The sequence below is a fragment of the Methylobacterium sp. 391_Methyba4 genome, from assembly GCF_029691625.1.
Classification (GTDB): domain Bacteria; phylum Pseudomonadota; class Alphaproteobacteria; order Rhizobiales; family Beijerinckiaceae; genus Methylobacterium; species Methylobacterium fujisawaense.
This window is the reverse complement of record NZ_CP121475.1, coordinates 731,376-787,631: the sequence shown is the minus strand read 5'-3', so window position 1 is coordinate 787,631 and position 56,256 is coordinate 731,376. Positions and strand designations below refer to the sequence as shown.

Sequence of the window (56,256 nt, the reverse complement as noted above, 5' to 3'; positions counted from 1 at the left end):
CGAGACGTTCACGTCGGCGCGGAGCGATCCCTTCTCCATGTCGCCGTCGCAGGTGCCGAGGTAGCGCAGGATCGTGCGCAGCTTGGTCACGTAGGCCTTCGCCTCCTCGGAGGAGCGCAGGTCGGGCCGGGAGACGATCTCCATCAGCGCCACGCCCGAGCGGTTGAGGTCCACGAAGCTCCGGGTCGGGTCCTGATCGTGCAGCGACTTGCCGGCATCCTGCTCGAGGTGCAGGCGCTCGATGCCCACGGTGATCGACGCACCGTCAGGCAGATCCACGAGAACCTCCCCCTCGCCGACGATCGGGTCCTTGTACTGCGAGATCTGATAGCCCTGGGGCAGATCCGGGTAGAAGTAGTTCTTCCTGTCGAACACCGACCGCAGGTTGATCTTGGCCTTCAGGCCGAGGCCGGTGCGCACCGCCTGGGCCACGCATTCCGCGTTGATCACCGGCAGCATCCCGGGCATCGCGGCATCGACCAGGGAGACGTGGTCGTTGGGTTCCCCGCCGAACTCCGTCGAGGCGCCGGAGAACAGCTTCGCCCGGCTGGACACCTGGGCGTGGATCTCCATGCCGACGATCACCTCCCAATCGTGGAGGCCGCCCTTGATCAGCTTCTTGGGGTCGACGGGTGCGTTCATGGTCGTCCGGGCCGAGAAAAGGAGCTTGGCGTGATCCCCCCACCCACGCCCTCATCCTGAGGTGCTGCGCAGCAGCCGCGAAGGAGGGCTCCAGGGATCGCGCGGCCGGCTGGAGGCCTCCGTCGAGGCCCGCTCACGCGGGCACCTCGGGACGAGGGCGCGGGTGGGCGTGGATGTCGTCCGGTCACTTACGGGCGGCGTCGCGAAAAGATCAAGCGCGGCGTCTGACCGCCTGCCGGGCGCCGTAGCCGAGGATGGCCCAGAGGAGAGCCGCGACGGCGCGCACCGGGAAAAAGGTCGGGCCGTCGCGGGTGATCGGCGCCGGCCAGGGGATGCCGGCGGCGCTGACCGCGTAGGAGAACAGCACCGAGAATCCGAGCGCCGCGATCGCCGCGATGAAGACCTTGCCGAACTGGCTGGCGGTCCAGCCGAGATAGACCGCCACCACGATCAGCGCCGGATCGAACCCGGCCCAGATCCAGATCGTCCAGGGGTAATAGGGGACGGTCATGACCACCACGGCTCGGGCAGGACGGTGCGGCCCGCCGCTTCCTCGATCACCTGCGCGACCGCGAACAGCGTCTCCTCGTCGAAGGGCCGGCCGATGAGCTGGAGGCCGAGGGGCAGGCCCTGGCCATCGAGCCCCGCCGGCACGGCGATGCCCGGGAGGCCCGCCATGTTCACCGTCACGGTGAACACGTCGTTGAGGTACATCTCCACCGGGTCGGCCGAGGCCTTCTCGCCGATGCCGAAGGCGGCCGACGGCGTCGCCGGCGTGAGGATCGCGTCGACTCCGGCGGCATAGGCCGCCTCGAAGTCACGCTTGATCAGCGTGCGGATCTTCTGCGCGCGGACGTAATAGGCGTCGTAGTAGCCGGCCGAGAGCACGTAGGTGCCGATCATGATCCGGCGCTTTACCTCGCGGCCGAAGCCGGCGGCCCGGGTGTTCTCGTACATCCCGGCGATGTCCTTGCCGGGCACGCGCAGGCCGTAGCGGACGCCGTCGTAGCGCGCCAGATTCGAGGAGGCTTCCGCCGGGGCCACGATGTAGTAGGCCGGCAGCGCGTAGGCGGTGTGCGGCAGCGAGATCTCCCGGATCGTCGCACCGGCGGCCTTGAGCCACGCCGCGCCCTCGTCCCAGAGCTTCTGGATCTCGGCGGGCATGCCGTCGACCCGGTACTCCTTCGGAATGCCGATGGTGAGGCCCTTCACGCCGCGCGACACGGCGGCTTCGAAATCGGGCACCGCCAAGTCGGTGCAGGTCGTATCCCGGGGATCGGGGCCCGCCATAGAGCCGAGGAGGATGGCGCAGTCGCGCACCGTCCGGGCGATCGGGCCCGCCTGGTCGAGGGAGGAGGCGAAGGCCACCGTACCCCAGCGCGAGCACCGCCCGTAGGTCGGCTTGATCCCCACCGTGCCGGTGAAGGCGGCGGGCTGCCGGATGGAGCCGCCGGTATCGGTCGCCGTGGCGCCGAGGCAGAGCCGCGCGGCGACCGCCGCGGCGGACCCGCCCGAGGAGCCGCCGGGCACGATCTGCGTGTCCGATCCCTTGCGCCGCCAGGGCGAGACCACGTTGCCGTAGGCGCTGGTCTCGTTGGACGAGCCCATGGCGAATTCGTCGAGATTGAGCTTCCCGAGCATCACGGCGCCGTCGCGCCACAGATTGGCCGACACGGCCGATTCGTAATGCGGCTCGAAGGTTTCGAGGATCTTGGAGCCCGCCGTGGTCGTCACGCCGTGCGTGCAGAACAGGTCCTTGATGCCGAGGGGGATGCCCTCGAGGGGGCGGGCCTCGCCCGATGCGATCTTCCGGTCGGAAGCCTCGGCCATCGCCAGGGCGCGGTCCGGGGTCTCCCGGATATACGCGTTCAGGACGCGGGCCTTGGCCATGGCGTCGAGATGCGCCTGGGTCAGCTCGCGGGCCGAGATCCGCTTCGCCTTCAGGGCATCGCGCGCTTCGGCCAGGGTGAGTTCGTTCGGATCCACGCTGTTCACGTCCCCGCGCGCGCTGTCGCGCGCCTGCCCGCCAGAAATCCGGTCCGCAAGGTCCGGGCCGTCCTCGGCCTACTCGACCACCTTCGGGACCAGGAAGTAATTGTCCTCGGTCTCGGGCGCGTTGGCGACGACGTCGGCGGCGCGGCCGCCCTCGGTGACGACGTCCTCACGCTTCTTCATCGCCATCGGCGTCACCGAGGTCATCGGCTCGACGCCCGTGACGTCGACCGTGCCGAGTTGCTCGACAAAGGCCAGGATGGCGTTCAGCTCGCCCTGCAGCGGCCCGACTTCGTCGTCGGTGACCGCGATCCGCGCCAGATGCGCGATGCGCCGAACCGTCTTCTCGTCGACCGACATGCCGTCCCGTTCGTCCCTGCCCGGGAGCACTCTCCCGAAGTCGGTCGGGCTATAGCATCGGCGCTCGACGCGCTGCAACGCGGGTCGAAGCGGGCGGAAGGCCGACGTGCCGGAGCAGACGAAGGCCGGCCCTGGCGACGCCACCGGGACCGAACCCGCAGGCCGACACTCGTGTGGGGCCGATCAGGTCACGACGTGGTGGGGCGTCACCGACATCTCGATGGTGATTCCCGGTTGCCGGACCGGCTGGATCATGGCTTGGGTGAAGCCCGCGACCAGGATCTCGAAGGCGAGGAGCAGCATCCAGCGGTGCTTGCGCGGCATCGCCCGCCGATATCCGGACGGTGCGGAACAGGAGAGCTGGCCGTTCGTCGACAAGGCGGGCCCCTACAGTGTGGTTTAACGGAACATTAACCTACCTAGACGCGAACGGCTCCGCGCGCACCGGGGGCGATCTGCGCAGGAGCTGAAGCCTGTGGACGGTGGAGCGGGATCGATGTGGGAGCAGGTTTTCGCGGATCTCGCGCCGGGCTTCGTGCCGGACGATGGGGCTCTCGACCGTGCGGCGGTGGATCTCGGCTTTCCGCTGCCGGCCTCCTATCGCGCCTTCTGCCGAACCTGCGGCGTCGGCCTCGCGGGGGGACAGTTCCGCATCGCCGTGCCGGCGCCGTTCGCGGCCTGCGATCTGGTGACCCAGGCGGGGCTCATCGCCCACAGTGTCGGTGCCGCCGTCGCCATGTTGGAAGAGGGCGCGGAGCCGCACCGCTTCGATGTCGAGGGCGGCGAAGCGAGCGTCGTCGAGCGCGCCTGCTTCTTCGGCGCGGGCGAGGATGGCAGCTTCCTGTTCTGGGACGTCTCCGGGACGGACGGCGAGTACGACGTCTGGCTGCTCGCGCCCGATCTGGAGACGGTGCGGTTCGGCGGCGAGAGCCTCGACGATTTCTTCACCCGTGTCGCTGCGCCGTCCGCGGCGCTGGTTCTGGGGCCGGGCGCGGAGCCCCTCCCCGCCCGGTTCGAGGGTATTGCCGAGGCCACCCTGGCGCGCACCGAACAGGCGGAGTCATGAACTTCGACGCGATCCGCGCCTTCGCGGCCGAGTCCCGCGGCGGCGCCCGGTTGATCGGCATCGATCTCGGCACTAAGACGATCGGGCTCGCCCTGTCGGATCTCGGCCGCCAGATCGCGACACCCCTGGAGACGATCCGCCGGGTGAAGTTCACCCCCGACGCGCAGCGGCTCGCGACCCTCTGCCGGCAGCACGCGGTCGGCGGCCTGGTGGTCGGGCTGCCGCTCAACATGGATGGCAGCGAGGGGCCGCGGGTGCAGTCGACCCGCGCCTTCATGCGCAACCTCGCGCCGATCCTCCCCCTGCCTCACGTCTTCTTCGACGAGCGTCTCTCGACCGCCGTGGTCACGCGCGCGCTGATCGAGGCCGACGCCTCCCGGGCGCGGCGCGGCGAACTCGTCGACAAGCTCGCCGCCGCCTACATCCTGCAGGGCTGCCTCGACGTCATGCGCAATCTCGCCGACGCCGATGCCGACACCGAGGACAATTTCCTCAGCGACTGACCAGGGAAACCGTGCCGCTGCCGTGGCGCTCGATCCGTCCGTCGAGTTCCAGTTCCAGCAGCACGCTTTGCACGGTCCGGGCGCCGACTCCGGCGCTCCGGGCCAGCTCGTCGGTGCCCACCGGGCTCGGGCCGAGCAGGGCGACGATCCGCGCCCGGTCATCCGCGGGCTGGGGCGGCTCGTCTTCGCAGACGGGGCGGCCGGCAGTCTCGCGGTCGGGCCACAGCGGGATCGGATCGCAATCCGCGCCGGTCGCGTCGAGCTCGATCTCGTCCCAGAAATCCGGCTGCTCGGCGAGGTCCGGCCGACCGCGCGCCGGCGCCGCCTCCGCGTCCGGGCCGCGCTCGATGATCGGGCCCAGCACCTCGACGACGTGGGCGACCTCGGAGACGAGGGTGGCGCCCTGGCGGATCAGGTCGTTGGTGCCCTCGGCGCGCGGGTCCAGCGGCGAGCCCGGGACCGCGAAGACCTCCCGGTTCTGCTCCAGGGCGTAGCGCGCCGTGATCAGCGAGCCGGAGCGGCGGGCGGCCTCGACCACGACGGTCCCGTAGGACAGGCCGGAGATGATCCGGTTGCGCCGCGGGAAGTCGCGTCCGCGGGGCTCCCAGCCCATGGGCATCTCGGCCAGGACGGCGCCGCCCTCCCTCAGGATGGCCTCGACCAGGGCCGCGTGGCTCGCCGGGTAGATCCGATCCTGGCCGCCCGCCATCACGGCGATGGTTCCTGTCGGAAGGCTGGCCCTGTGCGCCCGGGCGTCGATCCCGCGGGCGAGGCCCGAGACCACCGTGAGGCCGGCCTCCCCGAGGCCGCGGGCCAGCCGCTCCGTGAAGGCGAGCCCTGCCGTCGAGGCGTTGCGCGAACCGACGAGCGCAACGGCCGGGCGGTTCAGGATGCCGGCGCCGCGCAGGGCCAGGAGCGGCGGCGCCGCGTCGACCTGCGCGAGGAGCCGGGGATAGTCCGCCTCGCCCGTGGCGATCAGGCGGCCGTCGAGGCGGGCGAGCGCCGCGATCTCGGCCTCGGCTTCGCTGCGCGTCGGAGGCGTGATCCGCCGACCCTGGCGGCCTGCGAGATCCGGAAGGGCGTCCAGGGCGGCCGCCGCGCCGCCGAACCGGTTCACCAGCCTCCGGAAGGTGCGCGGCCCGACGCCCTCGGTCCGGATCAGCCGCAGCCAGTCGAGCCGCTGCGCGTCGGTGAGCTGCATGCACTTCCCCAAGGTCCGCGCGTGGCGCGCGTGCGCTCAGCCTTTCTGGCCGATGCGCCCCTCGGTGCCGTTTGCGAGCCGGCGGATGTTGGGCGCGTGCTTCCACCATAGCAGCACGGCCAAGATGAGGAACAGCAAAGCTTGGGTCGGCGCGCCGAGAGCCCACAGGGCCAAGGGTGTCGCCGCGGATGCCGCAAGTGCCGCCAGCGACGAATACTTGAGCACGAAGGCGAGCCCGAGCCAGATCGCTGCAAAGAGACCGAGCGCCGCGGCATTGAAGGCCAGGAGCACGCCGATGAAGGTCGCGACACCCTTGCCGCCTTTGAATCCGAGCCAGATGGGGAACAGGTGCCCCAGAAACGCACCGAGCCCCGCGGCGAGCGCCGCACCCTCGCCCAGGTTCTTGGCGAGCAGGACGGCGACAGTTCCCTTGAGGGCGTCACCCAGCAGGGTCGCCGCGGCAAGGCCCTTGCGGCCGGTCCGCAGCACGTTGGTGGCGCCGATATTGCCCGAGCCGATGGCCCGCACGTCGCCGAGGCCGGCGAATTTGGTCAGGATCAGCCCGAACGGAATCGAGCCCAGGGCGTAGCCGAGGGCGAGGCCGCCGAGGGCGGCCGGGGTCGCGAGATCGGGAAGCATCATGCGGCGGCCGCGAGATCGTCGACCGCGTGGACGATCCGACCGCCGACCAGCGTCAGCACCGCCGCGCCCTGGAGGCGCGCCTCGTCGAACGGAGAATTCTTGGAGCGCGACTTCAGCCGGCGCTTGTCGAGGACGTAGGGCAGATCGGGATCGATCAGGACCAAGTCGGCGGGGGCACCGACCGCCAGCCGGCCGGCCTCGCGGCCGAGGACCCGCGCCGGGTTCACGGTGAGCGCGGCGATAAGCTTGGGCAGCGCCAGGTCGCCGGTATGGACGAGGCGCATCGCTGCGCCGAGCAGGGTCTCGATGCCCAGTGCCCCATCCGCCGCCTCGGCGAAGGGCAGGCGCTTAGTCTCGACGTCCTGCGGGTTGTGATCCGACACGACGACGTCGATCACACCCTCGTCCAGGGCACGCACCACCGCCTGCCGGTCGGTCTCGTGGCGCAGGGGCGGCGAGAGCCGGCAGAAGGTGCGGTAATGGCCGATGTCGTTCTCGTTGAGGACGAGGTTGTTCACCGAGACGCCGCAGGTCACCGGCAGGCCGTCCTGCTTCGCCCGCCGGACGATCTCGACCGAATCGGCGCAGGAGATCATTGCCGCGTGGTAGCGGGCGCCGGTGAGCCGTACGAGGCGGATGTCCCGCTCCAGCATCACGGTCTCCGCCTCGCGGGGGATCCCCATCAGCCCGAGGCGCGAGGCGAGCTCGCCCTCGTTCATCACGCCCTCGGCGACGAGAGAGGCTTCCTCCACGTGCTGCACGATCAGGGCGTCGAAATCCCGGGCATAGGTCAGGGCGCGACGCAGCACCTGGGCGTTCGCCACGGCCCGCAGCCCGTCCGTGAAGGCGACCGCGCCGGCCTCCTTGAGCAGGCCGAACTCGGTCATCTCCCGGCCGGCAAGCCCCTTGGTGATGGCGGCCGCCGGCAGGACGTTGACGCTCGCCGTGTCGCGGGCGCGGCGGAGCACGAAATCGACGATGGCCGGCTCGTCGATCACCGGGTTGGTGTCGGGCATGCAGACGAGCGTCGTGACGCCGCCCGCGGCCGCCGCGGCGCTCGCCGAGGCCAGGGTCTCGCGGTGCTCGGCCCCCGGCTCGCCCACGAAGGCGCGCATGTCGATCAGCCCGGGGGTCAGCACGCGGCCCGCGCAATCGACGCGCTTCGCGTCGGCCGGGGCACCCGGCGCCGCGCCGGCGGCGATGTCGGCGATGCGGCCGTCCCGTACCAGCACCGCGCCGGCGGTCTCGCGGCCGGTTTCGGGATCGAGGAGGTTGGCGTTCGCCAGAAGATAGCTGCTCACAGGGGCGCCCTCGCGGAAGAGGCCGGGCCGTCGAGGCGCATGGCGAGGCCGGCCGCCGCCATGTGCGCCTTCGCCTCGGCGACGCTCGCCTGCCCGAAATGGAAGATGGAGGCCGCCAGCACGGCGCTGGCGCCGCCCTCGGCCACGCCGGCCACGAGGTCGTCGAGGCCGCCGACGCCGCCCGAGGCGATCACCGGCACGGTGACGGCGTCGCTGATCGCCCGCGTCAGCGCGAGGTCGTAGCCGGAGCGGGTGCCGTCCTTGTCCATGGAGGTCACGAGCAGCTCGCCGGCGCCCTTCTCGGCCACCAGCCGCGCGAAGGCCACGGCGTCGATCCCCGTCGGGTCGCGGCCGCCATGGGTAAAGATCTCCCAGGCGGCCGGCGCGCCGGGCGGCGAGACGCGCTTGGCGTCGATCGCGACGACGATGCACTGCGCGCCGAACTTCTCGGCGGCCCGGGCCACGAGGTCGGGATCCTTCACGGCCGCGGTGTTGATCGCGACCTTGTCGGCGCCGGCCAGCAGCAGGGCGCGGACGTCCTCGACGGTGCGCACGCCGCCGCCCACGGTGAGCGGCATGAAGCAGGCCTCGGCGGTGCGGCTGACGATGTCGAGCAGCGTGCCGCGGGCCTCTCGGCTCGCCGTGATGTCGAGGAAGCACAGCTCGTCGGCGCCGGCCGCGTCGTAGACCTTGGCGGCCTCGACGGGATCGCCGGCGTCGCGCAGGCCCTCGAAGCGCACGCCCTTCACGACGCGCCCGTCCTTCACGTCGAGGCAGGGGATGATGCGGGTCTTCAGCACGGGCGCCGTCTCATATCGCAGGCCTCAGACTATCACGCGGCCGGGCCGCGCGCCGCAGCGATCGCCGCCAGGGCCGCTTCCGGATCGATGCGGCCGTCGTAGAGTGCCCGGCCCGTGATCGCGCCGGCGATCAGCGCGCAATCCGGCTGCAGCAGCCGGTGCACGTCGTCGATCGACGCGAGGCCGCCCGAGGCGATCACCGGGATGCGCACGGCCTCTGCGAGTGCCAGGGTCATCTCGACGTTGAGGCCCTTCAGGATGCCATCGCGGGCGATGTCGGTGTAGATGATCGCCGCGACGCCCGCGTCCTCGAACCGGCGCCCCAGCTCCTCCGCGGTCATGCTGGAGGTCTGGGCCCAGCCCTCGACCGCGACGCGGCCGTCCTTGGCGTCGATCCCGACCGCGATCTTGCCCGGATACTTGCGGGCGGCCTCCCGGACGAAGCCGGGATCGCGCACCGCCGCGGTGCCGATGATCGCCCGGGCGACGCCCTTGCTCAGCCAGCCCTCCAGGGTCTTCATCTCGCGGATGCCGCCGCCGAGCTGGACCGGGATCTTCACCCGCGCGAGGATGGCGTCGACGGCCTCCGCGTTCCGCGGCGCGCCCGCGAAGGCGCCGTCGAGATCGACCACATGGAGCCAGGAGAAGCCCTGCGCCTCGAAGATCGCGGCCTGTGCGGCCGGATCGTCGCCGAAGACCTTGGCCTGCGCCATGTCCCCCTGGATGAGGCGGACGCAACGCCCCTCTTTCAGGTCGATCGCTGGGTACAGGATCACGGGCGCTTCTGTCCTTCTTGCCTGGGCCGAACGGCGCTCACGGGCGCCAGTTCAGGAAGTTGGCGATGAGCGCGAGGCCCAGCCGCTGGCTCTTCTCGGGGTGGAACTGCGTGCCGGCGACATTGTCGCGGGCGACGAGGGCGGTGACCGGGCCACCGTACTCGGCGCGCGCCACCACGTCGTCCGGGCGTTCCGCATTGAGCGCGTAGCTGTGCACGAAATAGGCGTGCAGCCCGTCGTCGCCGGTGGGAATGCCGGCGAGCAGGGGATGGTCGCGCTCGGTCCGCAGGGTGTTCCAGCCCATATGGGGGACCTTCAGGGTCGGATCCGACGGCCGGATCGGACCGACATCGCCGGGAATCCAGCCGAGGCCCGGCGTCGTGGTATATTCCAACCCGCGGGTCGCCAGGAGCTGCATCCCCACGCAGATCCCGAGGAACGGGCGCCCCGCCTCGTGCGCGACCTGGGTCATCGCCTCGACCATGCCGGGGACGGCATCGAGCCCGCGGCGGCAATCCGCGAAGGCGCCGACACCGGGCAGCACGACGCGGTCGGCCGCGGCCACCACCTCCGGATCCGAGGTCAGGCAGATCCGCGCATCGCGCCTGCTCTCGCGGGCGGCGCGCTCGAAGGCCTTGGCGGCGGAATGGAGGTTGCCCGACCCGTAATCGATGATCGCGACGGTCTCGGTGCTCATGCGCGTCTCACCCGGACTCTCACCGGGCGCCTTCCTGGGCGGGGAACAGCCCGATCACCGACTCGGACCGCCGGCTGGGACCGCTCGGGAACGGGGCCCGCGGCGTTGTCGGGCTGGCTTCGAGCCAGCGGTTCAGGGCCCGGGCCTCGGCCTCCTCGGGCGTCGCGGCGATGACCGCGTCACGCGCTGGCCAGCCGCGCCGGGCCAGGGTCCAGCGGCGGAGGCTCGACGCTTCGAGGCCGATCAGCCAAGCGGCCAGCAGGGAGACGATCAAGCCGGCACCGGTCGGCAACCCGAGCACGAAGCCGGCCGCGGCCAATGCGACGAGGCCGACGAGGACGACCAGGGCGGCGATCCAGAGGCGGTGGAACAGGAACCACAGCACTGTGAAGGCGAAGGCCGGCCAGGAAAAGCCGTCCCGCACCAGCACGGCCCGGTCGAGTTCGACCGACTCGCCCGGCCGCGCATCGGCCGGCAGGTGGAGCGTGTAGCTGCGCATCCGCATCGCGAAACTCCGACAGCGTGCGCCGCGACGGCCGCGTGGCCGATCCGGGCGCCCGGCGACAACAGGTCTACAGGGAGCCCTTGGTGGAGGGAACGCGCCCCTCCTCCCGCGGATCGATCGCCACGGCCTTCCGCAAGGCCCGGGCCAGCCCCTTGTAGCAGCTCTCCGCGATGTGGTGGGCGTTGTCGCCGTAGAGAGTCTCCACGTGGAGGGTCAGGCCGGCATTCATCGCGAAGGCCTGGAACCACTCGCGCACCAGCTCGGTGTCGAAGCTCCCGATCTTCTCCACGCGGAAGGCGGTGCGGAACACCAGGAACGGGCGACCCGAGATGTCGACGCAGACCCGGGTCAGCGCCTCGTCCATCGGCAGGTGGATGTCGGCGTAGCGCGTGACGCCGCGCTTGTCGCCGAGCGCCTTGGCGAAGGCCTGGCCCAGGGCGATGCCGCAATCCTCGGCCGAGTGGTGCTGGTCGATATGCAGGTCGCCCACGACCTTCACGTCCAGGTCGAACAGGGCGTGCCGCGCCAGCAGATCCAACATGTGGTCGAGGAAGCCGATCCCGGTGGCGATGTTGGATCGCCCGGTCCCGTCGAGATGGACGGTGACCGCGATATCGGTTTCCGCGGTCTTCCGGCTGATGGAGGCGCTGCGCATTTCGGTCTGGACTTCGCGTCTGGGGCGGCCGCGGCCGCCCGCGCCTTCTAGAGGGACTCGCCGCCGAATGGAAAGGGCGGCCGGCTACCCGTTGAGGACCCGTCCCGCCACGGCGTCGAGCTTGGCGAGCAATGCCGGATCCCGGACCGCGGGCGCCGTCATGATCGCGCCGTCGAGCGCCCGGTGCGCGCCGGCCGGGCACGGCTCGCGCTCGGCCGGGAAATCGCGGGCGAGACGGGCGACGAGCCGCGCCGCCTTGTCGGCGTTGGCCCGGGCGACCGCGATCACCGAGGCGACGTCCACCGCGTCGTGGCCCGGGTGCCAGCAATCGAAGTCGGTGACCATCGCGATGGTGGCGTACGTGATCTCCGCTTCGCGGGCGAGCTTGGCCTCGGGCATGTTGGTCATGCCGATCACGTCGAAGCCCTGAGCCTTGTAGGCCCGGGATTCGGCGAGCGACGAGAATTGCGGCCCCTCCATGCAGACATAGGTGCCGCCGCGATGCACCGCGATGTCCTCGGCCTTCGCGGCGACGGCGATCCGCGCCTGCAGCCCCGGACCGACCGGATGGGCGAGGGACACGTGGGCGACGCAGCCGTCGCCGAAGAACGAGGTGGCGCGCCCGTGGGTGCGGTCGACGAACTGGTCGACGAGCACGAAGAGGCCCGGCGGCAGCTCCTCGCGGAACGAGCCGCAGGCCGAGAGGGCGACGAGGTCGGTGACCCCGGCCCGCTTCAGGACGTCGATATTGGCGCGGTAGTTGATGCCCGACGGCGAGAGCCGGTGTCCCCGCCCGTGCCGGGCCAGGAACACGACCTTGGTCTCGCCGATCCGCCCGATGCGCAGGGCGTCCGAGGGCTCGCCCCAGGGCGACGCCACGCGCTCCTCGCGCACGTCCTCGAGACCCGGCAGGTCGTAGACGCCGGACCCGCCCATCACTCCGAGGACCGCTGCCGTCATGAAGGTATTCCCCTGGTCGCGCAGCGCATAACGGCCGCCTGATCCATCCGCCACCTCATCCTGAGGTGCCGGAGCGAAGCGGAGGCCTCGTAGGAGGGCTCCAGAACTTGCAACGATCTCGGGAGCCGTCCTTCGAGGCTGCTGCGCAGCACCTCAGGATGAAGTTGAGGGATGGAGCAACCCGCTTCCGTCCAGCCGATCGTCGCGGTGGCCACGGGTTAACATGGCGATCCAGCCCAAAAAAGATGGGCCCCCTTTCGGGAGCCCATCCATCTCGTCGATCGCGGCAGCGCGCCTCAGTAGGTCTTGTGCAGCTCCGGCTGGAGGCCGTGCACCTCGCCGCCGACATCGGCCCAGATCTTCTTCTTCACGTAGTAGAGCAGTGCCGACAGGATGATGAGGAACAGGATCACCCGGAAGCCCAGGGCCTTGCGGTCCATCATGTGCGGCTCGGCCGCCCACATCAGGAAGGCCGAGACGTCCTTGCCGTATTGATCGACCGTCTCGGGCACGACCGGCTGGCCCTGATCGTTCTTCGGGTAGGAGACCTGCCCGTCGGTGATCGGCGGCGGCATCGCGATGATGTGGCCGGGATAGTACTTGTTGTAGTGACCACCCTCCGGCAGGGCGAAGTCCTTCGGGGGCTCCTCGTAGCCGTTGAGCAGGGCGTGGATGTAGTCGGGGCCCTGCTCCGAGTAGCCGACGAAGGGCAGCCAGTCGGTCAGGAAGTAGAGCGAGCCCCGGGAGAAGGTCCGCGCCTTGGCGATGACCGAGAAGTCCGGCGGGGCCTTGCCGCCGTTGGCCGCCGCTGCGGCCTGATCGTTCGGGAAGGGCGGCGGGAAGGTGTCGGCGGGCCGGCCGGGCCGCTCGAACATCTCGCCGGCATCGTTCGGGCCGTCCTTCACCTGATAGGTCGCCGCGAGGGCCTTCACCTGCCCGGCGGTGAAGTCCGGTCCGCCCTCCTGGGCGAGGTTGCGGAAGGAGACCAGCTTCATCGAGTGGCAGGCGGAGCAGACCTCCTTGTAGACCTGGAAGCCGCGCTGCAGCTGCGCGGTGTCGAAGCGGCCGAACACGCCGGCGAAGCTCCAGTTCACGCGGGCCGGGATCGGCCCGCCATGCCCTTCCTGGGCGGAGACCGGCACGGCGCCGATCAGCAGGGCCGCCAGGGCGGCCGCGGCGGTCGTCGAGAGGACGCGGGTCATCATCATGGTCCTGTCGTCAGCCCGTCAACCTTTGGTGGTCGGTGCGGCGGCAGCGCCCGCCGGCATGCCGGATCCGCTCACCTGCTTGCCCGGCCCGGTCACGCTCTCGAGGATCGAGCCCGGCAGCTTCTTCGGCGTCTCGAACAGGCCGCAGAGCGGCATGACGATCAGGAAGTGCGCGAAGTAGTAGATGGTGCAGACCTGAGCGGCCAGCACGTAGCCCCCCTCCGGCGGCTGCGAGCCGAGCCAGCCGAGCAACAGGGTCGCGCCGATGAACACCCAGAAGAACTGGCGGTAGAGCGGCCGGTAGTTGCACGAGCGGATCCGCGACGTGTCGAGCCACGGCGCGAAGGCCAGGATGATCACCGCCGAGAACATCAGGATAACGCCCCCGAGCTTGCTCGGGACCGCACGCAGGATCGCGTAGAACGGCAGGAAGTACCATTCGGGCACGATGTGCGCCGGCGTCACGGCCGGGTTCGCCTGGATGTAGTTGTCGGCGTGGCCGAGGAAGTTCGGCTGGTAGAACAGGAACCAGGCGAACAGGATCATGAACACGCAGGTGGCGAAGACGTCCTTGATCGTCGCGTAGGGCGTGAACGGCACCGCGTCCTTGCCCGACTTGATCGGGATGCCGGCCGGGTTGTTCTGGCCGGTGACGTGCAGCGCCCACACGTGCAGCACGACCACGCCGGCGATCATCCACGGCAGCAGGTAGTGCAGCGAGAAGAAGCGGTTCACGGTCGGGTTGCCCACCGAGTAGCCGCCCCAGAGCAGGGTCTGGATCGTGTCGCCGACCACCGGGATCGCCGCCAGGATGTTGGTGATGACGGTGGCGCCCCAGAAGCTCATCTGGCCCCAGGGCAGCGTGTAGCCCAGGAAGGCCGTGGCCATCATCAGCAGGTAGATGACGACGCCGAGGATGTAGAGCACCTCGCGCGGGGCCTTGTACGACCCGTAGTAGAGCGCGCGGAACATGTGGACGTAGACGGCCACGAAGAACATCGAGGCGCCGTTGGCATGCGCGTAGCGCAGCAGCCATCCATAGTTCACATCGCGCATGATCTTCTCGACGGAGGTGAAGGCACCCGTCGCCGAAGGCTCATAGTGCATCGCCAGCCAGACGCCGGTGACGATCTGGATGCCCAGGAAGGCGGCGAGGATCGCCCCGAAGGTCCAGAAGTAGTTGAGGTTCCGCGGAACCGGGTAGGCAATGAAGGACGAGTGCACCAGCCCGGCGATGGGCAGGCGCGCTTCGAACCATTTGGCTACGCGGCTCTTGGGGACGTAGGTGCTGGCCGTTCCGCTCATGCTTCCGTCCTCCTCAGGCCGCTTCCTTGCCGCCCTCGCCGATCCGGATCTTGGTGTCCGTCTCGAAGGCGTAGGGCGGGATCGGCAAGTTGATGGGCGCGGGTCCATGGCGCACGCGGCCCACCGAGTCGAATTGCGAGCCGTGGCACGGGCAGGCCCAGCCCTCGAAATTGCCCTGGTGGCCGATCGGCACGCAGCCGAGATGCGTGCAGTTACCGTAGACCACCAGCCACTGGTCGTGGCCGTTCTTGACCCGCGTCGGGAAGGCGGCCGGGTCGATCATCGCCGAGAGCGGGACCGCCTTCATGTCGCCCACCTCCTTGGCGGTGAGCTTGCGCACGAAGATCAGTTTGCCGCGCCAGAAGACGTTGACGATCTGGCCGTCCTGGATCGGCGTCAGATCGACTTCGATCGGCGCCCCGGCGGCGATCGTGTCCGCATCGGGCGCCATGGAGGAGATCAGCGGCCAAGCCGCGGCCGCGGCCCCGACCGCCAGCCCGGCGCCGGTCGCCAGGAAGAGAAAGTCACGGCGGCTGCCCTCATGACCAGAGGCCGCGGGAGCGGCGGCTGATGTGTTCGCCAAGGTTCGGAACTCCATGCGTCGGCGTCAGGGCCGCAGGTGCCCTCGTCCCGGCTCTATCCAGGAACAAAGCATTATGGTTCTAATCTGAGCAATGAGACCGTCTGCCGCCCCCGAGTCAAGCCGCTGTGTGCGGCGCGTCGATAAGGTCGACCCGCGATCGTCGCGGTATGTTGCCGGTAACCCTGCCGGTGCGGCGCTCACGCGACGACGCTGTCGTATCGGGCCGTCCCGTCATCCAGGAAGCCGCCGGATTGGCGCGACCACAATCCGGCATAGACGCCACCGCGGGCAACCAGCTCGGCGTGGGTCCCCTCCTCGATGATTCGGCCGCGGTCGATGACGACGAGCCGGTCGAGGGCCGCGATAGTCGACAGGCGATGCGCGATGGCCAGCACGGTCTTGCCGGCCATCAGGGTGTCGAGGGAGTCCTGGATCGCCGCCTCGACCTGGCTGTCGAGGGCCGAGGTCGCCTCGTCGAGAATCAGGATCGGGGCGTCCTTCAACATGACGCGGGCGATGGCGATCCGCTGCCGCTGTCCGCCGGAGAGTTTGACGCCGCGCTCGCCGACCTGGGCGTCGTAGCCCCGCCGCCCCTTGTGATCGACGAGATCGGCGATGAACGCGTCCGCATGCGCCAGCCGGGCCGCCCGCTCGATCTCCGCCTGGCTGGCGCCAGGGCGGCCATAGGCGATGTTGTCGCGGATGGAGCGGTGCAAGAGCGACGTGTCCTGGCTGACCATCGCGATGGCTTCGCGCAGCGATTGCTGAGTCACCGCGGCGATGTCCTGGCCGTCCACCAGGATGCGCCCGCTCTCCACGTCGTAGAGGCGCAGGAGCAGACCCGCCAGGGTCGACTTGCCCGCGCCGCTGACGCCGACCAGCCCGACCTTCTCGCCGGGACGGATCGTCAGGGAGAAATCCTCGATGACCGTCGCGTCGCCGCGTCCGTAATGGAAGCCGACCTCCTCGAATCGGATCTCGCCGCCGGTGACGACGAGGGACTGCGCGTCCGGCGCGTCGACCAGGGCGTGCGGCCGGGCCATCGTCTGCATGCTCTCCTGGACCACGCCGACATTCTCGAACACACCGCGCACGGTCTGCATGACCCAGCCCGACATCGCGATCAGGCGCAGCACGAGGGCGAGACCCGCCGACGCCTCGCCGGTGGTCATGCCGCCGTCGCGCCACAGGATGAGGCACGCGGCACCGGTTGCGATCAGGAGCGTGCTGTTGAGGAGTCCGAGCAGGCTGGTGGTCAGGGTCACCAGCCGGAACTGGTGGAGATAGGCGGCTGTGTGGACGTCCACCGCGTCCTGCACCGCGGCTCGCTCCTCGCGGTCGCGGGCGAAGAGCTTGACCGTCAGGATGTTGGTGTAGCTGTCGACGATCCGGCCGATGAGCGTCGAGCGGGTGTCGGCGGTCTTGTGCGAGCGCGCCCGGGCCCGGGGCACGAACCACGCAGTCAGGGCGGCGTAGGCGGCGATCCAGAGCAGCACTGGGACGGCGAGCCACGGCGAGATCGCGCTGAACAGCCCGACCGCCGTAATCGCGTAGATCGCCACGTAGAGGAGCGTGTCGATGAAGACGACCGCGAGTTCCCGCACCGCCGGGCCCACCTGGACGACGCGGTTGGCCAGACGGCCGGAGAAGTCGCCCTGGAAATACGAAAGCGCGTGCCCGAGGGTGTAAAGATGCGCCCGCCAGCGGATCTGGCTGGTCGATTGTGGCACGATGAGCTGGTTGGACAGCACCTCGTGCGCCCAGATCGACAGCGGACGCACCACCGCGATGAGAACGACCACGAGGCCGAGTTCGACCGCGTGGTCCGACAGCACCGTCGCCCGATCGGCCGAGCCGAGCAGGTCGATGAACCAGCGCATCACGAGGTAGAGGGAGGCCTCGACCGTGCCGGCGATCACCGCGATGACGAACAGGGCCGCCAGGGCGGCGCGGATCGGGCGCAGGTAGAACCAGGCAAAGCCGAGGATCGACCGCGGCGGCATCCGCGCCTCGTCGAAGGGCGCGAAGGGGTCGACGCGGCGTTCAAGCCAATCGAGGAACATGTCTACGGGGGCGTGACGCGGCGGGAGCCCCTCATGTAAGCGCGACCGGCCCCGCGCCAACCGTGCGGAGTGGTCGCGCCGCCGCGGGGTCTCAGCGGTTCAGGGCCAGCGCGGCGCCCGACTTGGTCAGGGCGCCTTCCAGGCCGCCGCCGCCCTGGCGCAGCCGCGCCGCCACGGAGCCGCCCGGCTGGTAGAGGTAGACTTCCCCGTCGCGGAAGTCCCAGGCCGAGACCCGGGCCAGATCCTTGTTGGGGCAGCCCGTCGCCGTCGCCCTGTAGAGGTCGAGGGCCGGCGTGCTCGAGAGCGTCACCTTGCAATTCGCTCCGGTGGCATCGCGGGCATCCCAGCTTCCGACCACGGAGGAGCGACCGCCGGTGGCGACCGGCGGCGGCGGCGCCGGCGGGGCGACCGGCTCGGCGATCACCGTTGGACCGGCAGGCGGCGCGGCCGCCTGCGCACCGGGCGGGGGCGGCGCGTCGGGGCTCGCGGCCACGCCGGGCGGAGGCGCCAGGGGGGCTGCGGTCACGGTGCCCGACGGCATGGCCGGCACCGTGTCCAGGGAGGCCTGCGGCGACGGCGCCCGCGTCCGCGGCCCATCCAGGCGGCTCGAGGCACAGGCGCCGAGGCTGGCGCCCAGGCAGAGAACGGCGAACGTCGACAGGCTCGGGCGCAGCATCGGTCCACTTTGGGTCAGGCTTGGAGGCGCGTACGCGCTTGCCCCTGACTCCGTGCCAATTGCGCTGACCGCAAGGCGGCCCTCTCAAGCGCAGACGACTCCGCTGCGGAGAGCCGGGCTTTTCGGCCCAGTGTGGCCTTCAGGCCTCAATACGTGGCCCGGCTCTGCAATCAGAGCGTGCGCTCCACCATCATCTTCTTGATTTCGGCAATGGCCTTAGCCGGGTTCAGGCTCTTCGGGCAGGTGTTGGCGCAGTTCATGATCGTGTGGCAGCGGTACAGCCGGAACGGGTCGTGCAGCCCGTCGAGGCGGTGGCCCGTGTTCTCGTCGCGCGAGTCGATCAGCCAGCGATAGGCCTGCAGCAGGGCTGCCGGGCCGAGGAACTTGTCGCCGTTCCACCAGTAGCTCGGGCACGACGTGGTACAGCACGCGCAGAGGATGCACTCGTACAGACCGTCGAGGCGGGAGCGGTCCTCCGGAGTCTGGCGCCACTCCTTCTCCGGGGCCGGCGTCTCGGTCTGCAGCCAGGGCTCGATGGCGGCGTGCTGGGCGTAGAAATTCGTGAGGTCCGGCACGAGGTCCTTCAGGACCGGCATGTGCGGCAGCGGATAGATCCGGATCGCCCCGTCCTTGTCCTTGCGGGTCATGACCGGCAGGGCGTTGTCGGGGCTCTTGCACTCGTCGATGCCCATCGTGCAGGCGAGCGCGTTCTGGCCCTCGATGTTCATCGCGCAGGAGCCGCAGATGCCCTCGCGGCAGGAGCGGCGGAAGACCAGCGTCGAGTCGACCTTGTTCTTGATCCACAGGAGCGCATCGAGGACCATCGGCCCGCAATCCTCGCGGTCGACCTGATAGGTGTCGATCCGCGGGTTGGCCCCGTCATCCGGGTTCCAGCGGTAGATCTTGAAGGTCTGCAGGTTCCTGGCGCCGGGAGGCGCCGGCCAGGACTTGCCCTGCGTGATCTGGGAATTCTTCGGAAGGTTGAACTGGGCCATGGTTCTCGACGGCTTCCGCTAGAGCAGGACGTGGCGGCCGGGGCAGAAGCCCCGCCGCCGCAGTCGTTGAGCAGAGGTTCGTATCAGTACACGCGGGCCTTCGGCTCGATGTACTGGATCTCATTGGACATCGTGTAGGTGTGCACCGGACGGTAATCGATGTTCACCTGGTGACGGCCCTCGTCGAGCCAGGACAGGGTGTGCTTCATCCAGTCCTTGTCGTCGCGGTCCGGGAAGTCCTCGCGGGCATGGGCGCCGCGGGATTCCGTGCGGTTGGCGGCCGATTCCATCGTGACCACCGCCTGGCCGATCAGGTTGTCGAACTCCAGGGTCTCCAGGAGGTCGGTGTTCCAGACCAGCGACCGGTCGGTGACCTTCACGTCGGCGGCGGCGTTCCAGACCTTGTGGATCAGGCCCTTGCCCTCCTCCAGAACCTCGCCGGTGCGGAACACGGCGCAATTGTTCTGCATCGTCTTCTGCATCTCGGCGCGGAGTTCCGCGGTCGGCGTCGCGCCGTTGGCGTAGCGGAACCGGTCGAGGCGCTCGAGGGCCTTGTCGGTGGCCCCCTTCGGCAGTTCCATGGCGCGGCCGTTCGGCTCGACGATCTCGGCGCAGCGCTTGCCGGCGGCGCGGCCGAACACCACGAGATCGATCAGCGAGTTCGAGCCCAGGCGGTTGGCGCCGTGCACGGAGACGCAGGCTGCTTCGCCGATGGCCATCAGGCCCGGAACCACGGTGTCGGGGTTGCCGTCGCGCAGCGTCAGCACCTCGCCGTGATAGTTCGTGGGGATGCCGCCCATGTTGTAATGGACGGTCGGGATGACCGGGATCGGCTCCTTGGTCACGTCGACACCGGCGAAGATCCGCGCGGATTCCGAGATGCCCGGCAGGCGCTCGTGCAGGATCTTCGGATCCAGGTGGTCGAGGTGCAGGTAGATGTGGTCCTTGTTCTTGCCGACGCCGCGGCCGTCCCGGATCTCCATGGTCATGGAGCGCGAGACCACGTCGCGCGAGGCGAGGTCCTTGGCCGACGGTGCGTAGCGCTCCATGAAGCGCTCGCCCTCGGAATTCGTCAGATAGCCGCCCTCACCCCGGGAGCCTTCCGTGATCAGGCAGCCCGCGCCGTAGATGCCGGTCGGGTGGAACTGCACGAACTCCATGTCCTGCAGCGGCAGGCCGGCGCGCAGCACCATGGCGTTGCCGTCGCCCGTGCAGGTATGCGCGGAGGTCGCCGAGAAATAGGCGCGTCCGTAGCCGCCGGTCGCCAAGATGGTCATCTGGGCGCGGAACCGGTGGATCTCGCCGGTGGCCTGGTCGAGGGCGATGACGCCGCGGCAGCGGCCCTCCTCGTCCATGATCAGGTCGAGGGCGAAATACTCGATGAAGAAGTCGGTCTGGTTCTTTACCGCCTGCCCGTAGAGGGTGTGCAGCATGGCGTGGCCGGTGCGGTCGGCCGCCGCGCAGGTGCGCTGGGCGGTGCCCTTGCCGTAATCGGTGGTCATGCCGCCGAACGGGCGCTGGTAGATCTTGCCTTCCTCCGTGCGGGAGAACGGCACGCCCCAGTGCTCCAGCTCGTACACGGCGGCGGGCGCGTTGCGCACGAGGTACTCGATGGCGTCCTGGTCGCCGAGCCAGTCCGACCCCTTCACGGTGTCGTACATGTGCCAGCGCCAGTCGTCCGGGCCCATGTTGCCGAGGGACGCCGAGATGCCGCCCTGCGCCGCCACGGTGTGCGAGCGGGTCGGGAACACCTTGGTGATGCAGGCGGTGCGCAGGCCGGCTTCCGAGCAGCCGACCGTGGCACGCAGGCCGGCGCCGCCCGCGCCGACGATCACCACGTCGAAGGCGTGATCGTGAATGGTGTAGGCAGGCCCGCTGCCGTTTGTGCCGTTGGCGGCCATGTTCGGCTCCTCGAAATAGGGGTTGGCGGGGTTCAGGCCGGCTGTCCGAAGCCGATGCGCAGCACCGCGTAGAGGCAGGCCACGGCCACGACGACCGCGTAGGCGTTGTTGGCGAGAACCGCCGCAATCTTCATGGCCGGGGCGTGCACATAGTCCTCGATGATCACCTGCATGCCGAGCCGCATGTGGATCGTAACCGACAGCAGCGCCAGGATCAGGAGAATTGACACCAGGGGGGTCGCGACGAGGAGCCGCGCCTCCGCAAAGCCGCGGCCCGACATCTTGGCGACGATCACCACGAAGCTCAGCATCAGCACGACGTTGGCGATGGCGGTCAGCCGCTGCAGCCACCAGTGGCCGGCCCCGTGGTGCGCGACGCCAAGGCCGCGGACCCGGGCGCGGGGGGTGCGGATCGAGACGCGCGTGTCCTGCCGGACCTCTTTCTGAGCCATGTGGGCCTCCTCAGCGGACCAGAAGGGCGACCGCCCAGATGACGAGGGTGAGCGCGACCGAGCCGATCAGGGTCAGCCGGGCCATCGACAGGCGCTTCTCCCGATCGAAGCCCACGCCCGTGTCCCAGATCAGGTGCCGGATGCCGCCCAGCATGTGGTGCATCAGCACCCACGTATAGACGAACAGGATCAGGCGCCCGAACAGCGAGCCGAAGAACCCGGCCACGTAAGAGTAGCCGACCGGTCCGGAAGCCAGAGCCACGAGCCAGAGGGCGACCAGTGCAGTCCCGCCATAGAGCGCGGTGCCGGTGATACGGTGAAACACCGACATCGCCATCGTCCAGGTCCAGCGATAGATCTGGAGATGGGGCGATAGCGGCTGTGCCACTGTCGGGCGGGCGGTGGGTGCCATCGGGTTGAAGCCTCGCAGCTGCGAACTGGACCGTCTCTAATCTGGTAGCGCTAGTGGCTGAGCGGGCAACCCGCAATCCGCCATGGTGCGGCGCAATGTGCCGTCTGGGGCGACACTTTGCCGATTCTGTCACCTCAGCTGCCCCAGCAGTCGCCACCACGCGTAGTCGAGGGGCGCGGCCACCAGCAACGACAGGAGGCCGAACCTCACGGTGAGGCGCGTCGCGTCCCCGAGGCGGACGCCTCCGAGCTCGCTGGCGAACACGATCGGGGGCGCCTGGTAGGGGAAGAAGATGGTCGAGTAGCCGATCACCTGCAGGGAGACGACCGCGAGGGATGACAGGCCGCTCGCCTCCGTCATCTCGCCCGCCAGGGCCGTGTAGAGGGCCGGCGCGCCGTTGGCGGTGACGAGCAGGGTCAGCACCGTCGCCATGCCGGTGAGCACCGCGAAGTTCTGTGTCGGCGCGTCGTGCGCCAGGGGCGCGACCGCCAGGAGCAGATGGCCGAGACGCCCGCCCAGACCGGTCTCGTTGACCAGGGCGACCAGACCGAGCAGCGCCGCGATGTAGAAGCAGGTCCGCAAGTTGACCTGCTGGAACGCTTCGGGCGGCAGCACCCCGATCCGCGGCAGCAGGCAGACCACCGCGGCGGCGAGGCCGACCCAGGCGGGGGCGAGCCCGTGCAGGGCGTCGGTCATCCAGAGGACCAGCGTGCAGGCGAGGATCACCGCGAGGCGCCGCTCGGGCGCGGAGAGCGGCGGCAGCACCGGCAGGGTCGGCGCGGTCGGGCCGAGGTCGTCCGGAAACAGCCGGACGATGAGAGCCACCAGCAGGATGCCCTTGACCGCGGCCAGGACCGGGGCGTGCAGGACGAAGTAGGACAGGTAAGAGAGCTGCAGCCCGAGCAGGTGTTCCGCCGAGCCGGCCATGACGAGGTTCGGCACGTTGGCGGGCAGGATCGCTGCCGACAGGATCGGCGTGGCGATGCCGACCGCCAGCACCGCGCCCGTCCGTCCCGGGCGGCCGACCGCGAGGCCGAAGGCGTCGCAGAGCGCCAGGGTCACGGGGATCATCAGGGCGATGCGGCCCAGATTCGACGGCATGACGAAGGCGATGAGGAAGCTCAGCGCCACCAGCCCGATGATGAAGTGGCCGTATGAGCCCGAGAGGCGCAGGGCGAGGCTCCGCGCCATGCGGGCGCCGAGGCCCGTCCGGGTCATGCCCTGCCCCACCACCAGGCCGGACAGGACCAGCCAGAAGGCGGAGGACGAGAGGCCGGAGAACACCGTCGCGGCGGAGCCGAGCCGCAGCAGCATCGCCAGTCCGAAGAAGGCCAGCGCCGTGACGATCTCGGGCAGCAGGGCGGTCGCCCAGAGGCTCATGCACGCCACGAGCAGTGCCGCCGTCGCCGCAATCGACCCCTCCCCGCTCACCGCGATCGTCCCCGCACCACGCTACGCCGGAGGCGGCATCCTCGTCGGATTGGAACGGTTCGCAATTCGGGATTTGTTGAGCGAGCCTTCGCTAACCGCGAAGGATCTTGGTGCGATGGGCCGCGCCGGCCTGCTTACGAACGCGGACGCCCGGCCGAGAGCCGGCCGGGCGCAATGCTGTCTCAAAAGCGTTTGGGGACCCGCTTCGCGTGGCTCAGTAGCCGTAGCCGTAGTAGCCGTTGCAGGCGGCCGGGTCGTAAGCCCCGTAGCCGTAGGTGTCGGCACAATTGTCGTACCCGTAGTCGAGGCCGCTCAGGCCGTAGCCGACCCCGAGGCCGAGCCCGACCCCCGCAAGGCCGTAGCCGACGCCGCGGCCATAGCGCCGGCCGTAGTAACCGCGGTTGGCGTAGCCACGCCCGACAATCCCGCGGTTCCCGATTCCGCCATACCGGCCGGCATCGTTGAATCCGCCGGTCCGGAGGCCGCCGCCCCGAAGCCCGCCGGCTCCGGCCACGCCGGCCGCGCCGAGCCCCGCGCCCCGGAAGCCACCACCCAGGCCGCCGACCCGCGCCCCACCGACGCCGCCGTTCTGAAAGGCCCCGCCGCCGAAGCCGCCGTTCCGGAACGATCCGCCGCCCACGCTGCCACCGCGGAAGCCGCCGCCGAACCCGCCGCCATGAAATCCGCCACCGCCGAAGCCTCCGCCGTGGAAGCCACCCCCGCCGAAGCCGCGCGCATCCGCACCGGTCGGGGCGAAAGCGACCGCTGCCAGAAGAGCGGTCGAAACAAGTGCGATACGAGTCATGGGAAATCTCAGCTTGAAGCGAGGTGTATTAATCTCCCAACACTTCAAATCGCCCCGATATCCAAGCTTGAGTATTTGGGGCGACGTGGCAGTCCGTCGCGAGAGCCGTCCTCGGGCGCGGACCGGATGAAGACCGCGCCGGGCGCCCCTCACCGGAACGGAGGCTCATCGAAGCTGCGCAGCTTGCGCGAGTGGAGACCGTGCCGGTCGGCGCGCAGCACGTCGAGTGCCGCCAATCCCACCTGGAGATGCTCCGAGACGGCCCGGTCGTAGAACGCATTGGCGGCGCCCGGCAGCTTGATCTCGCCGTGGAGCGGCTTGTCGGAGACGCAGAGCAGCGCGCCGTAGGGTACGCGGAGGCGGAAGCCCTGCGCGGCGACGGTGCCGCTCTCCATGTCGACCGCGATCGCGCGGGACTGGTTGATCCGCCGCCGCTCCTGGCTGAAGCGCAGCTCCCAGTTGCGGTCGTCATAGGTCACCACCGTGCCGGTGCGCAGGCGCCGCTTCAGGGCATCGGCCTGCTCGCCCGTCACAGAAGCGGCGGCGCTCTGGAGCGCGACCTGCACCTCGGCCAGCGCCGGGACCGGGACGTCCGGCGGCACGAGCTCGTCGAGGATCCGGTCGCGGCGGAGATAGGCGTGCGCCAGCACGTAGTCGCCGATCGTCTGCGACTGCCGCAAGCCGCCGCAATGGCCGACCATCAGCCAGCAATCCGGGCGCAGCACGGCGAGATGGTCGGTGATCGTCTTCGCGTTCGAGGGGCCGACGCCGATATTGACCAGCGTCGTGCCCTGCTGGGTCCCGTCGGCGTCGCGCGCCACCAAATGGTAGGCCGGCATCTGGTGCCGGTGCCAGGGCGAGGCGGCGATCACCGCGGCGGGGTCGGCCTCGGCGGCCTCGGCGCGGCTCACGGAGACTCCGCCCGGCAGGACCAGCCGCTCGAACCCCTCCGCGCCCGAGGCCAGCCGCTCCAGGCCGTGGCGGACGAACTGGTCGACGTAGCGGTGGTAGTTGGTGAGCAGGATCCAGGGCTGGACGTCGCGCCAGTCGCAGCCGGTGTAATGGACCAGCCGCCGGAGGGAGTAATCGACCCGCACGCCGTCGAACAGCGCCAGGGGCAGCGGCTCGCCCGCCACCTGGTCGAAGGTCCCGTCGGCGATCTCGTCGCCGACGAGCGACAGGAGCGGGACCGGGAAGTAGGTGGCGAGATCCGCGCCGTCGACCGCCCGGCCGCCCGCGTCGAGCCCGGCTTCCAGCACGTAGGGATAGGGGATCTCCTGCGCGCTCAGGCCGACTTCGATGGCGATGCCGTAATCCGCGATCAGCGGCTCCAGCTGACGGGTCAGGTAGGTCCGGAAGAACGCCGGGTGCGTCACCGTCGTGGCGTAGGTCCCGGCCGCCTGGAGCTTGGCGGTGGCGCGCCGGACGCGCGGCAGCGGCCCGTCCGGGCGATAGCTGATCCGCAGCTCCGGGTAGCGGAAGGCGAGCCGCTCGGTGGCGTCCGGCGGCGGCCCCCCGGCGAGGTAGCGCTCCAGGGCATTTCGCAGGGCGCCGGCCGCGTCGTCGTAGAGCTCGACCAGCCGGTCGACGGCGGTCCCGGCATCGGCCACCGCCTGCATCGGCCGCAATTCCCGCTCGATCATGTCGCCTCCGTTCCTGCTGCCGGATCTACACCCCGCACCATCCGGGGGCGAGATGCGGGGTTGCGGGCCGCGGGCACATGGCCGACAAGCCCGCCGGCGCGGAGCGAGGCGGCATGGACGCGGATGAGTTCGGAACCCGTCCCGGCGAAGTGAGGGCAGAATTGCCCACGACCTTCGATGCGGGCCTCCACTTCATCGGCCGGCTGCACACGCCCTGGCAGGCGCGATCCGACTGTCCGAAGAACGGCCTGCAGACCGATGCGGTCTGCACCGTGGAGGTCGATCCGGCCTACGTCCCCGGCCTGCGCAACGTCACGGGCTGCACGCACCTGATCCTGCTCTACTGGATGGACCGGGCGACCCGCGGCCTCGTGATCCAGCGCCCGCGCCACGCCGACGGTCCCCGCGGCACCTTCTCCCTGCGCTCGCCCGCCCGTCCCAACCCGATCGCCCTGTCGGTGGTGGAACTGCTCGGCCGCGACGGCGACACGCTCCGCGTGCGCGGGCTCGACTGCCTCGACGGCACGCCGCTCCTCGACATCAAACCCTACTACGCCTCCACGGATGCGCGGCCGGACGCGCAGGTCGACCGGGCCGGGGCCGAGCCGTGAGGCGCGTCGCCCTTCTCATTCTCGGTGGGCTCGCCCTGCTGGCGATCGGCGGTTTCGCCGGGTGGCGCCTGCATAGGCCGGCCGCCGATGCGCGGGCCTACGCGGAGATGCGCCTGATCGCCGTGCAGGTCAGCCTCGACGAGGCGCCGCCGGATTACGTGTTCTGGGCCGGCGATTCCCAGGTGGAGCTGCAGCCTGGCAGCCAGCGGCCCTGCGGCCTCGACTTCCTCAACGGCGGGATCAGCGGCTCGACCGCGGCCAGCTATGCGGACCACCTCGCGCGCTTGACCTTCAAGGTCCCTCCCCGGCTCGCCGCCCTGACGATCGGGACCAACGACATCCTCGTGAAGAACAACCCGCAGCTGGACAAGCCGACGGCGCAGTTCGAAGCCGCCGCAGAGGCGATCGTCAAGCGGCTCCAGACCTTGACCCCGCGCGTCGTGGTGACGGCCCTCCCCCCGGTCGGGCGTGAGCTCGGCAAGCTCGTCGATGCCGGCGCGGTGGCAGTTTACTCGCAGCGCCTGCGCAACCTGTGCGGCCGGCTCGGCTGCGTGTTCACGGACCCGTTCGCGGCCTTGCGCGACGGCGACACCGGCTACGCCAAGCCCGGTGCCCTGCGGGACGGGCTGCATCTCGCGGCGTTCCGGCCGGCGCTGAAGGCGGTCGAGCCGGCGCTCTGCGGGCCGTGACGGGGCGCGGTCTGCGGCACGGCGTCCGCATCGTCCCGGCGCGCGACGCGGCGCGATCCGGGAGCGCCCGGAATCCTGCCGTCACGCTCCCCAGAATCGGCTCGCGGCTTTCGCGATGACGGCTGCGGGCCTGCTTATTCCCACTCGATGGTGCCCGGGGGCTTCGAGGTGATGTCGTAGGTGACCCGGTTGATGCCCTTCACCTCGTTGATGATCCGGGTCGCGACCCGGCCCAGGAAGGCCATGTCGAACGGGTAGAAATCGGCGGTCATGCCGTCCACCGACGTGACGGCGCGCAGCGCGCAGACATGATCGTAGGTGCGGCCGTCGCCCATCACGCCGACGGTCTTCACCGGCAGGATCACCGCGAAGGCCTGCCAGATCGTGTCGTAGAGGCCGGCCTGCCGGATCTCGTCGAGGTAGATCGCGTCGGCCTTGCGCAGGGCCTCCAGCTTCTCGGCGGTGATCGTGCCGGGGCAGCGGATCGCCAGGCCCGGGCCCGGGAACGGGTGGCGGCCGACGAAGCCCTCGGGCAGGCCGAGTTCCTTGCCGAGGATCCGGACCTCGTCCTTGAACAGCTCGCGGAGCGGCTCCACGAGCTTCATGTCCATGCGCTCGGGCAGGCCGCCGACATTGTGGTGGCTCTTGATGGTCACGGACGGGCCGCCCGTGAAAGACACGCTCTCGATCACGTCCGGATACAGCGTGCCCTGCGCCAGGAACTTCGCCCCGCCGATCTTCTTCGATTCGGCCTCGAACACGTCGATGAACAGGCGGCCAATGGTCTTGCGCTTGACCTCGGGATCCGAGACGCCCTCGAGGGCCGCGAGGAACATCCCCGACGCCTCAACGTGGACCAGCGGGATGTTGTAGTGGTCGCGGAACAGGGCCACGACCTGTTCGGCCTCGCCCAGGCGCAGGAGGCCGTGATCGACGAACACGCAGGTCAGCTGGTCGCCGATCGCCTCGTGGATCAGCACGGCCGCCACGGCGGAATCGACGCCGCCCGACAGGCCGCAGATCACCTTCTCGGAGCCGACCTGCTCGCGGATCTTGGCGATGGCCTCCTCGCGATAGGCGCCCATGGTCCAGTCGCCCGAGCAGCCGGCCACGTCGCGCACGAAGTTGCGGATCAGCAGGGCGCCGTGGGGGGTGTGTGCCACTTCCGGGTGAAATTGCACCGCGTAGTAGTTGCGGGCCTCGTCGGCCACCGCCGCGAAGGGCGCGTTCTTGGAGATCGCCACGGTGGTGAAGCCGTCCGGCAGCTTGGTGACGCGGTCACCGTGGCTCATCCAGACCGGGTACTTCTCGCCCTTGTGCCAGACGCCCTTGAACAGGGGGCAATCGGCCAGGATCTCGACCTCGGCCCGGCCGAACTCCGCGTGGTGTCCCCCCTCGACGGCGCCGCCGAGCTGGGCCGCCATGGTCTGCTGGCCGTAGCAGATGCCGAAGACCGGGACGCCCGAATCGAACACGAGCTGGGGCGCGCGGGGCGAGGCCTCGACGGTTACCGATTCGGGGCCGCCGGAGAGGATCACGCCCTTGGGCTTCTGCTCGCGAAACGCGGCCTCGGCCTTCGTGAAGGGCACGATCTCGCAGTAGACGCCCTCCTCCCGCACCCGGCGGGCGATGAGCTGGGTCACCTGAGAGCCGAAATCGACGATCAGGATCTTGTCGTGGTCGGTGTTCATCGCGGGCGATTATCCGAAGGCCGGGGCGGGTGCAACGCACAAGTCCGGGTTGTCCGGTCTTCCGACGCGCTGACGCCGACGGAATGCCGGATTCCGCCCGTCGATCATACGCTCTTGCATCGTCCCGGGGCCACGCGGCGCGACCCGGGACCCGAATCGGCCGATCCGGTCAGGCGCGCGACGTGGTCTCGGCTGGCCCGACGCGTCGGCTCTCAGTCGAAGTTGCGGACCTTGGCCGATCCGCCGAGGCTGATCGCGGGCTTCGCGGCGGCGCCGGCGAGGCTCACCTTCTTCTGGCCGGGCGGAGTCTTGGCGCGCAGCTGCGGGGCCGGCTCGGGCGCCGGCCGCGACGGCTTCAGGTGCGCCTGTCCGTGGATCACCGAGCCGATCTCGCCCGCCACGCGGATGAGGTCGTCGCGCTCGCAGGAGCGGGCGACCTTCAGCCCGAGCTTGTGCATGTGGCTCTTGCCGTAGAGGTAGGTGGCCAGCTGCGCGCGCTTCAGCGGCGGGATCTGCTCCAGGATCAGCGGCAGGTCGAAATCGTCGGCCCGGTAGACGGAGCCCAGGACCTCGAGGGTTACCGGGCAATCGACTTCGGGCTCGGCGCCGCTGGTCGGATGCGCTTGCGTCATGGATGCCTCTCGGAGGTCGATGGATCTGGATGCGGGTCGGATGCCCCGGAGCCGGGGTCCAGTTCAACCCCTATCGGAACGGTGAGGTTCGCAATCCGGTCCTCCGTCGGCGCCGGAGCCGGGCTCGGGGCCGGGACGGTCTCGGGTTTCCAGGCACCGAGGCAGCCGGTGCAGACGGATTCGATCACCGCACGGGCATGGGCCTGCCGGCGCGCCCAGAGCATCTCCCGGGCCACGCGCGCGGCCTCGGCGTCCGGAAGGGGGCGGATGCGGATGTAGAGCGGCTCCTGCGCGGCGACTGGAGCCGGCGTCACGGCGAGGAGCCCGAGCACGGCCATCGCGGGCTCGGCGGTGCGCCACCAGCGCCGCGGCGCCGACCATGCGGGTCCCGCCATGTCTCTCTCCCGCCCGGACCGAGCGCGATACGTCGCCCGTCAGGGTAAACCGCCTCTTAACGGACCGCCGCCGCCGCGCGGAACTTCACACGGCCATGCCGGTAGAACCAGAGGGGGCCGAGCGGGAGATGGCTTGATGCCTCAGATGTTCGACTGGATCTTCTTCGCGATCATGCTGCCGTTCCCGGCCTACCTGGTCTGGGACTTCATGCGGCACCGGTAGGCCGGCCCGCGTCGCTCACCGGCCGGGCGAGGCCGCCCCGCGACCGAACGGCATGGGCCGCGCAGACTCACCGACCGGCTCCGCCGCCTGCTCGTCCCGGCGCCGGTCCTGTGCGCGCCCGAGCCAGAGGCTGTTCACGAGCCACGCCACCGAGAGCGGGATCGCGGCGCCCGCCACGCCGGCGCTGCCGAATCCGACGCCCTGGATGCCCGTGAACGACCATGCGCCGACTTGGTCGCCCAGGCGGTAGACCACCGTGTCGATGAAGCTCTTGGCCTTGTAGCGATCTTCCCGCGGGACGACGGTGAACAGCACCTCGCGCACTGGTCGCGCGATGGCGAAGTTGCCGGCCCGGCGCAGGACTTGGAACGCGACGATCACGCCGATCGTGGGCCAGACGGCGAGCGCCGCGAAGCCGAGGATGCTGAAGGCCGGCAGGATCGCCAGCGTCAGGGCGACGCCGATGCGATTCACGATCCGGCCGGTGAGGAACAGCTGGATTCCCAGCGTCAGGACGTTCACCGCGAGGTCGACGCTGGCGAAGAAGGCGGTCTGCGCACCCCGGTCCGGGAAGCTCCGCTTCGCGATGCCCGCCTGCTCGAAATACAGGAAGGTCGAGGTCACCGAGAACAGCAGCAGGAACAGCGAGATGTTGAGCAGGTAGGGGGACGCGAAGGTCCGCGTGACGCCGGCGAGCACGCTGCCGCCGATCGTCCGATCCTGCCCGTCATCGGCGCTGCGGTCGCGGCCCGGCACCTCGTGCAGCTGCGTCGACAGGGCCGCGAGACCGCGCATGCAGAATACGGCGATCTCGAGGAGCACCACCGCGCAGAGCATAAGGCCCCAGGTCGGGACGTTCTTGGCGAGGATCGCGGTGGTCGCCGAACCCGCGATGGCGCCGAGGGTCGCGCCGGCCGCGATGAAGCCGAACAGGCGCTTGCCCTGGGCGTTCGAAAACACGTCGACGATCGTCGCCCAGAAGATCGAGACCACGAACAGGTTGAAGATCGACAGCCAGACGAAGAACACCCGGCCAATCCACACGCCCCACTCGGCGGGGGCGAGATAGAGCGTCAGCGCGAAGGCCAGGATGTTGGCCGCGAAGAACCGGTAGGTGATCGGCACGAACCGCGCCCGCGGCATCCGCTTCACCAGGTAGGCGAAGGGCAGGTTGAGGGCGAGCATGCCGACCAGGGTGGCGGTGAACAGCCAGGGCAGGTTTTCGATGCCGCCGGCGACGCCCATCTGATCCCGGATCGGACGCAGGACGTAGTAGGCGGCCAGGATCGAGAAGATGTAGGCCCAGGACCATGCCAGTGCCCGACCCTCGCCGGGCTGAACGTCGATCAGGCGCGCGAGCGTGCCGCGGGCGGGTGCGGGTTCAGACATGGGCCGATCTCACCGGAATGGGCTTTCCCTCGGGCAAGCCTCCCTCACGGAGACTCGGTCCGACCCGTCGCCTCCGCACGGCGTGGCGACGGATCGGATGACGCCCCTACTGCGCCAGTCCGAGTTTCTGGCGCATCTCCGACGCGGTCACGTCGTGACCGAAGCCCTGGGAGCCCATGGCGAACTTGTCGGCTTCCTTGAGCGGACCGACCACCACCGGATCGAAGCCGGCGTCGCGGACGAGGCCCTCGGCGACCTTCAGAGCCTCCGGGTCATCCCCGGCGATCGGGATCGCCATCCGTCCGCCTGCGCGACCCTTGCCGCCATCGGCGCCTTCCTTGGCGAAGACCTTGTAGTTGGCCGCATTGAAGGCGCGCACGAGTTTGGCGCCGGGAAAGTACTTGGCCGAGGTGGCGCCGATCCCGCTGGCCTGGACCTCGTCGTAGAGCGCGCCGTCGCGCTTCTGCGTGGCGTTGCCGGCGTCGAGGACGACCTTGCCGTTGAGAGCCGGGCCGATCTCCTTCGCGAGATCCGGATAGGCCTTGTAGGGGACGGCGATGAACACGGCATCGCCGAACTTGATCGCCTCCTCGGGCGTGCCGGCCTTGGCGTTCGGTCCCAGCTCCGAGACCATCGCCGCCAGCTGCTCCGGGTGGCGGGAGGCGAACATCACCTCGTGGCCGTCCTTGACCCAGAGCGTCCCGATCGTACCGCCGATATTTCCGGCCCCGATGACGCCGATCCGGATCTTTTTCGGGCCGTCCTGGGCCAGCGCGGGCATGGCCGCGGCGACGGCGAGTCCGGCCGCGAGGGCGAGCGCCGCGCGGCGCGAGGTGAGATCAGACCGCATCGATGAACATCTCCATCTGCTTGCGCTGCGCCGCATCCGGGAGCTTGCCCCGCGCGGCGCCGAGGTTGTCCTCGACATAGGCGGCCTTCGCCATGCCGGGGATCGGGCAGGTCACGGCCGGATTGCCGAGCACGTATTTCAGGAAGACCTGCGGCCAGCTCGCGCAGCCGAGGTCCTTGGCGAAAGCCGGCAGTTCCTTGCCCTGGACCGCCTTGAACAGGCGGTCGCGGCCGAACGGCACGTTGGTCATCACCGCCACGCCGCGGTCCGCGGCGAGCGGGATCACGCGCTCGGCGGCGGCACGGTTGTCGATGGCGTAGTTCACCTGGATGAAGTCGAGCGTCTCGCGCTTCATGACGGCTTCGAGCGCGTCGAGCTGGTTGTCGCGCCAGACCGTGACGCCGACATAGCGGATGCGTTTGCGATCCTTCAGATCCCGCAGAATCGCCAGATTCTCGGTCACGTCGATCAGATTGTGGACCGCCACGAGATCGAGTGTATCGACCTTCATCCGCTTGAGCGACCGCTCGAACTCCGCCAGCGTCGCATCGCGGCCGGTCGTGTCGACCTTGCTGGCGAGGAAGATTTTCTGGCGCAGGCCGGGCTCCGCCAGGATCAATCCGAGGACGTCCTCGGCGGTCCCGTAGCTCGGGGCCGTGTCGATCACCGAGCCGCCGAGGGCGACGAAGGTCTTCACCGCCTCCTTCAGCGGCGCCACCGCGTCGGGCGTCGGCTCGACCTCGTAGCGTCGGGACGTGCCGATCCCGATGGCCGGAAGCATCTCGCCGGTGGAGGGGATCGGGCGGCGGATCAGCGGCTCCGCCGCGGTGGCGAATCGCCCTGCGAGCGGGGCGAGGGCCGCTGCGGCGATGACGGCGCGACGGGATACGGGCATGGCCGGCCTCGGACGAAATCACGACCCATCGGAAGATAGGGCGGCTTCGGCCTGTGTGCATTCATAATTCTCACGCTTGCGTGAGCACGACGCAACGGCCGGCCCCGGGCAGAAGGCTAATCCTCCTCGGGCGGATCCTCGAACTCCGCACCCTCGGTGTCGGGGGCTATGCGGAACCGATATTCGTCGATCGTCAGAAACGCCCGGTGGGCCGCCTGCGGGTCGATCCCGTCGCGGACCACGAGGGTCTGGAAGTCGATGAAGAGGCGGGCGATGCGCGCCTCTTCCGACAGGGCGGCTAGGGCGGACGAGCTGGCGCCGGCGCGCATCATGTAGCGCTTCGCCTCGCCCGCCGTGTCGGGTGCGGGCAGGACGACGACCTGCCCGGCGGTTTCCGGCTTCAGCTCTGCCCAACGCAGGGGCGTCCAGGCGATGATGGCGTCGATCTGCTTCATCGAAAGCTCCGGCAGGAGGATGGGATCCGCCTACCGGGCGCGATCGGGAACGTCGAGGCTCTCGCCGTTCCGGATCAGGGCGCGCGCTCCAGCTGGCCGCGGATCTCACCCTTCGGGTTCGCGGCGGTGTGAAGGTTGAAGTAGATGCGGCCCGCAGCGAGATCGGCGGCCTTCGCGTCGTCGAGGATCGCCTCGCCGGAGAAGGGACTGCTCGCTGCCGTCACCGGAACCAGCACGCCGGCATTCTCACCGGCCTTGGCCGGACCATGGAAATGGGCGGCCGTGACCGGGCCGGTCAGACCGCTGTATCGTCCCGACCAGCTGAGGCGCTTGGCGGCAGGATCGAAGGTCGCGGTGATCTCGCCCGTGCCGGCGCCTGTGGTCGCCGGGACCTCGCTGCTGCCGGTGAGGGCCGCGCGATAGGTGGCGTCGTTGCCCGCCGCGATGGCCGGGCCGGCGAGGAGCGGCACGCCCAGCACGAGAAGGGCGGCGAGGCTGGTGTTCCAACGATGGTTCGTGCGCGCTGTCATCGAACGCTCCGCGATGTGACGGGCCTTCAGGCGGCCCGTGTGTCAACCTAGCGGGCTTAGACGGACCGCACATGGCCGCCGCATCGGCGACGGTCGACTTCCGGTGACAGCCGGGCTGTCCCGTCCGCGATCGGCGGGACATGGATCGAGCCCGATCCGGACGCGCGCTTTGCGCACCCAAAACCGTTGACAGCGAGCGCCCGCTCTTCCTATACCGCGGCCACTGCACGCATCGTCCTCGCGGACGGTCGTGCCGCGTGGCGGGGTAGCTCAGCTGGTTAGAGCAGAGGAATCATAATCCTTGTGTCGGGGGTTCAAATCCCTCCCTCGCTACCACTGATTTTATTGAGCTTTTCGGCGCCACGGACGATCCGACCTGTAAACTCGTATCGGATTGGTACCGATGTCGCCTGTGTGCATAGACCGCTTCAGGTCCATTGCTCTAAAATGGCGCTTTCGTTCTTTCAGCTCAAGCGATCAACGACCGGCAACCGCGCCGATGGTGGTGGCACGTCGGCCACCGGTCCTGCGCCAGCAAGGGAGTCGCATCGGCATCTTTTTGTAGTTGCATCTTCCAAGCTGGAACGAGGGTTCGACTTCCTCCGTCTCCGCCAGCATGACTCGACATCATCTAAGTCGCTGCGGTTGCTGGATTTTGCGAAAGTTAGATTCGCGGTTTGACCCCGATTTGTCCCCCCACGGCGGCACCGGCTCCAGCTTCTGAAGGTACACCGGTCTCGCGCCGCCAAGCGCCGCGACACAACTGATTCGCTCGAGATAAAGGAACAGTGGTTCCTTCAACCCGGCCTGAGCCAGGCGGCCGGAAGGAACCGTGCGGCGTGACCGGCAACGGCGACGATCTGGGCCGTCGCACCGTGGAAGGTGTCGCCATCGACGACGGGTCCTGTAGGCGGCATTCTCCTCCCATCCAAAGGTCGGAGGTGAGAGGTGTCCGATCGCAAGTCGGCGGACGTCCTATCGTCGCCTCCCACCGCCTCTCCGGAAGCGTGCTCCCGCGTGGCTTGCATCAGAGCTCGCCGAGTCGGGGGCAGCGGCTCATCATCGGCACCTGCGGAGGACGACGGAAATCGGGTGACGGGCACCTCGAGGGAGATGACCTTCCCTCTCTCTTGCGGAACTGTTCCTCAAGGTACGAAATGGACATCGCCTCGAAGCAAGCCGCGCATGCGGCGCCTGGCCAGTATAATGGCTTCGCGCTTCAGCCGGTGCGCTTCTGCCATCACCTTCTGACGGCTCCGCCGGGAGCGCTCGTCCCGCTCGAGCACCGGGACGATGTCGCCGTTCACTACCCGGACGGCTCCGTACTGCTTGAGCAATGCAAGAGCGGGCCCAGGCAGAATCCGGTGCCCGACAGGACGGCCGATCTCTGGAAGACCTTCGCATTGGCTTGGAGGGTGCCGGCGCGGCAGCATCGACGTCTTGAAGGCGCGGTTCAGCCTCTACGTGGTGCCGACGCGGACAGGAAAGTTGGTCCAGGCGCTTCACGAAGCCCGCAGCGAAGACGAGGTGGCTTCGGTCGACGCGAAGGTCGGAAGACTGGTCTAGAATACCGCGACATCCGCCGCGTGCGCATCGCATCTGAAAAGATATCTAGCCGCGGACAAGGACCTTCGAGCATGCGTGATTGCTCGGTTCCGTCTGGAGAACGGCGACCACTCTCCCGTTTCGCCTTTGCTGAAACTCATCGAGGTGACGGTTCCGCCGGAACTCGCGTTGGCCATAGCCAAAAGCGCCATCGGCATCGCGAAGGAATGGGCCGACGAATTGATCCGCGAAGGCAGGCCGGCGATCATCGAAGGAGATGCCTAAAAGCGGCAGTTCCGTTCCTTCGTCCGAAGGCTCAACCTGCCGGAGCTTCTGATCTCCCTGGCTCCCAAGCCCGTGCCGGGCGACATAGAAGCCCTGTTAGCCGTGCGACCTACGTTCGTCCGCTAGCTCGAGACCATCGAGGCGGGGCTGGACGAAACGTCCTGTGCGGTGAGCGACTACCTGCGAACGTCGGCGGACAAGACGATGTGGGCGGAGCAAGGCCTCCTCTATGTCCTGGAGCAGGCCAGGCACGAGCGCCGCCCCTCCGCTGGTAGTGGCCTCGTCTGCCACTCCGACCGCAGCTCGCACTACGTCAGCATCCGCTACACTGAGCGCCTTACTGAGGCCGGCGACCGAGATGGGCGTGAAGCCGAACGTCCGGTTCTGCGCGCGATGGCGATTTGGCATGACGTAGTCTGGCCGATATCGGCTGGTCCGCTCCGGAGGAGACACGCCGCGAAAGCAGACCCGATCTATCCGGCCGTAAGCCGGATCCCGAACGCCGCCCCCGTCGTGGCTGGCCGGTTCACGGGGCCGGGTTCGCCCCGGGCCCGGCGCAAGTGAAGCATGGGCCGCCGCATAGGCCGCTACGACTCGCAGGCCGCCGGACCCGCCCAGCTGCCCGCGCTAGCCCCTCTCCACCATGACGACGATGTACACGCAGGGGACAGACCCCTCGTTACACAGACGGTAAGACGACTCGATCATGAAGGAGAGGGTGTCCCCGGATGAGATTTTGTACTCTCGGTCATCTATCAGGGCGGTCAATTCGCCTTCCTGCATCAGGATATGTTTCTCGACCGCGGTCGGATAGACGGGCAGAAGCCCGGATGATTGGCCGGGCGGAATGCAGTGCTTGACGATCTCGGCGCCCCCACCCTCGCGCAGGGGCGACAGCACCGTCCGCTCGAAGCCGCTCTGCGGATCGCGGAACGTGACTTGGTCCGCGCTCCGGTTCGACGCGACCCCGGTCGCCGCCGGCTCGACGCCGAGCAGGGCCGACATCGAAACGTTCAACCCTCGCGCGATGCGCACGATGATCGGCAGGGTCGGCGACTTTTCGCTCCGCTCGATCGCGGAGAGGAAGGCCCGGCTCACCTGAGAGCGCCCGGACAACTCGTTGAGCGTCAAGCCTCGCTTCTTGCGCAGGTCACGGACGCGCCCGCCGAGATTTTTCGAGACCGTTTCGCCCAGTCGCCCCTGCGACTCAGCGTCCCTGTCGTGCTCGCTGCTCTCGTCGCCGAGCGGTGATGGACCGATGTCGGCCGTCAAAGCACGATCACGATCGGGCGAGGTCTTCATCGGAGGCGAGCCACATCCCAGGATCCCGGCAGCACGGGCCGCCATACAGGGCTTTACACCGGCGATCCAAGCGTCGTCGAAAAGATGAGCCCGCGGGCCGTTCCATCATCCCCTATCAATCCAGTGAATTCTTCTATAGAAGAAAAATGTGATCGCGAATCACCAATTCCGGCCGTGAATGCGCGGGCGGGGTGAACAAGGCCGAGACGGCCGATCGGGAAGGAAGCGCCTAGAATGCCCCCTGGATCCGTAGATCCGGGGCCGTGCGGTGCTGGCGCGAGACTCTTCGCCCGAACGTCGTCCGAAGCCTGGCCTCACCCAGACCGACTCCGCCCCGGAGTTTGAGCACTCGACGGCCGAACCTCCTTGTTCGGATGTCGAACTTCAGAACAGGACGGGCGGCCTCACCGTGCTGTCCTCAGCGTCCGGGGGGATGTGAGATGGCGACAGCCGCTGTGTTGGGTCGTGCCGCGAGCATGACGGCCAAGGAGAAGCGCGTCATCGTGGCCGCTTCACTCGGCACGGTGTTCGAGTTCTACGATTTCTTCCTGATCGGGCTGCTGGCCTCTGAGATCGCCAAAGCCTTCTTCTCCGGGGTGAACCCGACAGCGGGCTTCATCTTCACACTTCTGGGATTCGCCGCGGGCTTCCTGCTGCGCCCGTTCGGCGCCGTCGTGTTCGGCCGCCTCGGCGACCTCGTCGGCCGGAAATACACCTTCCTCGTCACCATCCTGCTGATGGGCCTCTCGACCTTCGTGGTCGGCCTCGTGCCGACCTACGCGACCATCGGCATCACGGCGCCGATCGCCTTCATCACCCTGCGCATGATCCAGGGGCTGGCCCTTGGCGGCGAGTTCGGCGGCGCCATCATCTACGTGGCCGAGCACGCCCCGGCCGACCGTCGTGCGGCCTGGAACGGCTACGTGGTCCTGACCGCGGCGCTCGGCTTCCTGCTGGCCGTCGGGGTGATCATCCCGCTCCGCCTCAGCCTCGGGGCAGGTCCGTTCACGGATTGGGGCTGGCGCATCCCATTCCTGGTCTCGGTGATCCTGCTGGCCATCTCGGTCTGGATCCGGCTGATGCTCGACGAGAGCCCGGAGTTCCGGCGCATGAAGGCGGAGGGCAAGGGCTCGAAGGCCCCCGTGGCCGAGGCCTTCGGCCAGTGGCGCAACCTGCGCCTGATCCTCATCGCGGCCCTGTGCATCGTCCCCGGCCAGGCGGTGGTCTGGTACACGGGCCAGTTCTACTCGTTCTTCTTCCTGACCAAGGTCCTCAAGGTCGAGGGGCTGACCGCCAACCTGCTCCTGATCATCGCCACCGCGCTCTCGGCGCCGCTCTACGTGGTGTTCGGCGCCCTGGCCGACCGCATCGGCCGCAAGCCGGTGTTCCTGATGGGTTTCGTCCTGGCGGCGGTGCTGACCCTGCCGATCTTCCACGCCCTGACCACCTACGCGAACCCGGCGCTGGCGCGGGCGCAGGAGAATGCGCCGATCACCGTGGTGGCCGATCCCGCCGAGTGCGCGGTGCAGTTCAACCCGGTCGGGACCGCCACGTTCACGTCGTCCTGCGACGTGGTGACGGACGCGGTCGCCAAGCTCGGCCTCAGCTACGACCGGCGCAGCGGCACGGGTCCGGCGACGGTGCAGGTCGGCTCCGCGCGCGTGGCCGGCTACGCGGGCGACACGCCCGATGCGGCTACCCAGAGGGCGCGGTTCGAGCGCGAGCTGAAGGCCGCGCTGGCCGCCGCCGGCTACCCGCTCGGCGACGCGGACCCGAACGCCATCAACAAGCCGATGATCGTGCTGCTGCTGTTCGTCCTCCTGAGCTTCGGCACCATGACCTTCTCGGCCTCCACCACCGCGTTGCTGGAGATGTTCCCCTCGCGCATCCGCTACACGGCGATGTCGTTCCCCTACAATCTCAGCTCAGCGTGGTTCGGGGGGTTCCTGCCGGCCACCGCCTTCTCGATCGTGGCGGCCACCGGCAACGTCTATTCCGGCCTCTACTACCCGATCGGCGTCGCCGTCGCCGCGGCAATCCTCAGCCTCCTGTTCGCGCGCGAGACGCGCGGGACGGACATCTCCCGGGCCTGACCCAATCCGCGCCCTGACGCCGGATGCCACAGCGGAGCGTGCCATGAGCCTGACCTACTTCATGCCGACCCGGGTCGTCTGGGGTCCCGGTTCCCTCGACGGCGTCGGGCCGGCGACCCACGGCCTGGGATGTCGCAACGTTCTGGTCGTCACCGATCCGGTGATCGGCAAGCAAGCCTTCTTCGCCCGCGTCCTCGACAGCCTGAGAGCGGCGGGGCTCGAGACCGCGCTGTTCGACGCCTGCGGGATCGACGCGCGGCTCGCGCACATCGACGAACAGGCGGCCCGCTGCCGCGCGGAGCGGATCGACGGCATCGTCTGCGTCGGCGGCGGCTCGGTGATGTGCACCGGCAAGGGCGTGGCGATCGTCGCGGCCAACGGCACCACCCTGCGCGATCACCTGGGCGCCGGGAATTTCGACCGGCCGGCGCTGCCGATGGTCATGGTGCCGACCACGGCGGGTTCGGGGTCGGAGGTTTCGCAGTTCACCATCGTCAAGGACGAGGAACGGCACCTGAAGCTCCTCGCCGGCGGGCCGCTGAGCTTCCCGGCGGTCGCCGTCCTCGATCCCGCGGTGCTTGCGACGCTGCCGCGGAGCGCGGCGGTCCTGCCCGCGGTCGACGCGCTGACGCACGCGATCGAGGCCTACCTGTCGGATCTCGCCTCGCCGCTCACCGACGCGCTGGCGCTGGAATCGGCCCGCTTGCAGGCCGCCTCGATGCGCGCCTCGATCCTCGACGGCGACGAGGCCGCGCGGGCCGACAACCTGCTCGCCTCGGCCATGTCCAACATCGCCTGCGGCAACGCCCGGCTCAGCCACGCGCACGCCCTGTCGTTGCCCCTCGAAGGCCATCTCGACCTCGCGCACCCGCTCGGCGTCGGGACGCTCGTGCCCTGGACCATGGCCCACAACGCAGCGGCGGTGCCCGCCAAGGGCCGACGGCTGGCCGAGGCCCTCGGGGCCGACGTCGCCGGCCTCACCGACGCGCAGGCCATTGAGGCCGGCGTCGCGGCCCTGTTCCGCCTCTACGACGACATCGGCTTCGCCCGCCATCTGACGCCGGATCACCTGCCGCCGGAGCGCTGCGCCGAGATGGCCCGCCTCGCGGTTCCGGGCCTCTACGCGCCGCAGACGCCGCCGCACATCGACGAGGATACCCACATCGTCGCGCCGGCGGCCCGGCCGATGACCGTCGCGCAGGCGACTCGGATCTACGAGCGCTGCCTCGGCCGCTGAGGCCCAGGGGACGCGCGGGAACCAGACACAGATCAGGAGATCAGGGATGGACGAGTCCTCGACCCCCGGCCAGCCGGGTTCAAGCGCCGCGTCGGAGCGCGGGCCGGAGGCCGGCGTGCGCGACCTGGACATGTATATCGACGGCGACTGGCGTGCCTCGGCCACCGGGCGATGGATTGAGACCAAGGATCCCTACACCAACCGGGTCTGGGCGCGGATCCCCGAGGCCGGCGCCGCGGACGTCGACGCGGCCGTCCGCGCGGCGCACGCCGCGTTCTCCGACGGTCCGTGGGCGCGCATGACCGCCAGCGACCGCGGGCTGCTGCTCCACCGTCTCGGCGACGTGATCGCCGCGAACGCGCAGGAGCTGGCCGATCTGGAGGTCCGCGACAACGGCAAGCTCATGGTCGAGATGCTCGGCCAGATGAAGTACCTGCCGCGCTGGTTCCAATACTACGGCGGTCTCGCCGACAAGATCGAGGGCTCGGTGCCGCCGACCGACAAGGTCGGCATGTTCAACTACGTCGTACACGAGCCGATCGGCGTGGTCGGAGCGATCACGCCGTGGAACTCGCCACTCCTGCTGACGGTGTGGAAGCTCGCACCGGCGCTCGCGGCGGGCAACACCGTGGTCGTCAAGCCCTCCGAGTTCGCCTCGGCCTCCATGCTCGGGCTGGCGCGGCTGTTCGAGGAAGCGGGCTTCCCGAAGGGTGTCGTCAACGTGGTGACCGGCTACGGGGCCGAGGCCGGCCGCGCGCTGGTCGAGCACCCGCTCGTGGAGCGCATCGCCTTCACGGGCTCCGACCTCGGCGGTGCCAAAATCTCGGAGGCCGCGGGCCGCCAGTTCAAGCGCGTGTCGCTGGAACTCGGGGGCAAGTCCCCGCACATCGTATTCGCGGACGCCGACATCGACGCGGCGGTCAAGGGCGTCATCTCCGGCATCTTCGCCGCCGCCGGCCAGACCTGCATGGCGGGTTCGCGGCTGCTGCTGCACGCCTCGATCCACGACGCCTTCGTCGAGAAGCTCGTGGCGCGCATGCGGGAGGCCCGGCTCGGCGATCCCCGCGCGGCCGATACCGATGTCGGCCCGATCGCCACCGAGCCGCAACTCGCGAAGGTTCTGGACTACATCGAGATCGCCAAGGCTGAGGGCGCCCGCTGCGTGCTCGGCGGCAAGCGGGCGAGCGATCCCCGGCTCGGCGAGGGCTGGTTCGTCGAGCCGACGATCTTCACGGGCGTGACCAACCAGATGCGGATCGCCCGCGAGGAGGTGTTCGGCCCGTTGCTATCGATCATGACGTTCGAGACCGACGATGAAGCCGTGGCGATCGCCAACGACACGCCCTACGGCCTCGCCGCCGGGTTCTGGACGACGGATCTCGGACGGGCCCTGAACCTGCCCAGGCGCCTGCGTGCGGGCACCGTCTGGGTGAACGCCTACCGTGTGGTCAGCTACCTCGCGCCCTTCGGCGGGTTCAAGAGCTCCGGCATCGGTCGGGAGAACGGGCTCGCGGCGATCCACGAGTACCTTGAGACAAAGAGCGTCTTTATCAATCCAAAATCGTCCATCACGAACCCGTTCACTCTGCAATAAGGTAACTAGAGGTACGGCGCGCCGGTCCAAGCTGGAAAATACTGCAAGACCTGGCGCCTGGACGCGACGACAAGACGGGAGCCCGGGCCAGCGCCCGGCAGCCCGCGACACGGATCACGAGGGAGGCCCCCGATGGCGTTGAACCTGACGCAGAAGCTCGTCCAGTCCCACCTCGCCGAGGGCGACCTCACCCCGGGCGGCGAGATCGCTCTCAGGATCGACCAAACCCTCCTGCAGGACGTGCTCGGCGGCCTCGTCATGCTTGAGCTGGAGGCGATGGGCGTCGAGCGCGTCAAGGTCGGTCTCGCGGCGCAATACATCGACCACAACCTTGTCCAGAACGACCAGCTCAACGCGGATGAGCACATGTTCCTGCGCTCGGCCTGCCGCCGATTCGGGGTCTGGTACTCGCGGCCGGGCAACGGCATCAGCCATCCGGTCCACATGCAGAGCTTCGGCAAGCCCGGCCAGACGCTGGTCGGCTCCGACAGCCACACCCCCGCGGCCGGCTCGCTCGGCATGCTGGCTTTCGGGGCGGGCGGCGTCGAGGTGGCGCTCGCCATGGCGGGCGAGCCGCTGCAGCTGCGCATGCCCCGGGTCTGGGGCGTGAAGCTGACCGGGTCGCTGCCCGACTGGGTGAGCGCCAAGGACGTGATCCTGACGCTGCTCGGCCGCCACGGGGTCGAGGGCGGGTTCGGCCGGATCATCGAGTATTACGGGCCGGGCCTGGAGGGCCTGACCGCCATGGACCGGCACGTCATCGCCAACATGGGCGCCGAGATGGGCGCCACCACGAGCGTGTTCCCCTCCGATGCGTCGACGAAGGCCTTCCTCGACGGTGTCGGGCGCGGCGGCGACTGGACGCCGCTCGCGGCCGACGCGGGCTGCGCTTACGACGACCACGAGGAGGTCGACCTGTCCTCCCTCGTACCGATGATCGCCAAGCCGTCGAGCCCCGGCAACGTCGTGCCCGTCTCGGAGGTCGCCGGCACCGAGATCTACCAGGCTTACATCGGCTCCTCGGCCAATCCGGGCTTCCGCGACTTCGCCGTGGCGGCCGCCATCGTGAGGGGCCGCACCGCCCACGATCGGGTGTCCTTCGACATCAACCCCTCGACCCGGGTCGTGCTGGAGTCCCTGATCCGGGACGGCCAGCTCTCCGACCTTATCCACGCCGGCGCTCGGGTCCATCAGGCCGGCTGCAACGGCTGCATCGGCATGGGCCAGGCCCCCGCCTCAGGGCGCAACTCCCTGCGGACGGTGCCGCGCAACTTCCCCGGCCGCTCCGGCACCCGGGAGGACAGCGTGTTCCTGTGCTCCCCGGAGACGGCTGCGGCCTCGGCGCTCACCGGCATCATCACCGATCCGCGCACCCTCGACATGCCCTACCCGCGGATCGTGCCGCCCGCGATGGTGCCGGCCAACACCACGATGCTGGTGGCGCCCTTGGCCGAGGCGGAGGCCCGGGCGGTGCGGCTGGAGAAATCCGAAAACATCACGACGCTGCCCGACCTCGGCAAGCTCGGGCCCGACATCCGCGTGCCGGTGATGCTGAAGACCGGCGACGACATCTCCACCGACGACATCATGCCGGCGGGCACCCGGGTGATGCCCTATTGGTCGAACATCCCGAAGACGAGCGAGTTCACCTTCGAGCCGATCGACGACACCTACCCGAAGCGGGCGAAGCAAGGCGGCAAGGAGCGCGCCGGCCACGCCATCGTCGGCGGCCTGAATTACGGCCAGGGCTCGAGCCGCGAGAACGCCGCGCTCGCCCCGCGCTATCTCGGGCTGGAGGTCGTGCTGGCCAAGAGCTTCGCCCGGATCCACTGGCAGAACCTCGTAAATTTCGGCGTCCTGCCGCTGACCTTCCAGGACTTGGCCGACTACGACCGGCTGGAGATGGGCGACACGGTGGAGATCACCGGCGTCGCCGACGCGCTGGCGGCGGGCCGGGAGATCACCGCGACCGTCCGGGGCGGCAAGGCGACGATCCGGCTGCGGCACGACCTGTCGCCGCGCCAGATCGAGATCCTGCTCGCGGGCGGCGTGATCAACTGGCTGCGCGGGCGCATCCAGCCCGAACCCGCCCGCACCGTCGCCTGAGAACTGTTGACCAGGCCGGCGAGCGGCACCTGTGAGGCGCGCGCCGCACACGTTGGCTCCCGGCCCGGGTCGGGTGCCGCCGGCCGGTCGCCCCAGAACCCGAGATCGAACACGTCTATCGGTGACAGGCTTCACCGTCACGAAAAGATGGAGGACTCAGCATGATCGTCACACGCCGCAACCTGCTCGGATCGGCGGCGATCGGCGCCGGCCTGATCACCAGCCCGGCCGTGCTGCGGGCACAGGCGCCGAAGGTGCTGCGCATCTCGCACCAGTTTCCGGGCGGCACTCTGGAGTCCGGTGACGCCCGCGACCGCATCTGCCGCCGCTTCGGCCATGAGCTCGAGAAGCGCACCGGCGGCAGCCTGACGGTACAGGTCTATCCGGGTTCCTCGCTGGTGAAGACGCTCGCGCAGTTCAGCGCGGTGCGCAAAGGGGCCGTCGACCTGAGCCTCGTGCCGCTCTCCTACGCGGGCGGCGAGCTGCCGGAGGCCAACATCGCCCTGATGCCGGCCCTGGTGACGAACTACGATCAGGCCGCCCGGTGGCGCACCGCCCCGGTCGGAGAGCGGCTCGCCAAAACGCTCAACGACAAGGGCGTGATGATCGTGACCTGGGTCTGGCAATCGGGAGCGGTCGCCTCGCGCGTCCACCCGATCCTCGTGCCCTCCGACGTGAAGGGCGTAAAGATCCGCGGCGGCGGCCGCGAGATGGACCTCGTGTTCCAGGCCTCCGGCGCCATCGTCTCCACCATGCCGTCGAGCGAGATGTATATCGGCATGCAGACCGGTGCGCTGGAGGCGGCGGTGAGCGCCTCCACGAGCCTGATCTCGTTCCGTCTCGACGAGCTGACCAAGAACCTCACCGCCGGCCGGGGGCGCTCCTTCTGGTTCATCCTGGAGCCGCTGATCATCTCCAAGGCAACGTTCGAGGCGCTGACGCCGGAGCAGCAGAGGGCTGTTCAGGAGATCGGCCAGGAGCTGGAGGTCTTCTCCTTCGCGGCCGCCAAGGCCGATGACGAGGAGATCACCAAGATCTACGCCGCCCGCGGTGCCAAGATCCACGAACTCACGGCCGATCACATTCAGACATGGCGTGAGGCGGCCCGCGACACGGCCTGGAAGGATTTCGCCGGCAAGAACGCCTCGTGCGCCGAGCTGCTCAGGCTCGCGGAGCAGGTGCAGTGAGGTGCGCCCGGATGCGGCTCCGCCTCCTGCGGAACGCATAAGCGATATCCGACGCTCGCCGAGATGTCTGCCGGGATCTGCGAGCGCGGCATCGACCCCCTGAATGCCGACGCGCGTCGAGACCGAAGGGATGCCTCCGAAGCCCTCCGCGGCGGCCCCCAGCGCGGTCGTCAAGCCGCATGTCCGCTCAAGCCGCAGGTCAGCTTTCGAGATGTCCGCGTTTCGACCCAGAGACCGGTTTGGGCGCAATGCCGAATGTCTGGTCCTGCGTGCGCTGACGATCCGGCGTGACGCAGTCTGGCCGTAGAACGAACCCGCTGCGCGGGAGGGTGCGTGTGGTGAGGGCGCGGTAGGGTCGGGACCGTCGCGCATCGTTTGAGGCCCGTCGGAGGCGGGTCGAGCATCGAGGCTCCTTCATCCGAGGAGCCCCACGATGCACGATCTTCTCCCCGCCAGCGCGGTCAGCCCCCTGCGCCAGCGCCTGATCGACGACATGAGCCTGCGCCGGTTCTCGCACGAGACCCAGCGCAACTACATCCGCGACGTCGGCCGCCTCGCCACCTTCCTCGGGCGCCGGCCCGACACGGCCACCGCGCAGGACCTGCGCCGCTTCCAGGTCGAGCAGCGCGAGGCCGGCGTGCCGGTGCCGACCCTCAACGCCATCGTCTCGGCATTGCGCTTCTTCTTCACCCACACCCTCGACCGGCCCGACCTCGCGCGCCAGCTCGTCCGGCTCGCCTATCCGCGCACGCTGCCGGTGGTGCTCAGCCGCGACGAGGTCACCCGGCTGCTCGACGCCACCACCTGCCTCAAGCATCAGGCTGCTCTGTCGGTGGCCTATGGCGCCGGCCTGCGCGTGGCCGAGGTCGCAGCGCTCAAAGTCATCGACATCGACAGCGCGCGCATGCTCATCCGGGTCGAGCGCGGCAAGGGCGGACGATACCGCAACGCGCTGCTCCCGGCGGACCTGCTCACCCTGCTGCGCCAGTGGTGGAAGGTCGGACGCCAGCAGGGCGTCATGCAGCGTGACGGCTGGCTGTTCCCGGGCCAGCATCCGATGAAGCCGATCAGCACCCGCCACCTCCACCGCATCGTGGTCGAGGCGGCCCGGGCGGCCGATATCGCCAAGCGGGTCGGCCCGCACACCCTGCGCCACAGCTTCGCCACCCACCTCTTGGAGGACGGCATCGACATCCGGGTGATCCAGGTCTTGCTCGGGCACGCCAAGCTGGAGAACACGGCGTTCTACACCAAGGTCGCCACCCGCACGGTACGCACCGTGACCAGTCCGCTGGACAAGCTGGGTCTGTTCAAGACGGGAGAGATCGCGCCCGGCTGAGACGGTGCGCGCCGCGATCGAGGTCGCCGACGTCTTCCGCGCTGCTGGGCCGGCCTACCGGGCGGCCCAGGCCGGCCACCTGAGCCTGCGGCAGCTCAAGGTCATGGCGGCGATCGAGCACTGCCGCACCGCCGCGCTCGGCGGCCACGTCGAGGGCTGCGGCGACTGCGGCCACCGGCGGATCGCCTACAACTCCTGCCGCAACCGGCACTGCCCCAAATGCCAAGGGGCGGCGGCCCGCACATGGCTGGCCGAGCGCGAGGCCGACCTGCTGCCGGTGGGCTACTTCCACGTCGTGTTCACCCTGCCGACGCAGGTCGCCGACATCGCCCTCCAGAACAAGGCCGCCGTCTACGACCTGCTGTTCCGCGCGGCGTCGGAGACGATGCTGACCATCGCTGCCGATCCCAGGCACCTCGGCGCCCGCATCGGCCTGACCGCCGTGCTGCACACCTGGGGCTCGGCGCTGACGCATCATCCCCACGTCCACATGATCGTGCCCGGCGGCGGCCTCTCGCCTGATGGTGCACGGTGGGTGTCGTCGCGGCCGGCCTTCCTCCTGCCGGTGCGGGTGCTGGGCAAGCTGTTCCGCCGCCTGTTCCTGGTCGGGCTGAGCGCGCTGCACGCGGCCGGACGGCTCGTCTTCTTTGGCGGCCTAGCGCCCCTGGCCGAGCGCCGCGCCTTCCTGCGCCATCTGTCCCCGGCCCGGACGAAGCGCTGGGTCGTCTACGCCAAAGCCCCGTTCGCCGGTCCCGCGGCGGTGCTGGCCTACCTGTCGCGCTACACCCACCGTGTGGCGATCTCGAACAGCCGGCTGATGAGCTTCGATGAGGCCGGCGTCACCTTCCGCATCAAGGACTACCGTCGCGACGGGCCTGAGCGCTACGGCACCCTGACGCTGGGCCCGCACGAGTTTATCCGGCGCTTCCTGCTGCACGTCCTACCCAAGGGCTTCCACCGCATCCGCCACTACGGTCTGCTCGCCAGCGCCGGCCGCCGGGCCAACCTCACCCGTATCCGAGCGCTGCTCGCCGTCCCGCCGCCGGTCATCCCGCCCGAGCCCACGGCGCCGCCCGACTGGCGCTCACCCTGCCGGTGCTGCGGCGGCCGCATGACGGTCGTCGAGACCTTCGGCCGCTTCCTGCAACCGCGCGGTCCGCCGACCGCGTCCGCCCTGACCGGGATGAGAGCACCGTGACCCGGCACGTCGTCAGCCACCATCATGCCGCCGGCCTTCGAGCCGCGGCCGGAGGAGCGTTGCGCCCCGACCGCCTCGACCCGCACTTCCGGCCGCCCGATCCAGACCGAGACCCGCCGGCCATCGCTCCGACCACCCCGTGCTGGCCGTCGGCCTGTCCCGGCGGATCACCCCGCCATCTCCGCCGAGCCCCTCGCCGGCCATCGCGCTCGCCCGCGCCATCAGGCCGGATCGCTCAATCCCCATAGCCGACTGCCTCGGTCCCCGCGGGTTCGTTCCTCGGAGACTTTCGTACGCCTGCCGGCGCCCGAAACTCTTCACGAAAGCTGCCGGTCCGCTTCGGAGAGGGGCCGCCGCAAAACCGGACGGCCTCCTATCGACCCAACTCAGCCACTCGGCGGCTCTCGCCCGTTTCTCGAAAGCGGACGCTAGCCCTACAGAGCGGTATCGGAAATTGCCGTGGTTCGCGCTATACGGGGCGCACCGCCCATAGGACTATCAATCACGAAGGTGATGTGATGCGAAGAAGATAGCCGATCTCGAAGCGGAGATGATCAAAGTTCAGTTCAGGCTGACGGTTCATTCCCAGCCGGATCAAAACCCATATGCTGCTATTTCGCCGTCCTGCCTTGCAAGACGATCGAATATATTTCATCCGACTCAACTGCACGCGCCATCTAACTGTTATGTAAAGCGAATTAGTTATGTCAAACGGCCCAACTCTGGCAGTATTAACTATCATCAATTTAGTTATGCAGTATGCAGTAATTTTCAAATTAAATGGGTCTGGCGATACCCTGAATGCGCTCACTTTCGTATTAACAATAGTTCCAGCTTTGATGTTTTCAGCGGCATTTGTTTGGCCTTTATTGGCGCTTACCTATAACTGCGCCATCAAACGCCCGTTGATAAATTACATTTTGCTGATCACTTTCGTGGGAATGGTGGCACTTTTGTACTGTTATTGCAACATTAAAAAAATTGAATATCCAGTTATCGCAAGTGCATCAGTTGCTTTGGCTACGTTTGCCCTCAATATATTAATCGCGGTCACATCCAAAAAAGATTATGAAGGTAGTTCAACCCTATAATTCTGCGGCCGGTTGCAATGACTTGTTGCCCCACTGCCAACACGGCTCCGACGGAAAAATGCATACTGCCCAAGGCCCGTTGTGCCTCTGAAAGAGCGTAGCCTGTCATAAGCTGGTCGATGACGTCGTCAACGCTGAAGGTCTGTTGCTTACGGCACGATCCGAGAACGGTCTCGCGGGAGCGGAACTGCTCCGTCCGGATTGAAGCCTATGTCGCTTCGAAGCCGACTGGCGGGAAACCACCCTGAGCAGCCCTCCCGCTATCGACCCAACCCAGCCGTTCAGAGGCGCTCGTCGATGGGACTGGAACTGGCCGAAGAACGAACCCGCTGCGCGGGAGGGTGCGTGTGGTGAGGGCGCGGTAGGGTCGGGACCGTCGCGCATCGTTTGAGGCCCGTCGGAGGCGGGTCGAGCATCGAGGCTCCTTCATCCGAGGAGCCCCACGATGCACGATCTTCTCCCCGCCAGCGCGGTCAGCCCCCTGCGCCAGCGCCTGATCGACGACATGAGCCTGCGCCGGTTCTCGCACGAGACCCAGCGCAACTACATCCGCGACGTCGGCCGCCTCGCCACCTTCCTCGGGCGCCGGCCCGACACGGCCACCGCGCAGGACCTGCGCCGCTTCCAGGTCGAGCAGCGCGAGGCCGGCGTGCCGGTGCCGACCCTCAACGCCATCGTCTCGGCATTGCGCTTCTTCTTCACCCACACCCTCGACCGGCCCGACCTCGCGCGCCAGCTCGTCCGGCTCGCCTATCCGCGCACGCTGCCGGTGGTGCTCAGCCGCGACGAGGTCACCCGGCTGCTCGACGCCACCACCTGCCTCAAGCATCAGGCTGCTCTGTCGGTGGCCTATGGCGCCGGCCTGCGCGTGGCCGAGGTCGCAGCGCTCAAAGTCATCGACATCGACAGCGCGCGCATGCTCATCCGGGTCGAGCGCGGCAAGGGCGGACGATACCGCAACGCGCTGCTCCCGGCGGACCTGCTCACCCTGCTGCGCCAGTGGTGGAAGGTCGGACGCCAGCAGGGCGTCATGCAGCGTGACGGCTGGCTGTTCCCGGGCCAGCATCCGATGAAGCCGATCAGCACCCGCCACCTCCACCGCATCGTGGTCGAGGCGGCCCGGGCGGCCGATATCGCCAAGCGGGTCGGCCCGCACACCCTGCGCCACAGCTTCGCCACCCACCTCTTGGAGGACGGCATCGACATCCGGGTGATCCAGGTCTTGCTCGGGCACGCCAAGCTGGAGAACACGGCGTTCTACACCAAGGTCGCCACCCGCACGGTACGCACCGTGACCAGTCCGCTGGACAAGCTGGGTCTGTTCAAGACGGGAGAGATCGCGCCCGGCTGAGACGGTGCGCGCCGCGATCGAGGTCGCCGACGTCTTCCGCGCTGCTGGGCCGGCCTACCGGGCGGCCCAGGCCGGCCACCTGAGCCTGCGGCAGCTCAAGGTCATGGCGGCGATCGAGCACTGCCGCACCGCCGCGCTCGGCGGCCACGTCGAGGGCTGCGGCGACTGCGGCCACCGGCGGATCGCCTACAACTCCTGCCGCAACCGGCACTGCCCCAAATGCCAAGGGGCGGCGGCCCGCACATGGCTGGCCGAGCGCGAGGCCGACCTGCTGCCGGTGGGCTACTTCCACGTCGTGTTCACCCTGCCGACGCAGGTCGCCGACATCGCCCTCCAGAACAAGGCCGCCGTCTACGACCTGCTGTTCCGCGCGGCGTCGGAGACGATGCTGACCATCGCTGCCGATCCCAGGCACCTCGGCGCCCGCATCGGCCTGACCGCCGTGCTGCACACCTGGGGCTCGGCGCTGACGCATCATCCCCACGTCCACATGATCGTGCCCGGCGGCGGCCTCTCGCCTGATGGTGCACGGTGGGTGTCGTCGCGGCCGGCCTTCCTCCTGCCGGTGCGGGTGCTGGGCAAGCTGTTCCGCCGCCTGTTCCTGGTCGGGCTGAGCGCGCTGCACGCGGCCGGACGGCTCGTCTTCTTTGGCGGCCTAGCGCCCCTGGCCGAGCGCCGCGCCTTCCTGCGCCATCTGTCCCCGGCCCGGACGAAGCGCTGGGTCGTCTACGCCAAAGCCCCGTTCGCCGGTCCCGCGGCGGTGCTGGCCTACCTGTCGCGCTACACCCACCGTGTGGCGATCTCGAACAGCCGGCTGATGAGCTTCGATGAGGCCGGCGTCACCTTCCGCATCAAGGACTACCGTCGCGACGGGCCTGAGCGCTACGGCACCCTGACGCTGGGCCCGCACGAGTTTATCCGGCGCTTCCTGCTGCACGTCCTACCCAAGGGCTTCCACCGCATCCGCCACTACGGTCTGCTCGCCAGCGCCGGCCGCCGGGCCAACCTCACCCGTATCCGAGCGCTGCTCGCCGTCCCGCCGCCGGTCATCCCGCCCGAGCCCACGGCGCCGCCCGACTGGCGCTCACCCTGCCGGTGCTGCGGCGGCCGCATGACGGTCGTCGAGACCTTCGGCCGCTTCCTGCAACCGCGCGGTCCGCCGACCGCGTCCGCCCTGACCGGGATGAGAGCACCGTGACCCGGCACGTCGTCAGCCACCATCATGCCGCCGGCCTTCGAGCCGCGGCCGGAGGAGCGTTGCGCCCCGACCGCCTCGACCCGCACTTCCGGCCGCCCGATCCAGACCGAGACCCGCCGGCCATCGCTCCGACCACCCCGTGCTGGCCGTCGGCCTGTCCCGGCGGATCACCCCGCCATCTCCGCCGAGCCCCTCGCCGGCCATCGCGCTCGCCCGCGCCATCAGGCCGGATCGCTCAATCCCCATAGCCGACTGCCTCGGTCCCCGCGGGTTCGTTCCTCGGAGACTTTCGTACGCCTGCCGGCGCCCGAAACTCTTCACGATAGCTGCCAGTCCGCTTCGGAGAAAGTCGTTCGGAAAAGCGGCCATCCTGCTTACGACCCAATCCGGTCGGCGAATGCCTCGGAGAGACTGCTTCGAAGCGGACGTCCGAACGTGAACGAGCCACGTGTCCGCCTGTCGAACAGGAATGTGGCGTGGCATGTCACATCTTTGCGGGCCAGCTCGTCGTAGCTTCGAACGTCGATCTCCGGCGTTCCGAGCACTGGGATCCGTCATGAGTCAGAACAAGCGGCTAGTCTGGACTGAGGTGGCGCCGCAGGGCGCAAGGGCGCTCTTCGGCATCCACCACTACATCACCACGGGCACCGACCTACCCCACGAACTGATCCACCTCGTCTTCTTGCGCGTGTCGCAGATCAATGGCTGCGCGCATTGCATCGACCTACATTCCCGTGATCTCCTCAAGACGATGCCGTTCGAGAAGGTCGCCCTGGTTCCAGTCTGGGCCGAGGTGCCCCACCTGTTCTCCGACCAATACCGAGCTGCGCTCGCGTGGGCGGAGGAAGTCACACTGGTTAGCGAGACGCACGCTTCCGACGAAGCCTATGCGGCCGCGAGCGCGGCTTTCACGGCAAAGGATCTCGTGGATCTCACGATCGCCATCGCGGCGATGAACGCATTCAATCGGCTCGGAGCGCCCTTCCGGCTTCCAGTCGTCGCGAAAGCCTGAGCCCCTTCCGAGCACGACCATGGCTGGGGCGACGGCAGCTTCCCGGGCTGCCAATCGATGAGCAGACCGGAAGCTTTCCACCCAATGCGGTCGCCAATTGTCCATTGAAGAGACCTCGAAAGCGGACATCCGCGGTCCCCTAGTTGCGGCGCAGCTAGACCAGTGCATAACCCGTATCCGCACGCTCGATCCTTCCACTTGTGGCGAGGTGCATCCCGGTCACCCTCAAGCCGTCGACTGCCGCACGGTCGAGGATGCGCCGTCGCGTCGTGATCGCTTCCGCTGGATCGGTGTCCCAGATCACCGTCCAATCCGGATGCGGCATCTGTAGGATCCGCGAGTGGACGATGTCGCCCCAGATCAGCAGGCCGTCGGAGCCGTCCGCGATCAAGACGCCCATATGTCCCGGTGTATGGCCGGGCAGCGGCAGCGCATGGATACCCGGTGCTAGCTCCGCCTCGCCGGAGACACGCCGGATCCTGTCAGGATAGGCCGCCAGCACCGCCTGTGCGGTCTCGAACATCGGGCTCAATGGAGCCGGAGCGGAGGCTCTGGCAGCCGCATCCGACCAGTAGGCCACCTCACGCTCCTGCAGCACGAGTTCCGCGTTTGCGAACCGCGCGAGGCGGTCCGGCGTCAAGAGACCACCGGCATGGTCGGCGTGCAGATGGCTGAGCCAGATGGTCTCGATCTGCTCCGGCCGCACGCCCTCCGCCGCCAGTGCCGCGGTTACCCTGTCGAAGCCCGACCCGAGGACGGTGCCGCAGCCCGCATCGAGCAGCCAGTGCCGTTCCCCGCGTCGGATCAGGAACGCGTTGACCGGCTCCGGCGACGGGCCCTTCGCAGGAAGACCGGCCCCCTCCAGCAAGGCTTGTCCGGCCTGGCTTTCGGCGGCCGGGATCATGCTCGGCTCCAGCGGAAAGAGGCCGTCGCGCAACGGCGTCACCGTGAACGCGCCGACCCGGTACGGGCCATTCACGGGCGCGGCCATTGCAGGGAGGTGAAATCCGAGCGGGAGCAGGGCGGACGCAGCCAGGAGGTTACGGCGAGACAGGTGAAGCGACATGGTCGGCTCCGTGGAGAGGGGACAGCACCATCCTCCGGATCGTGGCGGGATCAGACCAGGGAAGTCCTCCCGCTGAAGCCCGGGCATTCTTCCCGTCCGAGTGAGCCATGGCTTGCGCACCCTCACGGTCCCGGTGCCAAATCAGAGCCTCGCTTCGAGCCCGGCTGCTTGATCCATGAGCCTGCCCACACATCTCGGTCTGCGCCTTCTTGTTGTGGCCGCGCTCTGCCTAGTGGGGGCGATCGCATGGGCCGCCTGGGACGCTCACGCGAGCCTCCGCTGGGAGGCTGCAATGTCGGCAGATCGGATCGCCGCGCAGCTCGCGCGTCAGCCGGGGCTCGGAAGCGCCGGACCAGCTGCAATGCCCGCCAGCGCACCGCAGGCCGCGCCGGCCATCGTCACGCTCCTGCCGGGCATCTGCGCCGACATTCATCTCGGCGTGGAATTGCCCCGCCGCTTTTGCGGTGACTGGGACGGCCTCGATGCCGCCCCTGCGTGGTTCCGCGAAGCCCTCGTCCGGGAGGCCGCTGCCGCGCCGACGATCCGGGCGATCGTGTATCGTGAACGCACCATCGGCAGTGTCACGGCATGGCCCGATCCGATGGCATCGGCGGCTCGTCTCTGGCGGCGCACGCGCCTCGCAGGCGGACTAGCCCTTGGTTTGGCGGCGGCGACGCTCCTTCTAAACTGGCTCACCGTGACGCGCCTCGTCGCACCGGTTAGGCGGATCGTGCACGGGCTGGAAAACCTCGATATGGCCGGCATCCGCCCGCCGCTGCCAAGCTTTGCCGCCACCGAGTTCGACCGGATTGCCCGGGCCTGCAACGCCCTCGCCGACCGGCTTGCCCACATTGAGGCCGAGCGCGCGGGCCTGATGCAGCGGCTCGTCACGGTTCAAGAAGAAGAGCGGCAGGCCCTCGCGCGCGACCTACACGATGCCTTCGGCCAGTGCCTGGCCGCTGCGGGGGCACGTGCCGCAGCGATCGAACTGGCTGCGCCCCCGGAGCGCGACGATCTTCGCGAGGACGCCCAGGGTATCGAAGCCATCATCGCCACCATGCGGGAGAGCCTGCGTGGAGCCCTGGCCCGCCTCGAACTGCCCGATCTCGCCGAAGCCGGATTGGAGGAGGCTCTGCGTGGCCTCGTGGCAGATTGGCGAGGACAACTCAGGTCCGGGCCGGCCCTGCATCTCGATGTCAGGGGTGATCTCTCCGACATATCCGAGAACGTGGCGGCGAGCCTCTATCGGATCGCGCAGGAACTGCTGACGAACGCCTTGCGACATGGCCAACCGAGCCGGATCTTCCTGCGGCTCGGCCGGTCGGAGGCCGGACCACGAACGGTGACGCTGACGCTCGACGATGACGGTGGGGGCGATGTGTCCCGAACAGCTTCTCACACGGGCCGTGGGCTCGTCGGCATCCGAGCGCGGCTCGCCGCCATGGGCGGAAGCTTTTCGCTCACCGGCACCGGTTCAGGCATCCATGCCTGTGCATCCGTGCCGACGGCCGGCTGAGATCGCCTCATGGCCACAACCATCCTGCTCGTCGATGACCATCCAGTCGTGCGCGAGGGCTATCGCCGCCTGATCGAGCGACAGCCGGGCTTGGTCGTGGTCGCTGAAGCCGAGAACGCGGCAATGGCCTATTCCCACTACAAGGCTCACGCGCCCGATCTCGTGATCCTCGACCTGTCGCTGCCGGGCCCAAGCGGTATCGAGGCTATCCGTCATATCCGCCAATGGGATGGGTCAGCTCGCATCGTCGTGTTCAGCATGCGCACCGGGGCGATGATCGCGCGCCAAGCCTTCGCCGCCGGGGCGAGCGGGTATGTCAGCAAGGCGAGCCCACCCCGTGAGCTGCTGTCGGCGGTGGCGACCGTGCTCCGCGGTGAGCGGGCGATGAGCGCCGACATCGCGCGCGCTATCGCTCAGGATGAGGTAGCTGGGGGGCGCACGGCGCTAGACGACCTCAGCCCGCGGGAGCTTGAAATCCTAGGTCTGACCGCCGGCGGGATGACCGCGCAGGCCGTCGCCGAGGCGCTGTGCCTGAGCCTCAAGACGGTGCACAACAACCTTTCGGTAATCCGCGCCACGCTCGGGGCGCGCACCGATGCGCATCTCGTTTGGATCGCGATCGGAGCTGGGCTTGTATCGCCCTCGGAGGAACTGGCGCTGAAGGAGCCCTAGCACTTCGTCTGCTTTGACGACCTTTCGACCAGAAGCGGACCGGCGGAAATCCACCCCAAACGGCCCTTCTGGTGGCGACCCAACTCGGCCATGCGGGCGAACATCAGCGCTCACCAGAAGCGGTCATTCGTCGGCCGGCCAGTAAATCCGGATTGGACCAGTTAGCGCCATTATCCTCGACGTGCGGTGCCTAGCGCGCATAGTTTCCGCATGAGCCAGACACCCCACATCGGACCTGATCTCGACCCATCGTCTCCTGACGAGGAACGTCGAGGCTACATCCCCGCCGTCGCCGGCGCTTACCCGGTGCGCGCAGGCAACTTGGTGCGACCCCTCGTGGATGGTGAGCCGGCCTTTCGGCGCATCGCAGAGGCTATCGAGGCGGCAAGGCACAGTATTTGGCTGACGGTCACGTTCTACGCGCACGACTTCCAATTCGCGGATGGACGCAGCCTCTTCGACATGCTGGATGACGCCGTGGCGCGTGGGCTCGACGTGCGCGTGCTTTTTTGGCGGCCGAATCCAGAGAG

Annotated in this window: 56 protein-coding genes, 1 tRNA gene and 1 pseudogene (2 of these 58 running past the window's edge); 21 read left to right on the top strand and 37 right to left on the bottom strand. The window is 68.9% G+C overall.

Translation table 11 applies throughout. From position 1 onward, the window contains the following. From gatB to P9K36_RS03745, 5 genes are all read right to left on the bottom strand, one after another. Positions 1–642, bottom strand: partial view of an Asp-tRNA(Asn)/Glu-tRNA(Gln) amidotransferase subunit GatB gene (gene gatB / locus P9K36_RS03765; protein WP_182592006.1) — the 5' end (the start) only. Its footprint begins 831 nt before the window's first position; the window shows 642 of its 1,473 coding nt (coding positions 1–642); the start codon lies at positions 640–642; the stop codon falls past the left edge of the window. A gap of 211 nt (positions 643–853) precedes the next feature. Next, on the bottom strand, positions 854–1,153 hold the full coding sequence (locus P9K36_RS03760; protein ID WP_043354732.1) for a hypothetical protein: 300 nt from the start codon (positions 1,151–1,153) through the stop codon (positions 854–856). After that, positions 1,150–2,628 (bottom strand): Asp-tRNA(Asn)/Glu-tRNA(Gln) amidotransferase subunit GatA, encoded by a 1,479-nt coding sequence (gene gatA, locus P9K36_RS03755; protein WP_179698181.1) that lies wholly within the window; start codon positions 2,626–2,628, stop codon positions 1,150–1,152. Before gatA ends, P9K36_RS03760 begins: the two co-directional genes overlap by 4 nt. Positions 2,629–2,706: 78 nt before the next feature. Next, a complete protein-coding gene (gene gatC / locus P9K36_RS03750; RefSeq protein WP_043355468.1) occupies positions 2,707–2,994 on the bottom strand; it encodes an Asp-tRNA(Asn)/Glu-tRNA(Gln) amidotransferase subunit GatC in 288 nt (95 codons plus the stop codon). Positions 2,995–3,177: 183 nt separating this feature from the next. Beyond that, positions 3,178–3,318: a hypothetical protein gene (locus tag P9K36_RS03745; protein ID WP_164706408.1), complete on the bottom strand. Its 141-nt coding sequence runs from the start codon at positions 3,316–3,318 to the stop codon at positions 3,178–3,180. Positions 3,319–3,490: 172 nt separating this feature from the next. On the opposite strand from P9K36_RS03745, the gene P9K36_RS03740 reads away from it, so the two are divergent. Together P9K36_RS03740 and ruvX are read left to right on the top strand one after the other, a co-directional pair. Next, complete coding sequence (locus P9K36_RS03740) at positions 3,491–4,060, top strand: SMI1/KNR4 family protein (protein WP_043755582.1); 570 nt, start codon at positions 3,491–3,493, stop codon at positions 4,058–4,060. Further along, positions 4,057–4,563 (top strand): Holliday junction resolvase RuvX, encoded by a 507-nt coding sequence (gene ruvX / locus P9K36_RS03735; protein WP_043755581.1) that lies wholly within the window; start codon positions 4,057–4,059, stop codon positions 4,561–4,563. Before P9K36_RS03740 ends, ruvX begins: the two co-directional genes overlap by 4 nt. On the opposite strand, the gene dprA is transcribed toward ruvX, so the two are convergent. The 21 genes from dprA to P9K36_RS03630 all read right to left on the bottom strand — a co-directional run bounded on the left by dprA (position 4,553) and on the right by P9K36_RS03630 (position 25,574). Then, complete coding sequence (dprA, locus tag P9K36_RS03730) at positions 4,553–5,764, bottom strand: DNA-processing protein DprA (RefSeq protein WP_043755580.1); 1,212 nt, start codon at positions 5,762–5,764, stop codon at positions 4,553–4,555. The two genes, ruvX and dprA, sit on opposite strands and share 11 nt — an antisense overlap. Before the next feature lie 36 nt (positions 5,765–5,800). After that, positions 5,801–6,403 carry a glycerol-3-phosphate 1-O-acyltransferase PlsY gene (plsY, locus tag P9K36_RS03725; RefSeq protein ID WP_043760737.1) on the bottom strand — a complete coding sequence of 201 codons (603 nt, stop codon included), beginning with the start codon at positions 6,401–6,403 and terminating at the stop codon, positions 5,801–5,803. Beyond that, on the bottom strand, positions 6,403–7,707 hold the full coding sequence (locus P9K36_RS03720; protein ID WP_043755578.1) for a dihydroorotase: 1,305 nt from the start codon (positions 7,705–7,707) through the stop codon (positions 6,403–6,405). Before P9K36_RS03720 ends, plsY begins: the two co-directional genes overlap by 1 nt. Continuing rightward, complete coding sequence (hisF, locus tag P9K36_RS03715) at positions 7,704–8,507, bottom strand: imidazole glycerol phosphate synthase subunit HisF (RefSeq protein WP_012317478.1); 804 nt, start codon at positions 8,505–8,507, stop codon at positions 7,704–7,706. Before hisF ends, P9K36_RS03720 begins: the two co-directional genes overlap by 4 nt. Positions 8,508–8,539: 32 nt before the next feature. After that, complete coding sequence (hisA, locus tag P9K36_RS03710; RefSeq protein WP_043755576.1) at positions 8,540–9,283, bottom strand: 1-(5-phosphoribosyl)-5-[(5-phosphoribosylamino)methylideneamino]imidazole-4-carboxamide isomerase; 744 nt, start codon at positions 9,281–9,283, stop codon at positions 8,540–8,542. Positions 9,284–9,320: 37 nt separating this feature from the next. Beyond that, a complete protein-coding gene (gene hisH / locus P9K36_RS03705) occupies positions 9,321–9,980 on the bottom strand; it encodes an imidazole glycerol phosphate synthase subunit HisH (protein ID WP_043755574.1) in 660 nt (219 codons plus the stop codon). 19 nt (positions 9,981–9,999) lie between these two features. Beyond that, a complete protein-coding gene (locus P9K36_RS03700; protein ID WP_100793902.1) occupies positions 10,000–10,485 on the bottom strand; it encodes a DUF2628 domain-containing protein in 486 nt (161 codons plus the stop codon). Positions 10,486–10,552: 67 nt separating this feature from the next. Next, a complete protein-coding gene (gene hisB, locus P9K36_RS03695; RefSeq protein WP_043755573.1) occupies positions 10,553–11,140 on the bottom strand; it encodes an imidazoleglycerol-phosphate dehydratase HisB in 588 nt (195 codons plus the stop codon). A gap of 84 nt (positions 11,141–11,224) precedes the next feature. Continuing rightward, entirely contained in the window at positions 11,225–12,100 is an 876-nt protein-coding gene (locus P9K36_RS03690) for an S-methyl-5'-thioadenosine phosphorylase (RefSeq protein ID WP_043760730.1), read from the bottom strand. Positions 12,101–12,396: 296 nt separating this feature from the next. After that, positions 12,397–13,308: a cytochrome c1 gene (locus P9K36_RS03685; protein WP_043383665.1), complete on the bottom strand. Its 912-nt coding sequence runs from the start codon at positions 13,306–13,308 to the stop codon at positions 12,397–12,399. 18 nt (positions 13,309–13,326) lie between these two features. Continuing rightward, positions 13,327–14,613 carry a cytochrome b N-terminal domain-containing protein gene (locus tag P9K36_RS03680; protein ID WP_043351447.1) on the bottom strand — a complete coding sequence of 429 codons (1,287 nt, stop codon included), beginning with the start codon at positions 14,611–14,613 and terminating at the stop codon, positions 13,327–13,329. 13 nt (positions 14,614–14,626) lie between these two features. Next, positions 14,627–15,211 (bottom strand): ubiquinol-cytochrome c reductase iron-sulfur subunit, encoded by a 585-nt coding sequence (gene petA / locus P9K36_RS03675; protein ID WP_100793901.1) that lies wholly within the window; start codon positions 15,209–15,211, stop codon positions 14,627–14,629. A gap of 182 nt (positions 15,212–15,393) precedes the next feature. Then, positions 15,394–17,259, bottom strand: coding sequence for an ABC transporter ATP-binding protein (locus P9K36_RS03670; RefSeq protein ID WP_043755570.1), 1,866 nt, complete (start codon positions 17,257–17,259; stop codon positions 15,394–15,396). A 91-nt stretch (positions 17,260–17,350) separates the two neighbouring features. Then, on the bottom strand, positions 17,351–17,935 hold the full coding sequence (locus P9K36_RS03665) for a protease inhibitor Inh/omp19 family protein (protein WP_043352132.1): 585 nt from the start codon (positions 17,933–17,935) through the stop codon (positions 17,351–17,353). A 170-nt stretch (positions 17,936–18,105) separates the two neighbouring features. Then, positions 18,106–18,930: a succinate dehydrogenase iron-sulfur subunit gene (locus P9K36_RS03660; protein WP_024831121.1), complete on the bottom strand. Its 825-nt coding sequence runs from the start codon at positions 18,928–18,930 to the stop codon at positions 18,106–18,108. Positions 18,931–19,013: 83 nt separating this feature from the next. Continuing rightward, positions 19,014–20,831: a succinate dehydrogenase flavoprotein subunit gene (sdhA, locus tag P9K36_RS03655; protein ID WP_043755565.1), complete on the bottom strand. Its 1,818-nt coding sequence runs from the start codon at positions 20,829–20,831 to the stop codon at positions 19,014–19,016. A gap of 32 nt (positions 20,832–20,863) precedes the next feature. Further along, entirely contained in the window at positions 20,864–21,283 is a 420-nt protein-coding gene (gene sdhD / locus P9K36_RS03650; protein ID WP_043383655.1) for a succinate dehydrogenase, hydrophobic membrane anchor protein, read from the bottom strand. Between the two features lie 10 nt (positions 21,284–21,293). After that, complete coding sequence (sdhC, locus tag P9K36_RS03645) at positions 21,294–21,695, bottom strand: succinate dehydrogenase, cytochrome b556 subunit (protein WP_043352126.1); 402 nt, start codon at positions 21,693–21,695, stop codon at positions 21,294–21,296. Between the two features lie 129 nt (positions 21,696–21,824). Beyond that, positions 21,825–23,126, bottom strand: coding sequence for an SLC13 family permease (locus P9K36_RS03640; RefSeq protein WP_278306570.1), 1,302 nt, complete (start codon positions 23,124–23,126; stop codon positions 21,825–21,827). Positions 23,127–23,340: 214 nt separating this feature from the next. After that, a complete protein-coding gene (locus tag P9K36_RS03635) occupies positions 23,341–23,931 on the bottom strand; it encodes a hypothetical protein (protein WP_278306569.1) in 591 nt (196 codons plus the stop codon). A 149-nt stretch (positions 23,932–24,080) separates the two neighbouring features. Continuing rightward, positions 24,081–25,574: an AMP nucleosidase gene (locus tag P9K36_RS03630; RefSeq protein ID WP_043383644.1), complete on the bottom strand. Its 1,494-nt coding sequence runs from the start codon at positions 25,572–25,574 to the stop codon at positions 24,081–24,083. Between the two features lie 113 nt (positions 25,575–25,687). On the opposite strand from P9K36_RS03630, the gene tsaA reads away from it, so the two are divergent. Both tsaA and P9K36_RS03620 read left to right on the top strand, forming a co-directional pair. Then, entirely contained in the window at positions 25,688–26,185 is a 498-nt protein-coding gene (gene tsaA, locus P9K36_RS03625) for a tRNA (N6-threonylcarbamoyladenosine(37)-N6)-methyltransferase TrmO (protein ID WP_111474399.1), read from the top strand. Beyond that, positions 26,182–26,874, top strand: coding sequence for a GDSL-type esterase/lipase family protein (locus P9K36_RS03620; protein WP_278306568.1), 693 nt, complete (start codon positions 26,182–26,184; stop codon positions 26,872–26,874). Before tsaA ends, P9K36_RS03620 begins: the two co-directional genes overlap by 4 nt. Before the next feature lie 134 nt (positions 26,875–27,008). Here the strand turns inward: P9K36_RS03620 and guaA are convergent, their stop codons facing one another. The 8 genes from guaA to P9K36_RS03580 form a co-directional block, all read right to left on the bottom strand. Then, a complete protein-coding gene (gene guaA, locus P9K36_RS03615; protein ID WP_111474239.1) occupies positions 27,009–28,565 on the bottom strand; it encodes a glutamine-hydrolyzing GMP synthase in 1,557 nt (518 codons plus the stop codon). Positions 28,566–28,777: 212 nt separating this feature from the next. Then, the gene (locus tag P9K36_RS03610; RefSeq protein WP_043352116.1) at positions 28,778–29,197 is read right to left on the bottom strand and encodes a hypothetical protein; all 420 of its coding nucleotides are present in this window, start codon (positions 29,195–29,197) and stop codon (positions 28,778–28,780) included. Then, positions 29,194–29,592, bottom strand: a complete 399-nt coding sequence (locus P9K36_RS03605; RefSeq protein WP_075381816.1) for a hypothetical protein — start codon at positions 29,590–29,592, stop codon at positions 29,194–29,196. The genes P9K36_RS03610 and P9K36_RS03605 overlap by 4 nt, the downstream gene beginning before the upstream one ends. A 238-nt stretch (positions 29,593–29,830) precedes the next feature. Continuing rightward, a complete protein-coding gene (locus P9K36_RS03600) occupies positions 29,831–31,204 on the bottom strand; it encodes an MFS transporter (RefSeq protein ID WP_111474240.1) in 1,374 nt (457 codons plus the stop codon). Between the two features lie 106 nt (positions 31,205–31,310). Further along, positions 31,311–32,054, bottom strand: a complete 744-nt coding sequence (locus P9K36_RS03595; RefSeq protein ID WP_043755549.1) for an NADPH-dependent F420 reductase — start codon at positions 32,052–32,054, stop codon at positions 31,311–31,313. Further along, entirely contained in the window at positions 32,044–32,949 is a 906-nt protein-coding gene (locus tag P9K36_RS03590; protein WP_111474241.1) for an aldo/keto reductase, read from the bottom strand. The genes P9K36_RS03595 and P9K36_RS03590 overlap by 11 nt, the downstream gene beginning before the upstream one ends. Positions 32,950–33,065: 116 nt before the next feature. Then, positions 33,066–33,404, bottom strand: coding sequence for a hypothetical protein (locus P9K36_RS03585; protein ID WP_043348958.1), 339 nt, complete (start codon positions 33,402–33,404; stop codon positions 33,066–33,068). 74 nt (positions 33,405–33,478) lie between these two features. Then, a complete protein-coding gene (locus P9K36_RS03580) occupies positions 33,479–33,934 on the bottom strand; it encodes a CHRD domain-containing protein (protein WP_043383623.1) in 456 nt (151 codons plus the stop codon). A 259-nt stretch (positions 33,935–34,193) separates the two neighbouring features. Here P9K36_RS03580 and P9K36_RS03575 point away from each other — a divergent pair. Further along, positions 34,194–34,270, top strand: a tRNA-Met gene (locus tag P9K36_RS03575). Between the two features lie 809 nt (positions 34,271–35,079). Here the strand turns inward: P9K36_RS03575 and P9K36_RS03570 are convergent. Then, positions 35,080–35,241: a hypothetical protein gene (locus P9K36_RS03570; RefSeq protein ID WP_158498437.1), complete on the bottom strand. Its 162-nt coding sequence runs from the start codon at positions 35,239–35,241 to the stop codon at positions 35,080–35,082. Positions 35,242–35,575: 334 nt separating this feature from the next. On the opposite strand from P9K36_RS03570, the gene P9K36_RS03565 reads away from it, so the two are divergent. Together P9K36_RS03565 and P9K36_RS03560 are read left to right on the top strand one after the other, a co-directional pair. Beyond that, positions 35,576–35,764, top strand: coding sequence for a hypothetical protein (locus P9K36_RS03565; protein WP_124263038.1), 189 nt, complete (start codon positions 35,576–35,578; stop codon positions 35,762–35,764). A 222-nt stretch (positions 35,765–35,986) separates the two neighbouring features. Then, positions 35,987–36,115 (top strand): annotated as a pseudogene (locus P9K36_RS03560) (IS3 family transposase); the annotation flags it as partial. 276 nt (positions 36,116–36,391) lie between these two features. Here P9K36_RS03560 and P9K36_RS03555 read toward each other — a convergent pair. After that, positions 36,392–37,066: an XRE family transcriptional regulator gene (locus P9K36_RS03555; protein ID WP_278306567.1), complete on the bottom strand. Its 675-nt coding sequence runs from the start codon at positions 37,064–37,066 to the stop codon at positions 36,392–36,394. A 440-nt stretch (positions 37,067–37,506) separates the two neighbouring features. Here P9K36_RS03555 and P9K36_RS03550 point away from each other — a divergent pair, with 440 nt between their 5' ends. From P9K36_RS03550 to P9K36_RS03500, 11 genes are all read left to right on the top strand, one after another. Further along, on the top strand, positions 37,507–39,159 hold the full coding sequence (locus P9K36_RS03550; RefSeq protein WP_278306566.1) for an MFS transporter: 1,653 nt from the start codon (positions 37,507–37,509) through the stop codon (positions 39,157–39,159). Between the two features lie 43 nt (positions 39,160–39,202). Continuing rightward, on the top strand, positions 39,203–40,396 hold the full coding sequence (locus P9K36_RS03545; RefSeq protein WP_043384646.1) for an iron-containing alcohol dehydrogenase: 1,194 nt from the start codon (positions 39,203–39,205) through the stop codon (positions 40,394–40,396). A gap of 130 nt (positions 40,397–40,526) precedes the next feature. Next, entirely contained in the window at positions 40,527–41,990 is a 1,464-nt protein-coding gene (locus P9K36_RS03540) for an aldehyde dehydrogenase (protein WP_278307257.1), read from the top strand. A gap of 132 nt (positions 41,991–42,122) precedes the next feature. Continuing rightward, the gene (locus tag P9K36_RS03535) at positions 42,123–44,096 is read left to right on the top strand and encodes an aconitate hydratase (protein ID WP_111474245.1); all 1,974 of its coding nucleotides are present in this window, start codon (positions 42,123–42,125) and stop codon (positions 44,094–44,096) included. A gap of 161 nt (positions 44,097–44,257) precedes the next feature. Then, entirely contained in the window at positions 44,258–45,283 is a 1,026-nt protein-coding gene (gene dctP, locus P9K36_RS03530; protein WP_111474246.1) for a TRAP transporter substrate-binding protein DctP, read from the top strand. A gap of 433 nt (positions 45,284–45,716) precedes the next feature. Then, on the top strand, positions 45,717–46,622 hold the full coding sequence (locus P9K36_RS03525; RefSeq protein WP_179696864.1) for a tyrosine-type recombinase/integrase: 906 nt from the start codon (positions 45,717–45,719) through the stop codon (positions 46,620–46,622). 4 nt (positions 46,623–46,626) lie between these two features. Next, complete coding sequence (locus P9K36_RS03520; RefSeq protein WP_043388075.1) at positions 46,627–47,820, top strand: IS91 family transposase; 1,194 nt, start codon at positions 46,627–46,629, stop codon at positions 47,818–47,820. Between the two features lie 704 nt (positions 47,821–48,524). Next, positions 48,525–48,911 carry a hypothetical protein gene (locus P9K36_RS03515; protein WP_124263039.1) on the top strand — a complete coding sequence of 129 codons (387 nt, stop codon included), beginning with the start codon at positions 48,525–48,527 and terminating at the stop codon, positions 48,909–48,911. 445 nt (positions 48,912–49,356) lie between these two features. Beyond that, positions 49,357–50,262, top strand: coding sequence for a tyrosine-type recombinase/integrase (locus P9K36_RS03510; RefSeq protein WP_179696864.1), 906 nt, complete (start codon positions 49,357–49,359; stop codon positions 50,260–50,262). 4 nt (positions 50,263–50,266) lie between these two features. Beyond that, positions 50,267–51,460 (top strand): IS91 family transposase, encoded by a 1,194-nt coding sequence (locus P9K36_RS03505; protein ID WP_043388075.1) that lies wholly within the window; start codon positions 50,267–50,269, stop codon positions 51,458–51,460. A gap of 556 nt (positions 51,461–52,016) precedes the next feature. After that, a complete protein-coding gene (locus tag P9K36_RS03500) occupies positions 52,017–52,472 on the top strand; it encodes a carboxymuconolactone decarboxylase family protein (protein ID WP_043755481.1) in 456 nt (151 codons plus the stop codon). A gap of 154 nt (positions 52,473–52,626) precedes the next feature. Here the strand turns inward: P9K36_RS03500 and P9K36_RS03495 are convergent, their stop codons facing one another. Further along, positions 52,627–53,538, bottom strand: coding sequence for an MBL fold metallo-hydrolase (locus P9K36_RS03495; protein WP_043755530.1), 912 nt, complete (start codon positions 53,536–53,538; stop codon positions 52,627–52,629). A gap of 175 nt (positions 53,539–53,713) precedes the next feature. Between P9K36_RS03495 and P9K36_RS03490 the strand changes: the two genes are divergently transcribed. The 3 genes from P9K36_RS03490 to P9K36_RS03480 form a co-directional block, all read left to right on the top strand. Further along, positions 53,714–55,054, top strand: a complete 1,341-nt coding sequence (locus P9K36_RS03490) for a histidine kinase (RefSeq protein WP_111474247.1) — start codon at positions 53,714–53,716, stop codon at positions 55,052–55,054. 9 nt (positions 55,055–55,063) lie between these two features. Then, on the top strand, positions 55,064–55,726 hold the full coding sequence (locus P9K36_RS03485; RefSeq protein ID WP_043755526.1) for a response regulator transcription factor: 663 nt from the start codon (positions 55,064–55,066) through the stop codon (positions 55,724–55,726). Between the two features lie 210 nt (positions 55,727–55,936). Next, positions 55,937–56,256: the beginning of a phosphatidylserine/phosphatidylglycerophosphate/cardiolipin synthase family protein gene (locus P9K36_RS03480; RefSeq protein WP_100793898.1), read on the top strand. The gene runs 1,087 nt beyond the window's last position; the window shows 320 of its 1,407 coding nt (coding positions 1–320); it begins with the start codon at positions 55,937–55,939; the stop codon falls past the right edge of the window.

Coding starts and splice junctions, on each gene's coding strand:
- P9K36_RS03535 (WP_111474245.1), top strand. CDS start 42,123: ATGGCGTTGAACCTGACGCAGAAGCTCGTCCAGTCCCACCTCGCCGAG.
- P9K36_RS03635 (WP_278306569.1), bottom strand. CDS start 23,931: ATGACTCGTATCGCACTTGTTTCGACCGCTCTTCTGGCAGCGGTCGCT.
- P9K36_RS03665 (WP_043352132.1), bottom strand. CDS start 17,935: ATGCTGCGCCCGAGCCTGTCGACGTTCGCCGTTCTCTGCCTGGGCGCC.
- P9K36_RS03550 (WP_278306566.1), top strand. CDS start 37,507: ATGGCGACAGCCGCTGTGTTGGGTCGTGCCGCGAGCATGACGGCCAAG.
- P9K36_RS03685 (WP_043383665.1), bottom strand. CDS start 13,308: ATGATGATGACCCGCGTCCTCTCGACGACCGCCGCGGCCGCCCTGGCG.
- petA (WP_100793901.1), bottom strand. CDS start 15,211: ATGGAGTTCCGAACCTTGGCGAACACATCAGCCGCCGCTCCCGCGGCC.
- P9K36_RS03585 (WP_043348958.1), bottom strand. CDS start 33,404: ATGAAGCAGATCGACGCCATCATCGCCTGGACGCCCCTGCGTTGGGCA.
- P9K36_RS03745 (WP_164706408.1), bottom strand. CDS start 3,318: ATGCCGCGCAAGCACCGCTGGATGCTGCTCCTCGCCTTCGAGATCCTG.
- P9K36_RS03510 (WP_179696864.1), top strand. CDS start 49,357: ATGCACGATCTTCTCCCCGCCAGCGCGGTCAGCCCCCTGCGCCAGCGC.
- P9K36_RS03555 (WP_278306567.1), bottom strand. CDS start 37,066: ATGAAGACCTCGCCCGATCGTGATCGTGCTTTGACGGCCGACATCGGT.
- P9K36_RS03610 (WP_043352116.1), bottom strand. CDS start 29,197: ATGACGCAAGCGCATCCGACCAGCGGCGCCGAGCCCGAAGTCGATTGC.
- P9K36_RS03590 (WP_111474241.1), bottom strand. CDS start 32,949: ATGCCCGTATCCCGTCGCGCCGTCATCGCCGCAGCGGCCCTCGCCCCG.
- P9K36_RS03540 (WP_278307257.1), top strand. CDS start 40,527: ATGTATATCGACGGCGACTGGCGTGCCTCGGCCACCGGGCGATGGATT.
- dprA (WP_043755580.1), bottom strand. CDS start 5,764: ATGCAGCTCACCGACGCGCAGCGGCTCGACTGGCTGCGGCTGATCCGG.
- tsaA (WP_111474399.1), top strand. CDS start 25,688: ATGGACGCGGATGAGTTCGGAACCCGTCCCGGCGAAGTGAGGGCAGAA.
- P9K36_RS03630 (WP_043383644.1), bottom strand. CDS start 25,574: ATGATCGAGCGGGAATTGCGGCCGATGCAGGCGGTGGCCGATGCCGGG.
- P9K36_RS03670 (WP_043755570.1), bottom strand. CDS start 17,259: ATGTTCCTCGATTGGCTTGAACGCCGCGTCGACCCCTTCGCGCCCTTC.
- guaA (WP_111474239.1), bottom strand. CDS start 28,565: ATGAACACCGACCACGACAAGATCCTGATCGTCGATTTCGGCTCTCAG.
- P9K36_RS03690 (WP_043760730.1), bottom strand. CDS start 12,100: ATGACGGCAGCGGTCCTCGGAGTGATGGGCGGGTCCGGCGTCTACGAC.
- P9K36_RS03500 (WP_043755481.1), top strand. CDS start 52,017: ATGAGTCAGAACAAGCGGCTAGTCTGGACTGAGGTGGCGCCGCAGGGC.
- hisH (WP_043755574.1), bottom strand. CDS start 9,980: ATGAGCACCGAGACCGTCGCGATCATCGATTACGGGTCGGGCAACCTC.
- P9K36_RS03740 (WP_043755582.1), top strand. CDS start 3,491: ATGTGGGAGCAGGTTTTCGCGGATCTCGCGCCGGGCTTCGTGCCGGAC.
- P9K36_RS03595 (WP_043755549.1), bottom strand. CDS start 32,054: ATGCGGTCTGATCTCACCTCGCGCCGCGCGGCGCTCGCCCTCGCGGCC.
- hisB (WP_043755573.1), bottom strand. CDS start 11,140: ATGCGCAGCGCCTCCATCAGCCGGAAGACCGCGGAAACCGATATCGCG.
- gatC (WP_043355468.1), bottom strand. CDS start 2,994: ATGTCGGTCGACGAGAAGACGGTTCGGCGCATCGCGCATCTGGCGCGG.
- plsY (WP_043760737.1), bottom strand. CDS start 6,403: ATGCTTCCCGATCTCGCGACCCCGGCCGCCCTCGGCGGCCTCGCCCTC.
- dctP (WP_111474246.1), top strand. CDS start 44,258: ATGATCGTCACACGCCGCAACCTGCTCGGATCGGCGGCGATCGGCGCC.
- sdhD (WP_043383655.1), bottom strand. CDS start 21,283: ATGGCTCAGAAAGAGGTCCGGCAGGACACGCGCGTCTCGATCCGCACC.
- P9K36_RS03485 (WP_043755526.1), top strand. CDS start 55,064: ATGGCCACAACCATCCTGCTCGTCGATGACCATCCAGTCGTGCGCGAG.
- P9K36_RS03680 (WP_043351447.1), bottom strand. CDS start 14,613: ATGAGCGGAACGGCCAGCACCTACGTCCCCAAGAGCCGCGTAGCCAAA.
- P9K36_RS03545 (WP_043384646.1), top strand. CDS start 39,203: ATGAGCCTGACCTACTTCATGCCGACCCGGGTCGTCTGGGGTCCCGGT.
- ruvX (WP_043755581.1), top strand. CDS start 4,057: ATGAACTTCGACGCGATCCGCGCCTTCGCGGCCGAGTCCCGCGGCGGC.
- P9K36_RS03525 (WP_179696864.1), top strand. CDS start 45,717: ATGCACGATCTTCTCCCCGCCAGCGCGGTCAGCCCCCTGCGCCAGCGC.
- sdhA (WP_043755565.1), bottom strand. CDS start 20,831: ATGGCCGCCAACGGCACAAACGGCAGCGGGCCTGCCTACACCATTCAC.
- P9K36_RS03660 (WP_024831121.1), bottom strand. CDS start 18,930: ATGGCCCAGTTCAACCTTCCGAAGAATTCCCAGATCACGCAGGGCAAG.
- P9K36_RS03605 (WP_075381816.1), bottom strand. CDS start 29,592: ATGGCGGGACCCGCATGGTCGGCGCCGCGGCGCTGGTGGCGCACCGCC.
- sdhC (WP_043352126.1), bottom strand. CDS start 21,695: ATGGCACCCACCGCCCGCCCGACAGTGGCACAGCCGCTATCGCCCCAT.
- P9K36_RS03515 (WP_124263039.1), top strand. CDS start 48,525: ATGTCAAACGGCCCAACTCTGGCAGTATTAACTATCATCAATTTAGTT.
- P9K36_RS03495 (WP_043755530.1), bottom strand. CDS start 53,538: ATGTCGCTTCACCTGTCTCGCCGTAACCTCCTGGCTGCGTCCGCCCTG.
- P9K36_RS03490 (WP_111474247.1), top strand. CDS start 53,714: ATGAGCCTGCCCACACATCTCGGTCTGCGCCTTCTTGTTGTGGCCGCG.
- P9K36_RS03580 (WP_043383623.1), bottom strand. CDS start 33,934: ATGACAGCGCGCACGAACCATCGTTGGAACACCAGCCTCGCCGCCCTT.
- P9K36_RS03600 (WP_111474240.1), bottom strand. CDS start 31,204: ATGTCTGAACCCGCACCCGCCCGCGGCACGCTCGCGCGCCTGATCGAC.
- P9K36_RS03700 (WP_100793902.1), bottom strand. CDS start 10,485: ATGCGGATGCGCAGCTACACGCTCCACCTGCCGGCCGATGCGCGGCCG.
- P9K36_RS03760 (WP_043354732.1), bottom strand. CDS start 1,153: ATGACCGTCCCCTATTACCCCTGGACGATCTGGATCTGGGCCGGGTTC.